Genomic DNA, 44,768 nt, shown 5'->3' with positions numbered 1-44,768 from the left:
CTCCTACCTCTACCTGCTGGTCCAAAGTGCTGCACTTATTCTATGAGTCCAAGGTCTAGGTAAAGATCTGGCAGCAGGGGTTTGTCGCCAGCCTTGTACCGGTAGCCTTCGAAGTCAGTTACGCCGTCTTGGCGAAGTACGTCTTCGTCGATTAAGTTCTGGCCGGTCATCTCGTCTACGGATCGATTCAGGATGCTTACAGCGGCATTTGCCATAATTTCTGGCGTCCGACCCTGGGCCATCAGTTGCTCCCCACCGGCTTCATGCTGGATAGCAGCGGTGGCGATCACGGTTTTTGGCCATAGAGTGTTCACGGCGATACCGTAACGCTTGAATTCTTGCGCCATGCCAATGCTGATCATGGTCATGGCGTATTTTGTGGACGTGTAGGGCCCGAAATGTGCGAACCACTTTGGATCAAGGTTCAGTGGCGGCGACATGCTCAAGATGTGGCCACGGCCAGATTTTTTAAGCCAAGGCAGGGCAGCTTGGCTGCAGGCCATCACTGCGCGAGCATTCACTTGGTGCAGCAAGTCGAAGCGGCTGACTTTCAGTTTTTCCACGCCGCTCAGGCGAATTGCACCGGCGTTGTTGATGAGGGCGTCAATGCCGCCAAAATGCTCGGTAGCCTCGTCAATCCGTTGCTTAATCTGATCTTCATCCCGTACATCCAGTACCAGAGCCAGAGCCTGGCCGCCGGCTTCGCGAACTTCCTCGGCTACCGAGTGGATGGTACCTGGGAGCTTCGGATGTGGCGCGTCTGACTTAGCCGCGATGATGACGTTCGCACCCTGGCGGGCGCACGCCAGCGCAATCGCGCGCCCAATGCCGCGGCTGGCGCCGGTAATAAAGACTGTTTTTTGATCCAAAGTGTTCATGTTTGTTGTCCTATTCGGATGTTCAGTCGGTGGTGATTTCTACGAGCAACTGCTTACGTTTTACCTGATCGCCTTTTTGGGTCAGGATTTCGCTAACAACACCGTCGCAATCGGCCTTAACTGGGTGTTCCATTTTCATGGCTTCCAGCACGACTAACGTATCGCCTTGGCGAACGGTTTGGCCTGCTTCGGCCAATACGTCGATAATGGCACCGTCCATTGAAGCTTGGATACGCCCGCTGCCAGCACCATTGCCGCCTGAAGCAGGTTGGTGGGTAAGGTCAGTAACGCTCCAGGATTCACCGAATGCCTGCAAATATAGAGAATCCCCGTCCCGGTGGTATTGGCAACGCTGACGAATTCCATTGTCGATAATGCACAAAGCACTTTCTTCGATGCTTGCGATCACTATTTCGTGCTGTTGGTCGCCCAGTCTGCAGAACAGCACGTTGTCTTTGTTGTGCACCAGTAGTTCAACCGTTGATTCACCAGTGTTGAGTTTCATTGGTGTTATGGTTGCTGGCGCGTTGCTCCATGCTTGCTGATTCGCTGTGCCATGGGCTAACACACAGGCGGCGAGCGCGAGTTGGCGAATATCCAATTGAGCGGGTTGCAGCGAGGGGTCTTCACTAAATTCTTGCTGCAGGAATGCGGTGGTCGCTTCGCCTGCACCAAATTTGCTGTCGGCAATAATTCGGCTGAGGAAGTACCGGTTGGTGGTTACACCAAACACGGTGGTGTCTTCCAAGGCGCGGATCAGGCGACGGCGTGCTTCATCGCGGTTTTCTCCCCAGACGATAACCTTCGCAAGCATAGGGTCATAATGCGGCGTAACTTCATCCCCAGAGCGCACGCCGGTATCAAAGCGCAGGCCTTCGCCTTCGGCAGGCTTAAAGATGTGCAGCGGGCCGGTTTGCGGCGTGAAGCCATTGGAGGGATCTTCTGCGTAGAGTCGTACTTCGATGGCGTGGCCGTTCAGTTCAATATCATCCTGCGCCAAGGGTAGCGGCAAGCCTTCCGCAACGGTCATCTGCCAGGACACAAGATCTTGGCCGGTGATGAGTTCGGTAACCGGGTGCTCTACCTGCAGGCGGGTGTTCATCTCCAGGAAGTAGAAGTTTCGGTCGTTGTCGACGAGGAATTCGACGGTACCTGCGCCTTCGTAGTTGCAGGCAAGTGCCGCTTTAACGGCAGCTTCGCCCATTGACGCCCGGAGTTCGGGAGTTACGAAGGGAGAGGGTGCTTCTTCCACCACTTTTTGGTGGCGACGCTGTATGGAGCAGTCTCGCTCGCCAAGGTAAACGGCGTTGCCGTGTTGGTCTGCGAAGACTTGGATTTCCACATGGCGTGGCTCGATAACGGCTTTTTCGAGAATCAGCTCGTCGTCGCCGAAGGCTTGCTTGGATTCGGATCTGGCGCGCTTGATGTTGTCGGCCAACTGGGATTCATCTTCTACCAGGCGCATGCCCCGGCCACCGCCACCGGCGGAGGCTTTGATCATCAGCGGGTAGCCGATATCGGTTGCGGCTGCGATGAGTTCGTCGTCACTGGCGTTGTCGCCTTCGTAACCGGGAACCACGGGCACGCCGGCCTTTTGCATGGCAATTTTGGAGCGACGCTTGCTACCCATCAGCTCGATGGCGCCCGCTGGCGGACCTACGAATACGATGCCGGCTTCTTTGCAGGCATTGGAAAAGTCGGCGTTCTCGGACAGGAAGCCGTATCCGGGGTGAATGCAATCGGCGCCGGTTTTGCGGGCAGCATCGAGTATGGCGCTGGCGTTCAAATAGGAGGCGGCAACTTGCGCCGGGCCTATGCAAACGGCTTCATCGGCGATCTCTGTGTGCATGGCGTTGGCGTCTGCCTCGGAATATACGGCAACGGTGCGGTATCCTAGGGCTTGGGCGGTGCGAATAACGCGGACTGCGATTTCGCCCCGGTTTGCTATGAGTAGTTTTTTTAGCATTTTGCTGATCCCGTAAATTTGTGCAGTCCGCAGTTGGGCGCGGAATCTTGTAACTTTGTGCCAGTCCGCGATTTGGCAGGGAGCGCTTCCAGAAAACCGCTACAAGCACATCCATGTGCGCTTGTTTCGGGCCGTCCTTGGCCCTCTACATTTTCTGGAAGCGCTCCCTGCCCAATCGCTCCTCGTTATTCCTTCGTGCCTGCCCAAGCAGCTGGGCGCTTTTGCATGAATGCCATGGTGCCTTCGGCGCCTTCGTTGCCTCGGACAGCTTTTGCGAACATGTCTGCGGCACTGTCCAGCAATCCACTCATGGATTCGTGACCAACCCGGTGAAGCAGGGCTTTGGTTTGGGCAGTGGCGTTGGGGGCGCAGTGGCGAATGCGATCCAGTGCTTGAGCCAACATCTCTTCCACTTCTTCATCTGATTCTGCAGTTTGGTGAACAATACCCAGTGCGCAGGCCTCGGCGGCTCCGATTCGCAAACCAAGCAGCGCAAGCCGGCGAGCCTGGGTCAGGCCGATGCGTTCGACTACAAACGGCGCGATCTGGGCCGGGATGATACCGAGGGAGGTTTCAGGCATGCCGAACTTGGCGGTGGGCCCTGCAATGGCAACGTCTGATATACAGGCCAGGCCAAAACCGCCGCCCATGACGGCGCCTTCAGTTACGGCAACGACCACTTTCGACGATTCATTCACCTGCTGGAGCATCTGCCCAAAGGCTCGGTTTAAGCGGTAGAACGGGTCGGCTTCGCCTTCGCCGGCTTCCTGATTGCGGGCGCCAGCCATGTCTTTGATGTCGCCACCGGCGCAGAAGTGACCACCACAACCACGGATAACCACGGCACGTATGCTGGCGTCAGATTCTATTTCGGTAAATATGGCAGACAACTCGGCGACCATTTGCAGGCTCATGGCGTTCCGGGAGTCCGGCCGGTTGATAGTGACGTGCAGGGTTGGGCCTTGTTTTTCCAGAAGCAGTGTTTCGCAGTGAGGCAAGGTTTCCATAAAACGACTCCAAGAATAATGTCTGGGACCGGTGGGCCGATACCCCGTTTCAGGACCGTTGAGGGCCAGGGATGGCCCGAGCCGAGCCCTACAGGGACGTACTCGTGGGCGTGTCCTGAAACGGGGTATCGGTCTGCCGGGCCTTCGCCAAAGTTAAAGCTGTTTCGTTATGATTTTTTGCCGGGAAGCGTGCCCATGAACTTACAGATAATGCCCAGCATGATTTCATCAGCACCACCGCCGATAGAACCCAACCGAACGTCACGGTATGCGCGTGATACGGGGTTGTCCCACATGTAGCCGTTGCCGCCCCAGTACTGCAAGCAGCTGTCGGTCACCTCACGGCCCAAACGGCCAGCTTTCAGCTTGGCCATGGAGGCAAGTTTGGTCACGTCTTTGCCTTCAATGTGTAGTTCACACGCTTGGTAGGTGATCGCGCGCAGGGCCTCTACTTCTGATTGCAGCTCAGCCATACGGAAGTGAATAACCTGGTTGTTGATCAGTGGCTGACCAAAGGTTTTGCGCTCGCGAGTGTATTCGATGGTCTGGTTGATGCAGTTTTCCAACCCTTTGATTGAGTTGGCTGCGGCCCACATGCGCTCTTCCTGGAACTGAAGCATCTGCATCATAAAGCCAGTACCTTCGGCGCCCACGCGGTTACGCTGGGGTACGCGTACGTCGTCAAAGAAAACCTGAGCGGTTTCGGAAGAGCGCATGCCCAATTTGTTCAGGTGCGGGCTCATGGTAATCCCAGGAGAATTCATGGGTACCACAATCATTGATTTGTTCTTATGCGGCTTGTCGTCGCTGGTGTTAGCCAGCAAGCAAATGAAGTCAGCACTTGGGCTGTTGGTGATCCACATTTTGGAGCCGTTGATGACGTAGTCGTCGCCGTCTTTTTTAGCGGTGGTTTTCAAACCTGCTACGTCGGAACCCGCGCCTACTTCACTCACGCCAATAGAACCAACCATGTCACCCGCAATAGCCGGTGCCAGGAAGGTGCGCTTCAGTTCGTCGGAACCAAAGCGCGCAATGGCCGGGGTACACATGTCGGTTTGCACGCCAATTGCCAGAGGCACGCCGCCACAGCCGGCTAGGCCAAGCTCTTCTGCAGCTACAAGGTTGTAGCTGTAATCCAGACCCATGCCGCCGTATTCTTCTGGCTTTTGAATGCCCAGCAGGCCGAGGTCACCCATTTTTTTGAAAAGTTCGTGAATTGGGAATTTGCCGGCTTCTTCCCACTCGTCGCAATGGGGGTTGATTTCCTTCTGTACGAAATCGCGGACTGTTTTTCTCAGGGCTTCGTGCTCAGGGGTAAATTTCATGCTGTGTTCTCCTGGTGTTTTGTTCTGGCCTGCACGTTCATTGCTACGAGCAGGCCATTTTTAAGTTCAATAGTTTGGGCGCCTTAGAGGCGGGCCACGCCAAATGTATTCGGCCGTAACTGACGGATCTCGGCTTCGCGGCATACGTCTAGTACAAGGGCCACTACTCGCCGGGTATCCCGTGGATCAATCAGGCCGTCGTCCCAGAGTCGAGCTGTACCGAACAGCGCGGTGGAGCCGTCTTCCAGTTTTTTGGCTGTGGCTTGCTCGAGGAAATCCAGCGTCTTTGGGTCTGGCTCAATACCGCTGCGGCGTTGCTTGTCCTCCGCCACGATGCGCATCACCTTGCCAGCTTGAGCTGGGCCCATAACGGCGGTACGGCTGTTTGGCCACGCGAAGATGAATCTTGGGTCCAGGCCTCGGCCACACATGGCGTAGTTGCCCGCGCCATAGGAGCCTCCAATCACCACAGCAATCTTTGGTACCCGGCAGTTGGCAACGGCTTGCAGCATTTTAGAGCCGTGCTTGATGATGCCGTTCTGCTCTGAGTGGGTGCCCACCATAAAGCCAGTGGTGTTGTGCAGGAACAAAAGCGGTGTGCCGGCTTGGTCGCACAGTTGGATAAACTGAGCTGCCTTGGCACTGCCAGCCGGGGTGATTGGGCCGTTGTTGCCGATGATGCCAACCGAGTGACCTTCAATGCGGATGGTGCCACACACGGTTTGATTGTCGAACTCGTCTTTGAAGTCCATGAACTTAGAGCCATCAGCAATGCGCACCAGAATTTCACGCACGTCGTAAGGCTTTTTGGAGTCTGAGGGGATAACCCCCAACAGCTCTTCTGGAGAATGAACCGGCTCGTCCCATTTTAGTTCGCGCTGAACTGGCAATTGCTCATTCCAGGGTAGGGCTTCCATGATGTTTCTGGCCTGGCGAATGCCGTCGGCATCGTCTTCGGCCAGGTATTCGGTGGTGCCGGCAACTTGCGCGTGCATTTCTGCGCCACCGAGCTCTTCGTCATCGGCTATTTCGCCGGTTGCGGCTTTTAGCAGTGGCGGGCCGGCCAGGAACATTTTGGTTTTGCCACGAATGGCGACCACGTAGTCAGACAACCCCGGTTGGTAGGCACCACCGGCGGTGGCGTTACCGTGAACAACCGTAACCTGGGGAATGCCCGCTGCAGACATTCTTGCCTGATTGGCAAAGCCACGCGCACCCTGCACAAAAATATCCGTGGCGTAGTTCAGGTTGGCTCCGCCGCTTTCGGAAAGTGACACAACCGGTAGTTTGTTCTCTTTGGCAATCTGCTGAAGACGCAGAGTTTTATCCAAGCCGGCAGGTGTGATGGTGCCGCCCTTGATGGCGCTGTTGCTGGCAAAGATCAGGCAGCGAATACCGCTGACGGTGCCTATGCCAGCGATGATGTTGCCACCCGCCATGCTGCCGTCTTTGTCGTCGTGCATTTTGTAGCCAGCCAGAGAACACAGCTCCAGGAAGGGCGTGCCACGATCCAGCAACCGGTTAATGCGATCTCTAGGCAGGAGTTTGCCCCGCTTGGTGAACTTTTCCCGTGCCGCTTCCGCCAGATCAAGAACCTTCTGCTCCACATCTCGGAAGGTCTGAACGTGCTCGCTCATCGCATCGGTATTGCCTTGGAACTCGTCGGATTGTGGATTAACGCTGCTTTCCAGTGGTTGCATAAGAGTTGCCTCAATCCTCGCTGAGTACTTTAGGCGCGATTGCCCGATGGAAGCCGTTGAACGGCTCGTTGTTCTTCGCTTTGGGCAGTGGCCACATGCGGGTGCCCTGGGAGGCTGCACCGTCGATGCGCAGGCAGTCACCGCTAACAAAGGCAGCGCCCGGGCTCAGCAGGAAGCAGATAGCTGCGCTGATTTCGGATTCCGTGCCCAAGCGCTTGATGGGCACATTGTCGGCAAGGCCGCGAATCCACTCCTTCATATGCGTGGGGTAATTATCCATACCGCTAGATGCAATCCAGCCAGGTGCAACCGCGTTTACGCGAACACCGGAGGTGCCCCATTCCACAGCGGCGGTTTGGGTGAAGTTCACCATGCCGGCTCTTGCTGCGCCTGAGTGGCCCATGCCAGGCATGCCGCCCCACATATCCGCCACGATGTTCACGATAGCGCCGCCGGTTTTTGCCAGGGCCTGGGTATAGGCTTCTCTGGCAATCAGAAAACCGCCAGTAAGGTTGGTGCGAACCACGGTTTCCCAGCCTTTCTGGTTGATGCCTGCCAGTGGGGAAGGGAACTGGCCACCGGCATTGTTCACCACGCCGTTCAGGCCACCGTGTTCTGCAATGATCGCCTTAACAGTTGCTTTTACAGACTCTTCCTCACGGATATCGCAAGAATGGGCCGAGGCAATGCCGCCGTCTTCAGTGATTTCTGCTTTTACAGCTTCCACTTTCTCGATCTTACGACCAACCAGCGCAACCCGGGCACCAAGGGCTGCGAGTTCGTGGGCGGTGCAGCGGCCGATACCTGAACCGCCGCCGGTTACGATGATTGTCTGACCTTTGAATAGCTCAGGGTGAAAAATTGATTGATAGCTCATATTTATAAGACCTTATTCAACGTTCAGGCGCGAACCAGCCCGGTAGGTACCGGCACCGGAAACTCGAGCAATTGTTGGGCGAATGCTTTGCCTTGGGGATCAATGCGCAGGCTGGCTATGCCACCGCCACCCAGGCTGTGTTCCAGAAGAAAGTTGAATGCGTGGAACCCGGGCAGCGCCCAGCGAGTCACCCTGCCGGTTGTGGGGGCCAGGGTGTGGGCCATCCATTGTGCTACGGCTTCTTCTGTTAGCGCAGCTTCGATAAACGGAACAAATTCCGGATCACGGGCAATAACACCAATGTTGCTGTGGTCACCTTTGTCACCGCTACGGGCCCAGGCCAAGTCGACCAGACGAACTGTAGTGTCGGTTGCAGTAGCAGGTTTGCCTGGAGACTGTTCGGCAATTTGGCCGGGCTGAAACCCACCCGCAGATTCTATTTCAACCGAGGCCGCCTGACCGTTAAGGTCAACCGATACAACGACTTCGTTCTTTGGAACCAAGCAGGAATACAAGCGGATTTTGGGCATAACGCTTGGGCGACCACCCACAATACCGGTCAGGCCTGGTGCCATGCCTGTAGCGGCTTGGGCGATTTCCCGAGAGAAAAGCACCAGTGCGCCCTTCTTCGCATGGGCTGCACTGATTTTCACGATCACTTCCCGGCTGTCCTGGCCACGGCCTTGCTTGCCATAGGTGGTTTCGGTACCCAGCAATTCGATGCTGGTTTCCGTGTAATCGGCCAGACCGCGCTCTTGGAAGAGGCGGGATGTTTTTGTGAGGATCGCTTCGGCAACTGCTTGTGCTTTTTTGGGCGCATCTATGCCAGCGAGCAGGAAGGTGGCCGTGCACTTGAAGCCATCAGGCCAGGTGCCGGAAACCTTGTAGCTGTCTGTAGGGGCTAAGCCACGGGAGCCGCGAACGGTTACGCGGTCTTTCCCGCTTTCTTCCAACTCTACGTCGGTAAAGTCGCAAACAACGTCTGGCAGCAAGTAAGCGCGGGGGTCGCCGATTTCATAAACCAGTTGCTCAGCCACGGTGCCACGGCTTACCTGGCCACCGGTGTCTTCCGGCTTGGTCATCACAAATTCACCATTTGCACTGACTTCGGCAACGGGGAAGCCCATATCGGCAAAACCGTCGGCAATATCTTCCCAATCGGTAAAGTTGCCGCCCGTTGATTGTGCGCCACATTCCAGCAAGTGACCGGCAAGGCTGCCTTGGGCCAGTTTGTCGTAATCTTTCCAATCCCAGCCAAACTCGTGAACCAGAGGCGCGAGTATCAAAGCGCTGTCTACCACACGGCCGGTCAGAACAATGTCAGCGCCCTGATCCAGAGCTTCTACCAAGCCAGGCGCGCCAAGGTAGGCGTTCAGGCTCACCATCATTGGCGGCATGGGTGCGCCGGTGGCCATTTCGGTTATGCCGGCTTCGCTTAGCGCTTGTTTTTTCGGCAGTAGGTCGTCACCCAGCACCAGGGCGATTTTCATTTCTACGCCAGCCTTTTCGCACAGCGCTTGCAGAGCGTCACGGCAAGCCACCGGGTTTACACCGCCGGCGTTGGCCAGCACCCGAATACCTTTCTCTTTAATGTCGCCAAGCAACGGGCCCATAACAGTTTCAACAAAATCCCGGGCGTAGCCTTGGCTGGGGTCTTTCATCTTCTGGCCCGCCATGATCGACATGGTGACTTCGGCCAAGTAGTCGGCAACCAGATAGTCAATATCGCCCTTATGGACGAGTTGTGCTGCAGCGGTCTCGGTGTCGCCCCAGAATGCGGAGGAACAACCGATACGAACAGTTTTTGGTGAGTCAGCCATGTAAATGCATCCTGTTTCTGTGTTTGCCCCGACTTAGTGCTGATGGTGAGGCTAACGAGTGATCCATTAATCGAACCATACCAAGCAAGCGCTTGGTATGTAAACAGGTAAATTTCAGGTAGAATGCACATTCTGTTAAGGCCACTGGATACGCCCGTGAATCAAGAAAAAATACTTCAGTCACTTATTGCCGATAATCTGGTTTCAGATCCTGACAGCGCTCGCGGTCGCCTGCTGCGCGAAGCTGCAGGGTTGTTTCGCGACAAGGGCTATGAGCGAACCACGGTTAGGGATCTGGCTGCGGCGGTGGGTATTCAATCCGGAAGTTTGTTTCACCACTTTCGCACCAAAGAAGAAATTCTGAAGGCGGTCATGGTTGAAGCCATCCGGTTGAATACGGCTGTTATGCGGGCGGCTATGAACGCAGCTGGCTCTGGCCGTGAAAAGTTAAAGGCATTGGTTCGCGCAGAATTGGAATCGATTAATGGCCAAACCGGTGAAGCCATGGCGGTTCTGGTTTTTGAGTGGCGCAGTTTATCTGAAGCTTCTCAAACAGATGTGCTGATCCTTCGCGATATATATGAGGCCTTATGGCTGGAAGTGTTGAACGCATTAAAAGAAGAGGGTGCCTTGATCGCCGATCCTTTTGTCGTACGGCGCATGCTTGCGGGTGCACTGAGTTGGACGGTGACCTGGTATCGGCCGGAACGGGGTGGCTTGACCCTGGAAGGGCTAACCGATCAGGTGATTGCGATGCTGGGGCTAACACAGCCATGAGCAGCTATTCGGCAGATTTTAAAAGGCCGGTTGCCTATCCGTAACGAACACAATAAATGAGTGCCAGTTTGCCGGTTTCCGTAAAGCTATTGTTTTAAATCAAGATATTCCCACAAAATCTCGTTCGTACTGGGCCATTGGCCTAATCGGCATGACCGAATCGGCAAACCAGCCATTTTTGTAGCACCGCTTTCAACGCACTCTTGCCCTCCGGAATCACAGAACTCGTTGTGATTCACGCTGATAAAAACAAAGCAGAGCAGGGTGATTTATGATGTCCGTACTGGCAATTCATGCACGCCGTCTGGTAGCGGTACGCAGTAATCTGGTTTTACTGGCAACGGCAGTTTTGTTTGCTGGCTGTTCCGCAAACCCCATTTATAAAACCACCGGCGCTGTGCTTGCGGGTTACTCCGAAGGCGAAGCCACACCTTATGTTATGCAGATGTCCGACCCAGAGATGGCATGTGCTCTTGGGGAGGGGATTGATCCTTTACTGTATTCCTTTTCCCGGATTAACGACGCGCCGGATACAACCGGGTCGTTGCTGATGCTGCTGGCTGGCAATTGTATTGAATATCAGGCATGGGAGGCCGAATTGGCCTATTTGCGTGGGGATTATGAAGGTAACGTACCGGCCGCCAAGGATGCCCGGGAACAGTCTAAGCGCCTATACGCCCTTACCGCCGAGCGTCGCCTGGTGGCATTCCGTCGAGCTATGGCGGCCTATGATTTCGACCCCTCCAAAGAGCCGTTAAAGTGTCCTTTTTTGCTCGACGAACAAGATGAAATGACGTTTCTACTTGGCTTGCTGACCGGTATGCAAGCGGTGGTGAACGATGCCAACTCCGGTGCCCGAGCGGGTATGCCCCGAAACATTGCGCCTCAGGCAGAGCGTGCAGCAACCTGTGTTGATAACGAAAAGCTGGGCGGCTTGCCTAATGCCATCCGGGCACTGGTTTGGCTGCTGTTGCCAGATACCCAGCCAGAACTGGCACCAGACCCATGGATGGTGTTGAAGAACAGTTCTGCCGTTGGTGTAAGGGCCGGCATTCGTGCCTCTATGGCCGTTGAGGCTGTTGCTGCCGAAACCTTCGGTCGTCCAGACGTACTGGCCGATGTTGTCCGCCGTTTTGCAGAGGCTGAAAACACGATCGAGGTTTGGGATGAATATCGTCTGGTGGACAGCATAGCCGGACGGGTCATTCGTTTTACCTCAGACAAACATTGGACTGCTCAGTATGGCTACCGCACGCCGCAGACGTACTTCGGCAAAATGAGCCCGGAGCGCGATACCGAAAACGTTGAAACCATGAGCCTGGACGATTTGCTCTGAATCAGCGGCTCCGGCGCCCGTATTCGGCCGCTTGATGTATACACAACAAACACAAAATGACCCGGAGGTCGTTATGATCCGCAAATCTCTCGTTGCCCTGACTCTTGCAGCCGTGGCACCTATAGCGTCGGCTCAGACTGTAAAAATGTGCGTGTTCGACGTGATTGGTGCAAACGGTGACATCTACAACATGGTCAAGGACTATGCGCTGGAGATGAAATCCCACGGCGTCGACTTCGAACTTAAGCCCTACACCGATGAAGGCGTGGCCGTAGGTGATTTTAACGCCGGCCAGTGTGATGCCGTGGCGGCAACGGATCTGCGTACCCGTCCTTTTAACCGCTTTACAGGCACTGTAAGTGCCGTTGGTGCACTTCCTACCTATGACGACCTGAAGACACTTCTGGCGACACTGGCCCAGCCTAAAGCAGCCTCGCTCATGAAACGGGACGGTTATGAGGTTTTAGGCATTGTGCCTGCAGGTGCCGGTTACCTGTTTGTGAACGATCGAAGTATGGATACAGCGGGCGATTTGGCCGGCAAGCGGATGGCCACCCTGGATTACCAGAAAGACGCCATTCATATGGTGAACTTTGTGAAGGCAACGGTAGTGCCTTCGGATATCACTAACTTTGCGGGCAAGTTTAACAACGGCTCTGTTGATACCGCCTATGCACCGGCCTTCGCGTATGAAGCGCTTGAGCTCTACAAAGGACTGGGCGATAAAGGCGGTATAGTGGATTACCCTTTGGCGCAACTGACTATTCAGATTATCTCTCGCGACGACGTATTGGACGATGAAACCGCCCAGGCGGCCCGGCAGGTTGCCTGGGATATGTATCCTCAGGCTATGAACCTGATCAACAAGCAAGAAGAGGCTATTCCAGAAGATAAATGGATTCGCATTCCGGAGAAGGATATACAGGGGTATCAGGAGATGTTCCGTCAGAACCGCATCGAAATGCGTGACGGTCTTAATGGTGCACCGGATGTGTATCACCCAAAGATGCTGGGTTTGCTGAGCAAGATTCGCTGCTCGAGCAACCCCTCTGCTTCAGAGTGCACCTCGGATAACCGGGAATAAAAGGGCAGATCACGCATGAACTGGCGAGCATTGTCTGCCCCGTCCGCAAGAACGCTTTATCCCGTGCATAAAATGCACGGGGCCATTTTGTTGTTGCTGCTGTTCTTTACTCTGATTCTGGGGATGGGTAACTCACTCCATTCGCGCCTGCTTTGGGTAGGCGAGCAAGTGTGGCCGAACTACTATCTGCTGAACCCGGATGCCACGGAGCCGTCCTGTCGCCTGAAAATGAACGTAGACGCCGAAGTACGCAAACGGGTGAATGCCTACAAGCCAGACCCGGACGATTTGTTTGATTCTCCACCCAACCCTGAAGCCATTCGAACCTCACTGGAGCGGAATTTTGCATTATGCGAAGAGAAATATGCGGCGTATCAAAAAAACGTTGAGCAGGCTACGCCCGCGTTAGGGGTATTCAAAACCGTTGAGCAGGGGTTGGCGAGCTTTCTGCTGGACAACATCGAGCTTACCAAATACCTGTTTATCGCCCTCTTTGCGATGGCGGCTGCAGTGGCTGCCATGGATGCCGATCACATAGCACTGAGGTTGCCCAGGAACCGTTCAGAGTGGCGCCTGAGCCAGGCTGTACAGTTCATGGTTAATGGCACCATGGTGTTCTCAATGCATGCCTACTTGGGCCGATTGGCCAGCTCGCCGGGGGCTGAGTCTACAGCCATGCTCCAATATGCGTGGACAGGCGTATTTGGGCTGTTCATGGTCATTAATGCCATGCGCTTTTTGTATGTTCCAAAGCACATAAGGCCCGGGGCGCTGGCGCTGTCTTCAGGCTTGGTGGTGCCGCTTTATTGCGTTATGGGTTTGATTGCCATGAGTTATTTCTTCTTTGCAGATGGCTACGCTTCAGGGCTAGCCATCTACTTTGGCATGATGTCTAACCTGTCTTCGATGTTCATCAATATCGGCCTCTATGTGTTGGTGGGTATGATACTGAAGCAGACCCGCTTACCAGAGTTGTTGTTGAACGTAATCAAGCCCTACAACTTGCCTGCGCCTATGCTGGCGTCGGTCATTATATTTGCGACGGCATTCCCCACGGCATTCACCGGTGCCTCTGGTATTTTCATCCTTGCGGTTGGTGGCGTCGTTTATGATGAGCTGCGCCGAGCGGGTGCCGGGCGGCAGCTTGCACTTGCAACAACGGCTATGTCTGGAAGCCTCGGCGTGGTGCTGAACCCCTGCTTGCTGATTGTGGTGGTTGCGGCCCTGAATAAAGAAGTGACCACTACTGAAATGTATGATTGGGGCTTATGGGTATTTCTGTTTTCGGCCACGCTGTTCTCTCTGATTGTATGTAAAACAGAAGGCAATTGGCGGCCACGCCCAGCATTGGGCGCTTTTAAGGCGTCACTGGAACAGCTCAAGCCATTGCTACCTTATGTGGCCCTGGCTGTCGCGGTGATATTCGGCATATATGTGGTGCTTGGCCTGTCCTTCAATGAGTACAGCGCGCCGTTGATTCTGCCGCTCGTAATGCTTGCACTGGTGTTTCTTGATGCTGACAGCAACAGCCGTGAAGACAGTGACACCCGTTTTAAGGCCTTCTGGGAGCGCAGTTGCGCTGCAGCCAGTGATTCTGCCGTGCATATTGGAGCATTACTGGCACTGATCGGCTTCTCCATTTGTCTGGGAGGCATTCTTGAGCGCTCTGATATAGTTCAGGTTCTGTTTCCTGAGCACTTGGCCAGCCCCTGGATTGCAATGTTGGTGATCGTAGTGATGCTGACGGTGATCGGCATGGTTATGGATCCCTTTGGTGCGGTTATTCTGGTGTCGGCAACCATCGCGCAGCCAGTGATTCAGCTGGGTATTGATCCGTTGCATTTCTGGATTGTGTGCCTGGTGGCCTTTGAGTTGGGTTATCTCAGCCCGCCCGTAGCGCTGAATCATTTACTTACCCGCCAGGTTGTAGGCGAGAGCGAGGTGCTTGCAGCCGAACGCATGGGGTCATTTTGGCACCGCTACGAGCGGCTGTTGTTACCGGTTGCTGTCATGGGGCCAACGCTTCTGCTGGTAGCCTTTGTACCCATGATTTTCTACGCGATTTGAGGTTTATCTTCTACAGTTAAAGCCGTCTCAGATATTTTTTGAGGTGGCTTTTTTGTGTCTGCGTATTCAGGCCTGCGTGTTCCTTAACATCTGGCTGAGCATGCGTAGCGTATACTGATAACTTGTCTAAAAAACAGGGGCTGTTGTGGATGCCGGTTAACATACAGGCAGCGCTTTACAGGTTTGCCGTGCTGGCGGGGCTTATCACGGCACTGTGGGGTTGCGGCAACTCTAACGGCAATGAGCCTGAACCAGCATTTGTCGATATTGCGCTCTCGGGCGCCATCGACATTGAAACCGGTACTCGGGTGGATGCAGACAATGCGGCCAGTTTGGCGCTTAATCCGCGCCCATCTCCGGGGCCCCAGCTATTACCTCAGGAATTCATTTTGGCGGGCTATGTAAGTGCGAACAGCGGCACTTACTCTGGCTTGAGCGATTTGGACTATTCAACCGACTCTGTTGATGCCTTCTCCATCACTATACGCCAGGGTCAGAGCGTCTATTTGCAGCCATTCTCAACAAGCGAGGGGCCATCTCCGCTCACCTTGTCGTTAATAAACAAGAGTGGCGTTGTAGAAACGGTTTCCACACACAACCAGCCGGATCAGGTTCGGGTTTCGCTACCGAGCACCGAGCCAACCGGCACATATACTTTGCAGGTTGAAGCAGCGGGCTCTGACCCCATGCTTTATATCCTTTCCACATCTGTTACTGGCAGTGCCCGGGCAACCGCGTTTGAGTGGCCGGATCATGACTTTGTGGATTCCCAGGCCATTGTTGTGCTCAAATCCGGTGCCAACCAAGCGCCTATGCGTTCAGCAAGGTCGCAAGCGGCTATGGGGCCACAAAAGGAACTGGCTCCTGGTGTCTGGCTGATGAAAGCACCGCTTCAGGCGGCGCGAAGCCGACAAACACAATCAAAAGAATCGACCTTGCAGTGGATCCGAACCTTGGAAAAGCGTCCCGACGTTGCCTCTGTTACTCCTAATTACACAATGCGGGCCATGCAAACACCTCTGAATGAGCCTCTCTACAACAGCCCCTCCGTTGGCCAGCAATGGCATTATGAGCTGCTGAATGCCCCGATTGCATGGCAAATAGCCCCGGATGGTGGAAGTGGCGTTACCCTTGCGGTGATGGATACAGGTCTGTTCGGGGCGCCTGGGAACTGGCACAGTGATTTGAATGCAAATATCATTGAGGGTTGGGATTTCGTGTCAGAAGAATTTGACAATGATGGCATGCCAGGCCCTGATAGCAACCCGTCGGATCCAGGGAATGCCGTGGGCAGTAGTGTTTATCATGGCACTCATGTAGCGGGAACCATCGCAGCAGCGGTGAATGGGGCGGGTGGGGCAGGTATTGCCTACAAATCTTCGCTGCTCCCCGTTCGGGTTCTGGGAGAGGGCGGCACAGGCTCATCCGCCGATCTGCTGGCGGCCCTCCGCTGGGTGGCCGGGCCGTCAGGTGGAGAGCCTCTGGCCGAAATCGTCAATCTGAGTCTCGGCGGGCTTCCCTTTTTGCAGTCATTGCAGGATGCCATCACCTATGGAGCGGACCGGGGTATTGTCTTCGTTGCTGCAGCGGGTAATTCCGCTTCTGCTGTCGCTTCTTACCCGGCAGCCTTCGATAAAGTTTTTGCTGTAAGCGCGGTGGATGGTGCGGGTGTTCTGGCATCCTATTCAAATTATGGGAGCTGGATAGACGTTGCTGCACCTGGCGGTGATGCCAGCCGTGATGGTAACGCCGACGGCCGCAGTGATCTGGTTAGCAGCTCCAGTGCAGCGCTGGTAAATGGCACGGTTCAGGAAACCTATATCGGCTTACAGGGAACGTCGATGGCCGCGCCTCATGTCTCGGCGGTGTTTGCGCTGATGAAGAATCTCAATTCGGCACTCGGTTATGAACAACTGAATGACATGCTGATGACAGGGAAGTTGACCTGTGGCAGCGAGATTTGCCTGAAGTCGACCGAGTTGGGTTGGGGACTTCTGGATGCGGGTAAGTCGGCTTTGGCTGCGGCCGCAGGCACGGTATCGGATTTTTTAACGGCGTCGCCCTCCATTGTGAGCCTTTCAACGGAAGGGGAACTGTCTGCGGGCGTGAGCCTGAATGTATATGGCAGCGCTCCCAGTGACATTATCATTGGATCCGTATCCGTTGTGGCCCCATGGCTAAGACTGGATTCAGCGCCAGTCAGTGGGGACTCTGGAACTGATTTCGCCATCAGCGTCACTCTGCTGCCGGAAGCCCTGGAGGCTGGTATATCCGAGCGGACAACCATAGTTATCGAATACAGAAGTGACGAATTGCGCCGGCTCGAAATCCCGGTTATCGGACAGCGGGTGACAGACCAGCAGGCCCGTGATGCAGGCAGGCATTTTGTGCTCTTGGTCGATCCAGAGCCCGTTGGCGATCGGTACACAACCGTTGCTCAGACCATTGCGGTGGCAGAAAACGGACAGTATCAGTTTTCATTTTTGCCTGATGACGGTGAGGTGCCGAGAATGCTGAACGAGGTGCCTCCTGGCGACTACATTCTCGTCGCAGGGACAGATCTGGATAATGATGGGCTGATTTGTCATGCTGGTGAAGCCTGTGCGGAGTATCCGGTAGCTGGGCTCCGGGAGGAAATCACGATCAGGCAGGGAGATCCTGTCACGGGTGTCCGGATGACAACCAGTTATTCCCGCCCCTCAATATCTGCCGCTACACCTGGCGTATTGCCTCGCCCTGCTTTTATAGGCTACAGGCTGATTCAGCAACTGCCAGACACTGGCGGCACAGCACCCAAAACAATCGGAGCAGAGCGTTGATTGCAGCATACAGGAAGGTATTGGCGGGCTTACCTTTGGTTTTTTTGTTGGTCGGGTGTGTTTGGCTGGTTGGCTGTGCATCTTCAGAGCCAGTAGAAAGTGAGTCCAGTGCACCCCTAGTACGCCAGGTTACCCAGTCTGCACACTGCGGGCTGACGGGACCCGGATTGGCTTATGTTCAAACCAGTGAGCGACTGCAGCAACTGTTGGAATTACCTACCCAGAATATGGCCGTTCAGCAACTGCGGCAGGTGGATCTGCAACAGGAGCATCTGCTGTTCGTAACCCTGGGAGAGAAGCCTACAGGCGGTTACAACGTCAGTCTGGCGTCGGCAGAGCGCGCCGGTAAGATTTTGCGTCTTTCCATGGCGATACGCGCGCCGGCCCCCGGAACCATGGTTACTCAGGCGATTACTTCTCCCTGTGCGGTGGTCGCCGTGCCGGCCAATGAATGGTCGGAAATCCGGGTATCCGGTGTTCGTGACAAGGATCTTGTTTTAAAACTCTGAACCGCAATGCGATGCGGAATCTGCCAGAAATGTGCAATAACTTGCCAGTTTCATCCAATACCCAATCACTCTTACCCCCTCAGTATTGAGCTTGCCAGCACTTTTTACCCGTGCTGGCGACCAACAAACAAATACAAGAAAGTTTCCTGATAGAGGAAACGAGGGGTATGAGATGAATGTTGAAGCTAATGCTAGTTCCTACGATGCAATAGTGATTGGTGCGGGTGTGGCTGGTTTGTATCAGTTGCACAAGCTACGGTCCCTCGGAATGAGTGTTCGGGTTATTGAATCTGCCTCCGGAGTAGGCGGTACCTGGTACTGGAACCGGTACCCGGGTGCCCGTTTCGACTCCCAGGCAGAGATTTACCAGTACTGGTTCTCGAAAGAGCTTTACGAGAGCTGGCAACCATCAGAGCGTTTCCCTGCGCAACCTGAAAGCGAGCGGTGGCTGAATCATGTTGCTGACAAACTCGATCTCAATCAGGACATTGAGTTTAATACCCGGGTGGATTCCGCACATTGGCAAGAGGCAGACGGTAGCTGGGCCATCAGAACAGACAAGGGTGACCGGTTGGAAGCCAGGTACCTGATTGCCTGTACTGGCATGCTTTCCGCCCCACTTGAGGATGTCTTCCCTGGACAATCCACGTTTCAGGGCCAGATTTGCCACACTTCCCGCTGGCCCAAAGAGGGTGTAGATCTCAAAGGCAAACGTGTTGCCGTGATCGGCACTGGTGCTACCGGCATTCAGGCCACCCAGAGCATTGCGCCCGAGGTAGAGAGCCTCACGGTGTTTGTGCGCACACCTCAGTACACCATTCCGATGAGAAACCCGAAATATACGGAAGAGGATTGGAAGCACTGGTCGAAGAATTTCACGTATCTCAAAGATAAAGTTCTGAATACTTTTGCAGGATTTGACTACGACTTCGATGGGCGGTCCTGGCATACGGACACTCCGGAACAACGCGAACAGACCCTGGAAAAACTTTACAACGACGGCTCGCTTGCGCTTTGGCTGTCCTCCTATCCTGAGATGTTCACTGAAGCGGAGGTGAGTGAAGAAATCTCCCGATTTGTTCGTGCAAAAATGCGGGCACGACTGAACAACGATGCCGATCTTTGTAAACTTCTTATTCCCACCAGCTACGGTTTCGGTACCCGGCGTGTTCCGCTGGATACCGGTTATCTGGAAACCTTCCTGCGACCTAATGTAAAAGCTGTGAACTGCCGCGAGACACCGATCGAAGGCATTGTCCCCGAGGGTGTTCTGATGCAGGACGGTAGCGTTCATGAAGTTGATATTATTGTGCTGGCGACAGGTTTTGACGCCGGCTCCGGTGCGCTGACGCGAATTGACATACGCGGCAAGGAAGATTGCAGCCTGAAGGAAGAGTGGAGCAATGAAATCCGTACGGCAATGGGGCTTCAGGTACACGGTTACCCCAATCTATTTACAACTGGCGCGCCGCTCGCACCGTCCGCTGCACTGTGCAACATGACAACCTGTCTGCAGCAGCAGGTAGGGTGGATCACCGATATCATTCAGTATGCGAAAGCAGAAGATAAAACGGTGATAGAGCCTACCAAAGAGTGCCAGGACGAGTGGGTGCGGCACCACGACGAGGTGACAAACCAGACACTTCTACCCCTGGTGGATAGCTGGTATATGGGAACCAATGTACCGGGCAAGCCCCGGAGGCTGCTGTCGTATTGCGGCGGGGTGAACAACTACAACCAGCATTGTGTCGAGCTGGCCAGGAACAACTACCCGGGATTTGTCTTCGCGTAAAGCAGGCAGAAAGATCTATTCCGACAACAACAAGAGGTAGTGTCAAATGAGCGATCCAAAGATGAAAGCTGCGTTGGACAGTGTGCTCCGGCAGACCACGGGGCGCCACGGGGGTGCCCCCGGTGTGGTAGCTATGGTTACCGATCAGGAGCGCAACATTTATGAAGGTGCGGCGGGAGTCAGAGAGCAGGGTAAGCAAACCCCGATGGATCTGGATACGGTGTTTGCGATCTTCTCCACCACCAAAGCGATTACCAGTGTCTGTGCACTTCAACTGCTTGAGGAAGGGCTTCTTCGGCTTGATGACCCAGTGGGCAAGTATCTCCCGGAGATTGACAAGCTGCATGTGCTTGAAGGGTTTGGTGCGGACGGGCAGGCCCGGCTGAGGCCACCCAAACGCAGGATTACCGTCAGTGATCTACTCTTGCAAACCTCAGGGCTGTGCTACGATTTTTTCAGCGCTGAGGACAAGAAATACCGGGAGCTGAAAGATATTCCATCGATTATCACCTGCACCAGGGAATCGATTCAGACAGTACTTCAGCACGATCCCGGTGAGGCCTGGACCTATGGAGTCAATACCGACTGGCTGGGGCTGGTGGTAGAGAAACTGCGAGGGCAACGTCTGGGTGAGGTGATGCACGAACGTGTGTTTCAGCCCCTTGGCATGGTGGATACGGCCTTTTCGGTCAGCGATGACATGGTGGCGCGCCGTGCCACCATACATTCGCGAGCCGCGGACGGGCAGTTGGTACCCGTTCCTGAGTTGGCCCTGCCTGCAAAACCTGTCATGGACATGGGCGGGCATGGCCTCTATGGAACGGTCAGGGACTACATGAAGTTCATACGTATGGTCCTGAACGACGGTGCCGGTGAATATGGCAGGGTACTGAAACCCGAAACGGCACATCTGCTAGCCAAAGATGGTTACGCTGACACCAGCATTCCCATAGGCCTCTGGGAAACGTCTGATCCGAGCCTGGCCAATAGTGGTGAGTTTATGCCCGGGGTGGATAAGGGGTGGTCCCATGCTTTTATGATTAATCGTGAACAGGCACCTACCGGGCGCTCCCCCGGATCCATGGCCTGGACAGGCCTTGCCAATAGCTATCTGTGGATTGATAAGGCCAGGGGAGTGGGTGGATACTGGGCTACCCAGATACTGCCTTATTATGACTGTGCCTCTTATCCCGGATTCTATGAGTTCGAGGCGACAACTTATAACAACCTGAATTGATAGGTTGGTGACTGGAGCGGTGGCGCGAGTGCTACCGCTCTCGTTGATTTGCAGTGATTGCAGTAAGTTGGCGCGTAAGGAAAGGCGCGGATTAATGGCTTCGGGATTGCCTGATCTGTCCGGGTGTCAGGTTCAGCTTGCGTCGGAATGCTCGCGTCATATGAGCCTGGTCCGAGAAGCCGCACTCGGTTGCGATGGCTTTGATAGGGCGCGAACTCTTTGCCAACATCAGTTTTGCCTGCTCGACACGTGTGTCCAGAAGGTGTGCGCAAGGCGTTACTCCGTAGCTTGCCTTGAATCGCCGGCAGAAAGTCCAGACGCCCAGACCAGTGACTGCAGACAACTGCTCTATGCTGATCTGATGCTGTAGATTGCTATAGATGAACTCGGTCAGCGCTGAGCGCTGGCGCTTTGAAAGGCCAGACTGGCTGTGATCTTCCCTGAACTTTACATCCGCATAATTTCGCAATAGGTGAACGCTGAGCTGCAGGCCCAGTGCCTCGGCATAAGTTGGCCCACCGATCGCAGAATTCCGCGTTTCTCCCAGGATGGCGTCAGAGATCGAAGTAACGGTAGGGTCTTCCGCATTAAGAACATCGTGCAGGCTGACTTCTGATATCGGGCGCCCCAAAACATCCTGTGCAACTCGTGACATCAGGTTTTCGGAAAGGTAAACGTGGGACACGTCGATCTGTTGCGTCCAATGCCAGTGTGATGGTCGAGCCCGGCTCAACAGGGAAATGTGACCAGGCACGCAGGTCGTCCGTGTCCAGCGGCTGTCAATCCGCCGGTCCATGGGCGTCTGCCCCTCGAAATACCGGACGATCATGTAGTGGTTCATCGGCGGAATCGGGACATCCAGGCCTGCATAGCGATAAGAGCGCTGCCCGACATCCAGCCATCCGAGGTTATCACTGGCGGTCAGAACCTCTCCCGGCACCCAAACAGGCAACTCTTCGGATTCAATGAGGCTCGCCATCGTTGTCTTGCCCTCCGACATCCAGTCGATCAGACTGATTTTCTCACTCCCCTGGCCCGTTTAACCTTTAACTACCGGAACGGGCATCTGGTGGCTTCACTGATAGCCAGACTTCAACGGCATGGGCGGCTTCAGTATGTATGTGAGGGAGTGGGTCATGGAAATATTGTTATTATCTGATTGAGGCACCTGTTGGCGTGCCTTTATGCTTCATCTTTTAGAACTAGCCTTACCGGGAAAAGGTGTCAAGCCTGCGTTGAGCAAATCCTCCTAAAGGATGTGGTGGCCTGGAACCTCCGTATGAAATACTTACGACAAAGGTACTATGATGGTCGTGTTGGCGGTCTTAGAGGCCGACTAGCCCGGTGCGCCTTACGGGTTGCATAAATCAGCCGTTGATCTTTGGCGGCGAATCCCTAAGCTATGTTAACGAATTTTTCTTCCTGCGGAGTCACTTCCAGTTTATGAGCGAGCAACAATACAACGCCGATGCCATTGAAGTACTGAGCGGCCTGGACCCGGTGCGTAAGCGCCCGGGAATGTACACCGACACCAGTCGTCCGAACCACCTGGCCCAGGAAGTGATCGATAACAGTGTGGATGAAGCCCTCGCCGGACACGCCCGCCGTATTGACGTGGTGCTTTACGCCGATGGTTCGCTGAGTGTTGAAGACGATGGCCGCGGTATGCCAGTCGATCTCCATAAAGAGGAAGGGCTGCCTGGCGTCGAATTGATCCTGACCCGACTCCACGCCGGCGGTAAGTTTTCGCAGGGTAACTACAACTTCTCCGGTGGCCTGCACGGCGTTGGCGTTTCCGTCGTGAACGCACTTTCCACGCTGCTTGAAGTAACGATAAAGCGCAACGGTGAACTCCATCGCATGACATTTGCGAATGGAGACAAGGCTTCTGAGTTGGAGGTTATCGATACGGTTGGTAAGCGCAACACCGGTACCCGAATCAAGTTCACGCCGGATGCAAAATACTTCGATAGCCCTAATTTTTCTGTCAGTCGCTTGCGTCATAACCTCCGCGCAAAGGCAGTGCTTTGCCCGGGTTTGACGGTAACTTTTGTGCAGGAAAAAACCGGTGAAAAAGATGAGTGGTTCTATGAGGAAGGCCTTCGGGATTATCTGCGCTCTGCGCTGACAGACCTGGAAGTTGTGCCACTGGAACCGTTTACCGGCAGCTTTTCGGGTAATCAGGAAGCGGTTGACTGGGCAATCCAGTGGCTCCCGGAAGGCGGTGAGGCGCTCATGGAAAGCTACGTGAACCTGATTCCCACCGTTCAGGGAGGCACCCACGTAAACGGTTTGCGGACGGGGCTTCTGGAAGCCATGCGTGAGTTCTGTGAGTTCCGTAATCTTCTGCCACGGGGCGTAAAGCTTTCTCCGGATGATATTTGGGAAAAAGTTTCCTATGTGCTTTCGTTCAAGATGCAGGAGCCTCAGTTCTCCGGCCAGACGAAAGAACGCTTATCCTCGCGGGAGGCAGCAGGATTTATTTCCGGTGTGGTCAAGGATGCCTTCAGTTTGTGGCTGAACCAGCACACTGGCGTGGCCGAAGCGTTGGCAGAACTGTTCATCAGTAATGCCCAGCGTAGGCTTAAAGCCAGCAAAAAGGTGGCACGCAAAAGGGTGACATCCGGTCCAGCCTTGCCTGGAAAATTGGCAGACTGCTCCGGCGGCGATACCGCCCGCTCTGAGTTGTTTCTGGTGGAAGGGGATTCTGCTGGCGGTTCTGCCAAGCAGGCTCGCGATCGCGAGTTCCAGGCGGTCATGCCGTTGCGCGGAAAAATCCTGAATACCTGGGAGGTCGATTCCAGTGAAATCCTGGCCTCACAGGAGATTCATGACATTGCCGTGGCGATAGGCGTGGACCCCAGTTCGGACAAGCTCGACAGTCTGCGTTACAACAAGGTTTGCATCCTCGCCGACGCCGACTCTGATGGCCTGCACATTGCGACGCTGCTGTGCGCTCTATTCCTTAAGCACTTCCGCCCGGTTGTTGCCGCCGGCCATGTGTTTGTGGCGATGCCACCGCTTTACCGTGTGGATCTGGGCAAAGAAACCTTCTACGCCCTCGACGAGCATGAAAAGCAGGGCATTATTGATCGCCTTGAAGCGGAAAAACGCAGAGGTAAGATTTCGGTCACCCGCTTTAAAGGGTTGGGTGAAATGAACCCGCTTCAGCTCCGTGAGACCACCATGGCCCCGGATACGCGTCGGCTGGTTATGCTGACCATTGAAGATGGAGACGAAACCGACAGCCACATGGATATGCTTCTGGGTAAGAAGCGCGCCTCAGACCGGAGATCTTGGTTGGAAGCTTATGGCAATATGGCGGATGTAGCCGGTTAACGGCTTATTCTTTTTGGGTCTATAAGAATAGTTCGTTATTCTTTTTAAGTGATCTAAAAACTCGTTATTCTTCCGGTTTTCTGATCGGGAAGAATCGTAAATGGACTGGCAAGGCTGGTTTGCGCTGGGTCTGGCAGGCGTTGCCCTGTTACTCATGAGTTCAGGGCGGTATGCACCCCACCTAGTGATGATGGGTGTGCTCGTGGTGCTCAGTGCCAGTGGCATTATTTCCGCTGATCAGGCGCTGATGGGTTTCAGCAACACAGGGTTGATTACCGTCGTGGCTCTGTTCGTAGTGGCTGCTGGTATTCACCATTCTGGTGGTGTTGATTTGCTGGTTAGGCACCTGCTCAGAAACCCTAAGACCGTTCGCTCGGCTCAGACACGCATTACCCTTCCAGTTGCACTGTTAAGCGGGTTTCTCAATAACACCCCCGTAGTGGCTACCATGATTCCAGCCATTCACGCTTGGTCTCGAAAAATTGGTATCTCTCCCTCCAAGCTTATGATTCCCCTCAGCTACTCGGCCATTTTAGGTGGCACGCTGACCATGATTGGCACCAGTACCAACCTGGTTGTTAATGGTCAGTACCAGCAGCTGACCGGGGAGGCCGGGCTTTCCATTTTTTCCATCACTGCTGTTGGCTTGCCAGTCGCCGTTCTTGGTATCGCTGCCATATTATTATTTATGCCCAGGGCGCTGCCAAACCGAGAGGATCGGCATAAATTCGGCTCCATGAGAGAGTTCACTCTGGAAGTGGCTGTTGCCATTGACGGACCATTGGTTGGCAAAACCGTAGGCCAGGCGGGCCTGCGAGAGCTGGAGCATCTCTACTTGGTAGAGATTGAACGCGATGGCAGTGTGGTAACGGCGGTGCCGTCTGAGGAGCGCCTGTGCGGCGGCGATAGACTTGTGTTTGCCGGTGACACTCAGGCGATCTCCGACCTGCTTCGGATTAATGGCATTGTGCCTTCCGTGCACGCAGACGAGCCCAGCTTGAGTCAGGATCGTGCAGAGCGTTGCCTGATGGAGGCGGCGCTGTCCCCGCAGTCAGAAGTGCTGGGCCTGACGATTCGCGACGCGCGGTTCCGGGAGCGCTACGGAGCGGTTGTTTTGGCAGTGGCTCGGGGCGGTTCCCGAGTATCGGGAAATCTGGGTAACATTCGCCTTAAACCCGGCGATGTGCTGTTACTGGAAGCCCGGCCAGCGTTTGTAAGTCGTCAGCGCTACAATAATGACTTTCTACTTATAAATGATCTGGAAACTGAGGCTCCGAGGCACGACCGTGCCTGGCTGTCTTGGGGCGTTCTGGTCGTACTCGTTGGGCTGGCCGCTTGCAGTGTTCTCAGTATGCTGAACGCCGCCTTGATGGGGGCAGCGCTGATGATTCTGAGTGGCTGCTGCTCGGTGGGCCAGGCACAGAAGTCCGTTGATGTGCCCGTGGTGCTTACCATTGGTGCGTCTTTTGCGTTGGGCGCGGCCCTGCAACAGACCGGGGCGGCAAGTTTTGTTGCCGGTGCCATTCTGGGCCTAAGCAAGGGGCACGTACTGTTGGCTCTGTTCCTGGTTTATTTTTCAGTTTCTGTGCTCACCGAGGTTATTACCAACAACGCGGCGGCTATTCTGGTCATTCCGGTTGTGTTGTCTATGACCAGTACCATGGGCGTTGCGGCTGAACCGTTTGTTATTGCGGTGATGATGGCCGCATCGGCCAGTTTTGCCACACCTCTTGGGTATCAAACCAATATGATGGTGTTCGGCCCTGGTGGGTACCGGTTCGGGGATTTCGTGCGTGTGGGCCTGCCAATGAATGTGTTTATTGGCTTGGTATCGGTGGCGGTAATTGCACTGGTGTACGGAATCAGGCCGGGCTAGTAGCCGTGCTTGAAGCGTTGGCGAGAATGTCGCAGCAAAGCACCCGTTGTTCATCACCGTGGGTGAAACAGAGAGAGAGGGTTACGCACATATAGGCGCCGGTTACGCAAAGGTAGGGGGCGGTAATGTGGAGGTCGCCAGGTTGAGTCAGCGCTTGTCTAAGGTACTGTTGGCGGTACCAGTCTGCTTTACTGGTGCTCTCAAGCGGTTTGAAGCGCGGGTCTAGGCTTTGGGTTCCAGTGTCCGATACTAGGGTGTCTTCAATCTGAACGCCGTTTTTATCTGCGAGATAGCAGCGCGACACCGAGTGGTGTTTTAGCAGCACGTCGCAAGCCTGGGCCATGGGAGAACCGGTTTGGAGTAGCGCAGTTGCCCTCTGGAAATCCTTCCAAAAAAAGTCCACCAGCTGACGAGTGGGGTCCTGAGTTACCTGATGGCATGATTTGTATTCCTGTAGCAACCCATCAAAGTCTGTAGAGGCGTCGCAGAGCTGGGCCAGATCCGTGCTGGGCCGGCAGAAGTAGAACCCCTGAACAAAGTCCACACCCGCATCAATGGCAATCATCGCCTGATCCTTGGTTTCTACGCCCTCTAGCAAAACCAGGCACCCGGACTGGTGCAACAGTGAAACAATGCCGTTCAGTATCTGCCGAGCTTTGTGATCTTCGGTTGCCCGGGTCAGCAGTTTTCTGTCTAGCTTGACGATGTCTGGTGACAGGTTCCAAATGCGTTCAAAATTGGAGTGTCCAGCGCCGAAGTCGTCGATGGCGGTTAGACAGCCCAGCTTCCGATAATAGGCGACCGTTTCCCGCAGGCGGTCGGCATCGTCGGTTGGTTGCTCGACAATCTCGATAACAATCCGGTGCGGTGGCAGCTTTGTTTTTGCCAGCAGGTTCCCGAAAAATGAATCAGTCTGGCTACCACTGGTTACAACTCGAGGGGAAACGTTCAGAAATAGCCAGTTGAGTTGGTCCTGAATACCGCTGCAGTTACGGATGTGCAGGTACCGGCAGAGCCGATCAAGCAGAAGGGCCTCTTCATCGGAAGTGGGCACATCAAAAAGATGTATAGGCAGCACATTCGAGCCATCTGGATCCTGGGCCCGGATCAGAGCTTCGTAGCCGACGGTTCGTTTGTGAGAAATGCTGTAAATCGGCTGAAGAGCGGTTCTCAGTGTGAGCCCGCGAAATTCAGCTGTCCAGGAGTCGCCATTTCGATGGAGCATTGGCGATAACAGGTCCACTTCAGAGTCTGTCAGCGTTTCCGGAAGAGCTGGCGGCATAGTGTGTATCAAATTATTGAACGAATGCATCAGGTGCTATTGGGAGAGCGCACTTGAACGATCACAAATCAGTGTCTGCCGAGAATGGGAAAAGCCAGAGTAGACTGATAGTTAGAGGGGGAGGTTGCCAAAAAAACGGAAGTATTACCACTGTTTCATGATTAAACCGGAAACAGGTTGTATCTTTGGCGGGGTGTGTACTGTTAGGGCAAATTTGGCGACCCTTGGAAGGGCCGCCAAAGAATCAGTTATTACTTGGGATTACAACGGATTCGTCGAATTCAAGTTCCATGTCTTGTCCTCTCAGTCAATGAGGCCCCCGACGGGGCGTTTAAGCATGGGGAAAGTCTATCGGGTTTATAAATTTCAACAATCCGTACAACCCCTATACGACCAAAGCCAAACGTATAGGGCATTGCTGCCGCATGATCAAAGTTTCTGATGATGGGAGGCAAAACATTCCGATTTCCTTTGAGAATGCGACTTCTTATACTTTGATGCGTGATTACTGACAGGGAATATGAGGCCCTAATTGCTATGCAAATAAGCAGTACATCTGCCAGTTACGGACTGCTGGCCATTGTTGTTCACTGGGTCGCTGCTGCGGCTGTGTTTGGTATGTTTGCTCTGGGCTTTTGGATGGTCGATTTATCGTACTACGATGGCTGGTACCAACGAGCCCCTAACATTCATCGCAGTGTTGGCGTTTTGTTGTTTGCGTTGATGGTGTTTAGATTGCTTTGGCGGTTTTTTACCACATCGCCGGATTCCATTGCTGCGCATAAGCGTTGGGAGATTGTTAGCGCCCATGTCGCTCACGGTTTGTTGTATGTTCTGGTTTTTGTAGCGATGGTGAGTGGGTTTTTGATTTCAACCGCAGACGGCTCCTCCGTGAGCGTATTTGGTTGGTTTGAGGTGCCTTCCGTGACGGGGCAAGTGAAGGGGCTTGAGGATATAGCGGGGCAGGTGCACTACTGGAGCACCTGGGCTCTGGTTGTTCTTGCCTTAATTCACGCAGCGGGTGCGTTTAAGCATCACTTGATTGACCGCGACGAGACTTTGCGCCGGATGCTTGTACCGGTACGGAAGGATGACTGATTAGCGTAATGCAGCCCTAAGTTGGCGTGTTTTTGTTTACTAAAAGGAGAATATTATGAAGAAAGTGTTGTTGGCATCTGCCGTATCTATGGCGTTGGTAGGAAGTGTTCAGGCCGATCAGCATAGCGGCACCTACGCTTTTGATAACAAGGGCGCTCACCAGTTCATCACGTTCAAGATCTCTCACTTGGGTTACAGCTGGCTCTATGGCCGTTTTAACGATTTTGATGGTCAGTTTGTTTACGATGCTGAAAACCCGGAAAACAGTTCGGTAAACGTAACCATTGATACGGCCAGCGTAGATTCCAATCATGCTGAGCGCGATAAACACGTGCGTAGTAAGGATTTCTTGCACGCGGGTGAGTATCCGGAAGCGAGTTTCAAGAGTACGCGAGTGGTAGTTGATGACGAAGGCGAGGCGGATATTGTTGGCGACCTCACACTGCGCGGTGTAACCCGTGAGGTGACCTTGGATGTAGAGATGCTGGGTCATGGGAAAGACCCGTGGGGCGGTTATCGCATGGGGTTTGAAGCTGAGACTGAGCTGCGTCTTGAAGACTTTGGCATTCCGGTGAGCCTCGGCGAGGCATCCGAGACCGTAGAAATGATTATTTCGGTTGAAGGTATCCGTCAGTAAATCTGGTGGGTCTGGTCGCCAGCTACATCTTGGGCTGTCTCGCAAGAGCGGCAAAGATGTCGTTGGCGCCAAAACTGAGCAGCAAAAATAACTAGCCATATCAGTAGGCCTGCCCAAAGATAAGTCGCAGGTACTTGAAAGCTGCCACTGATAGCGAATTCCACTAGAAGCATCAGCGCGACGGCTAATGCCGCATTCACCATGGCCGTAACCATGGCTTGCCCGCAGGCTTTGAGATTGGGTTTCATAGTGTTCCGCTTGTTTGAAGGGAAAACGGTCTTCTATTCGTCACTGACAACGAGCATACGGCGCACCTTACCGACTCTCCATGCGGGAATTCCGCTATTGGAATTAAGAGTCTCGGGTATTGATGAAGCGTTTTAGTCGATAAATCCGCAGGTTGTTGGTGTATCCGCCCGGTGCTCCATATAATGACCCACTGCACCGGCCCCGTGATTATTCCGGGCGCAAAGGGTAGCATCACGGGCTCCTTCAACATCAGGCAATACAGGCAAAAGAGGCATCCATGCCAGAGTTTCAGACGACGGATGAAGGCTTTGAGCGGGTTTCACTCAGGGACTACACGGAAAAAGCCTATCTCGACTACTCCATGTACGTCATTCTTGACCGCGCGCTTCCTAATGTCGGGGACGGGCTAAAGCCGGTTCAGCGGCGCATTATCTACGCCATGTCAGAGCTGGGCTTGAAGTCGACGTCCAAATACAAGAAATCAGCCCGTACCGTGGGCGACGTTCTGGGTAAGTTCCACCCCCACGGCGACAGTGCCTGTTACGAAGCCATGGTGCTGATGGCGCAGCCGTTTTCTTATCGTTATCCGCTTGTAGACGGCCAAGGTAACTGGGGCGCGCCAGATGACCCCAAATCTTTCGCCGCCATGCGTTACACCGAATCCCGGTTGGCACGTTTTGCGGATGTACTGCTCGGCGAACTCGGGCAGGGTACGGTGGATTGGGTGCCTAACTTTGACGGCACCATGGATGAGCCTTCGGTTTTGCCTGCAAGACTGCCTCACGTGCTGCTCAATGGCACTACCGGTATTGCCGTGGGCATGGCCACCGACATTCCGCCCCATAACGTCAGGGAGGTTACAGCCGCCTGTATTCGGTTGTTGGACGATCCTGAGGCAACCGTTGATCAGCTGTGCGAGCATGTTAAGGGCCCAGATTTCCCAACTTACGCAGAAATCATCACACCCCGTAAAGACTTGCGCCAAATGTACGAAACTGGCCGCGGTTCGCTGCGCATGCGCGCGCGCTGGGTGCGCGAAACCGGTGAAATCGTGGTCACAGACTTGCCACACCAGGTTTCTGGTAACCGTGTGCTTGAGCAGATTGCACACCAGATGCAAACCAAAAAGCTGCCCATGGTGGCGGACCTGCGTGATGAGTCTGATCACGAGAACCCCACCCGATTGGTCATTGTGCCGCGTTCAAACAGGGTGGATCTCGATGGGTTAATGACCCACCTGTTTGCCAGCACAGATCTTGAGAAAACCTACCGAGTAAATATCAACGTTATCGGTAACGATGGCCGCCCGGGGGTGAAGGGCTTACGCCAGATGCTTACGGAATGGCTGGTGTTCCGGCGCACTACTGTCACCCGCCGTTTGCAGCACCGGCTAGATAAAGTACTGGCACGTTTGCACATCCTTGAAGGCTTGTTGATTGCTTATCTGAACATTGATGAAGTTATTCACATCATCCGTACAGAAGATAAGCCGAAAGCTGTCTTTATGGAGCGGTTCGGTCTGTCTGCAGAGCAGGCCGAATCCATCCTTGAGCTGAAGTTGCGGCACTTGGCCAAGCTTGAGGAAATGAAAATCCGCGGTGAGCAGGATGAGCTGGCCATAGAGCGGGACGAGCTCCAGGCTATTCTTGGTTCTGAGGATCGTTTGCGTGAGTTGATCAAGAATGAATTGCTGGAAGATGCCGAAACATACGGCGATGACCGTCGCTCTCCAATTGTGGAGCGTGGAGAAGCCCGGGCGTTCAGTGAGAACGACTTGGTTTCTAACGATCCCGTTACGGTTGTTCTGTCTGATAAGGGTTGGGTGCGCGCTGCCAAAGGCCACGACATAGACCCTGATGGACTGAGCTACAAGGCGGGCGACAGCTTTTCGTTAGCTGCCCGTGGTCGCAACAACCAGCAAACGATTTTTTTGGACTCCACCGGTCGGGCCTACTCTTTAATGGCCCACAGTCTGCCTTCAGCGAGAGGTCAGGGGGAGCCACTGACTGGCCGGATTAATCCGCCTTCAGGGGCGGGTTTCTCTGGTTTGCTTATGGGTGACCCGGCACGAAAGACGCTGCTGGTGACTGACGGCGGGTACGGATTTGTGACCTCGCTGAACGACATGATCAGCAAAAACCGCAACGGCAAGGCCGTGGTTAGTGTGCCGAAAGGCGCGAAAATTATGCCGCCGGTAATCATTCCCAGTACCGAGAATGCTCTGTATTTGGGGGCGATTTCCAACGAAGGCAGAATGCTTGTTTTCCCGCTCAGCGAATTGCCTGAACTGAGTAAAGGCAAGGGTAATAAAATCATCAGTATCCCCTCTGCACGAGTACAAAATCGTGAAGAGTACGTGGTAGCTGTAGCCGTGTTCGCTAAAGATGACCAGCTGGAGATCCGTGCAGGCAAGCGGAAAATGGGGCTACAGTTCGCCGATCTTGAACACTATATTGGTGAGCGCGGCCGACGTGGGCATAAGCTGCCTCGCGGTTTGCAGAGGGTTGATGCGATTGACGTTATCCCTTCGGCCGCTCGGGTAAAAGAAGAAGACAGCACTGAAAATGGAGAGCAGCAACCGTGAGTGAGTTAGTACTGATTAACGTATCCGGGCGCGATAAGCCCGGGCTCACGTCAGAAATTACCGGCATCATGGGCCGGTATGATGTCCGGATTCTCGATATAGGTCAGGCGGTCATTCATGACCATCTGACTTGGGGCATTCTTATCGAAATTCCCGATGAATCGAAATCTTCACCGGTGATCCGTGACCTGCTGTTCCGTTTTCACGCTTTGGATCTTCAAGTCAGGTTTGCCCCGATTACTATTGAGGACTACCAGTCCTGGGCCGAAGGCCGTAATCGAGCTTGTTACATCGTTACTTTGCTGTCCCGTGATATCAAGGCGGAACAGATTGCCAGTGTGTCTGCCATTACCGCTCGCCATGGATTGAACATCGACAACATTTCCAGGCTGTCTGCCAGGCCCTCACTCAATGCGTCTAGTGACGGAATTGCCTGTGTGGAGTTTTCTGTGCGCGGTACGCCGTTGGATTCTGAGCAGCTGAGAGCCGATTTCCTGCACATTGCCGGTGAGATGAATGTGGACATCGCATTCCAGGAAGATTCCATTTTCCGTCGCAACCGGCGTCTGGTGGTCTTTGATATGGATTCCACGCTCATTGAGGCTGAAGTGATCGATGAACTTGCTGATGAAGCCGGTGTGGGCGAACAGGTCGCGGAGATCACCGAGCGCGCGATGCTTGGTGAGCTGGATTTTAGCCAGAGTTTTGCAGAGCGCCTGTCGCTGCTTAAGGGCTTGGATGAGAATGTTCTGGAAAAGGTTGCTGGTCGCCTGAAAATGACAGAAGGCGCCGAACACCTGATTCGAAGCCTTAAGGCGCTGGGTTACCGTACAGCGATTCTTTCTGGCGGTTTTACTTACTTTGCCCGACACCTTCAGAGCAAGCTGGGTATTGATTACGTATACGCCAACGAGTTGGAAATCCGGGATGGCAAGGTAACCGGTGAGGTTTCTGGCCAGATTGTAGACGGTAAGCGCAAGGCGGAATTGCTACTGGAAATTGCTGCAAAAGAGCATATCTCCCGGGAGCAGGTAATCGCTGTGGGTGATGGCGCCAACGACCTGCCCATGTTGAGCCAAGCCGGCTTAGGTGTTGCATTCCGGGCAAAACCACTGGTTAAGGAATCTGCCCGCCATGCGATCTCGACGCTTGGCCTGGATGCCATTCTCTACCTGATTGGCTTTCGCGAAAGTGAGACTAATCAGGGGCTGAAAAACGCCGGTTTTTGAGCCGGCGTCTGTCTGTTTCAGCCCCCGTCTCAGTTATCGCCAAAGTCGTAGTTCATCTCCGGTGCCGGGGCCTGTAGATAATAACCCTGAATGTAGTTCACGCCGGCCTGCCAGAGTGTGGCCAGAACACTCGCATTTTCTACCAGCGGGATAATGGTGAGCTTGCCAGCGCTTTGCAGGCTCTTAACCATTTCCTTTACCTGCTCCTTGGCTTCGTCACTCTTCTGAACCTCTTCCGTGAAGGAGCCGTCAATCTTCACGTAATCCGTATCAATGTGCTTCAGTGTGTTGAACGGATTCAGTGCACAGCCGAACTGGGCGATGGATACCTTGCAGTGCAGCTGGTGTAGAGCTTTGGTGAACTCCTTGGCCTGCTTCATGTAGTTGTTCGCATCGCCCTCACGGATCTGAAAAATCAGCGAGTCGCCGGGTAGGCGAGCAGCTTTCAGCGCCACGCTCAGCCATGGGGTGAAGGTTTTGTCCTGTAGCGTCTCAGCCGTCACATTGAGGAATATGTGGGTGTCGTTGCCTTTAGAGCGATGGCTGGATAACTGCTTAATGGTTTGCAGAACAACCCAACGATCGATTTTGATGGCAGTATCGCTGGGCCCCATTGGAGGTAGAAAGTCGTAAGGCGAAACCTCGTTTTCATCCTTGTCGAGCATTCTTACAAAGGCTTCGTATTGCTCTTCGCCCTCACCACGCAGGTTGATGATGGGCTGGAACAGAAGCCGGAACCGATCCTCATCCAGTGCTTTCAGTATCGTCTCAATGGAGCTGCTGTCATCCATGGTTTCATAGTCCGCCGGATTATAAACGCGGATACCGTTGCCCTGAGATTGGCCTTCTTGCTTGCGTACTTCCGACGACGCGACGTGTGCCCGCGCCATGAGCTCTTCAGCTTTTGGTGAGTTCTCGGTAATTGAGGCAATACCGATGCTGACGGTCAGTGGAACCGTACGGCCATTGATGTCGAATAAGTGCTCATCAACCGCTTTGCGAACCTGCTCGCATCGAGTAGTTAAGGACTTCTCGTCACAGGGAAGGCAGAGTAAGCCGAACGCGTCATCACTCAGGCGCGCCAGCATCAGATCCTCTCCGGCCTCTTTCTTTAGAAGGCTAGCCAGATCGCCTAGCAGTAAGTCCGCGCCAGAGATGCCCACTTGGCCCTTCATTGTCATAAAGTTGTCGAGCGCGATATAGGCGAACGCACCGGTTTCGTTGTTTTTACCGGCCTTGGCAATGGCTTGTTCGAGCTCTGTCATCAGGTATTGACGGTTATACAGCCCGGTAAGAAGATCCTGGCTGCTGATCTCGCGCAGCTTCTCTTCTAGTTCTGCATCGCTGTGTTCTGGCTGAAGCACAATTTGGGTACAGGTTTCGCCATCGTAGGTAGCAGCGGAGACAGACATGGTAACGTTCAACTCATGATCGTCACTGCGCTTTGTTGTGCAGTTCATCGTCATGCCGTCTTCGCCTTTCTCGGCGAATGACTTCATAAACGTTTTGTAGTCATTCTGGCTTTCAGAGGTAAGCGTATCTAGCACGGGAATACAGATTAGGTCGTCAATATCGTCGTAACCCAAGAATTCCATGTACGACTGGTTGGCGTATATATGCATGCCATCGTTGATGTACGCAATGGCATCTTTGGAGCTTTCCAAAAGCAGTTGGCATCGTTGCTCTGCTTCACGAAGATGAGATTCTAGTGCGCGCCGGCGGCGGCGATCTTCAAGTGCTACCAGCTCGCGTTTTGTTTTTAGGATTAGCAGATCATTGTGGTCGAACTGCACAGTACCCTGGGCGCCGGCTTTCATAACAGCCACGGTTCTTTCCCGGTTTTCTTCCTCGGTAAGGATCAGGCACGGAATGTCTTTGTCCATGCGCCGAATCATGGCTAGGGCGTCGTCCGCTGCGAATTCCTGCTCGATATCCCGAGCCAGTAACAGATCCCAATTACTGTTTTTAAGAGCCTCTTCCAAATCCTCTTCAGAGGTGATGCGATGTGCCCGTGTGGCTTTGCCGGCATTTCTAAGCAGGCTTATCAGGGGTTCGGCATCATTTTGTGAGGGGTCGAGAATGAGGAGGTGTACGGTCGTGTTCTGTTTCTGCATTCCAAAGACATCTCGTAAAACAGGTTGGCTGGGCCGGCCATGGCAGAGAAGCGCTCTGCTTTACATGCAGTACCTTGTTGAAAACGGTGAACGGGTGCTGCGAGACCGGACTGTCACTATCGCTGAATGATGCAGGGGTTGAGGCTTAATAACAAGCCTCCAGCGGATTTATAGAGCGTCCGCCGGAGGTGCTTAGAGTGATGGCCACAGCGAATCAAAATCGTCTTCACTGGCGCCAGCCGGCGATGAAGAGCTAGCTGGGGCAGGGATTGCAGTATTATTCTGCAGTTTCAACTCAAACTGGCTGATACTGCCGGTCGACGATACTTTGTTCGTTAGCTGACCCTGATCTTCCCGGCCATCATGCAGCATCGAGATCCGGCTGCCTGGCTGGAACGGTAGGCGGGGTGTAATCACAGTGGCAGCTTGGTTAATCACGCTGATCTCAGGAAGTAAGAGGCCGCGAAGGTATTCGCTGCTGTTGCCGACTTTTTGAATCAGACGGACTCCGCAGGGGGAGCCGCTGGGCGCCAATAGCTCTATGCCAATTTGTGTGCCTTGGTTCCGAATTTGCCGAATCCAGCGAACGACCGCAATACTCCACGGGTGTGTGCGCTGCTCGCGTATTCCAAGTACCTCTCCGGCCTGCATGGAGGGTGGAACGCTCGTCTCCCATGAGACGCAGTAGCCACCAGGGCTGGTGTTCACCAGTAGCGCGGAGTGTGATCTAGGCCGGTTTTTATCGTTAACAGGCGAGGGTGTATTCCCGAAACTGCCGCGAAAGTTGATCGGCGTGTCCGCAGCGTGCAGGTGTTCATCGCTGGGAGCCGCGTCGTGGGCGCCGCCCCAGGCATCTTCTTTTTTGCGAGATGCTCGGATGAAGACGTTCTCGTCGTCTTCTGCGTTGTTGTCATTGCCGGTTACGAACTCAGTGAACGACTTTTCTCCAGCAATAAAATAGTGTGCAGCCGTCAGCCCAACACAGACCTCCAGCGTACCTTGGCTGGAAATTCGGTTGAAATTCCTCTTTGCCAGAATGCCCAAAGCTTGGCTGAGATGCGTGAGCAGAGTATCGCTCACATTCCCCGGAATAGTCAGGGTGTCAGGAGTGGGTTGCTGACGGAGCCTGGCATCTAGGCTTTCCGCAATCATGGTGGCCAGTTCCCTGGTGTCGAACTCGAAGCTCTCTTTGCCAGGTTTGTGCTCCAGCAGGCTTCTGTATACCGGAGAGTTGTCGCTCTCTAGGTTTACAACGAAAAGGCTGTCTTCCCCGGTATTTGGCTCGCAGCTCGAATACTCTGTCCAAGACTCAAATAACTCATACGCCTGGAGCAGTTCTGCCTGCCTGAGCTGGTTGGGTCTTGCGCACCCGAGGAGTAGCAGGCGTTTGTAGCTGTCCGCGACGGTGCTGGCTTGCCTTTGCTTCAGACTGCGGTCTTCAACCATTACCTTGGATAGTTTGTTGCGGTGAGCAAACCGGAACATGCTGTGGCATTCCAGCCAGCTGCGCGCTGGGCTCGGGCAATAGAGTTGGTGAGATCGCAGAATGGTTGCGGCAAGTTCAGACGTTGCGCGGTGAACGGCGGTAGCAATTAGCTTGCGGTTCTTATCAAGCCCGCCGTCGTCCAGCGTGTCTAGCAGGCATAGCTTATAGCCACTGGCTAGATGCAGTTGAAGTGCCTGAGACAAATTGGCAATTTTGCGCTGTTTCTCAGGTAAGGCAACTGCAAGCCCTAAGTAATGTCGTGAAAGCTCATTGCAAACGAAGTGAATTTTTGAACGAATCAGGTCGAGGAACTGTAGGCGGTTCTGGGGCGCAAGAAACAGTTGGTTAAGCTCAATGATCGCGTGATAAAGCTGGCGTGATACCTCGCCAATATTGGCCATGGGAAGCTGGTGAGTCCATGCCTTAAACGCCTTCGGCGTTGTATCGCAAAATGACAGGCTCGCCGTTTTTTGCTCAGGAACACGGAGATCTGGTTTGAGGGTCGTGCCTTCCATGAATATGCGCCAATATCAAAACAACGTTTCGTATTTCGGGCTCTCTCATCCGGCACAGCGAATACTGCTGTGGTACGCCGGTTGAACGGGAAAACTCCGCAAATACATATTTTTACAAAATAGACGGTACTGGACTTTAAAATAGCAAGCCAGTATTAGGAAGCGAGAAAACCACCTGTTGACAATGTTTGACATGTGATATTGGGCCAGCTTGACCTAAACGCCCTTACAGGCCTGTTGAAAACAGGTCGATTGGCGTTTTTGCAGGCTTTCCCGGAATTTCGCGAACCAGTCGCGGAACCAGAAACCCTGGTAGTCTGGACAGCAGTTCTCGAACCAGCAGCCGGGCTTCTTCGTCTGGAACATCAAAATGCTGAGCGCCGGCAACCGGATCAAAGGCATGAAGGTAATAGGGCAGAACACCCGCTTCAAACAGCGCCTCGCTCAGGTTTTCCAGCGCATCCGCGTTATCATTTACTCCTCTGAGGATTACGCTCTGATTTAGCAAGGTTACGCCCGCTGAGCGGAGTTGGTTCAGTGCTTGGCGAGTTGAGTGGTCAATTTCGGCTGCGTGGTTGATGTGTAACACCATCACAACCTGTACGGGTGTGTTGGCGATCCATGCCAGCAGTGAGTCGCACACCCGCTGGGGTATCACCACTGGCAGGCGCGTGTGCAGGCGTATACGGCGAATATGAGGAATGCTGCTGATAGCAGACGCCCATTGGGACAGCAGCTGATCATTGACCGCCAGAGGGTCTCCACCGCTGAAAATGACTTCATTGATTTCGGGGCTTGCCGTAAGTGTGTCCAGCACCCGCTGTCTGTCGGCTGGGCCTAAGCGCTGTTCGTCGTAGGGGAAGTGCCGGCGGAAACAATAACGACAGTTAATCGCACACTGGCCTGTGACCATCAGCAGGGCACGGCTGCGGTATTTTCGAATCAAGCCTGTGGTTTGAATGGCACCGTCTTCTTCCAGCGGGTCGGACACAAATCCCTCTGCCTCGCCGGTTTCAAGGTTTAAGGGCAGTACCTGCCGAAGCAAAGGATCTGCGGCGTTTCCTCTCTCCATGCGCGCCAGAAAAGGTTCGGGAACTCGGGTTTGAAACAACCGGTGCCCCGCCTCTGCGCCAGCCAGCCACTTATCAGCCGGCAAATCCAGCCGCGCCAACAATTCTCGGGGTGAGGTTATCGAGTCGGAAAGCAGTTGTTGCCAGCTTCGATTGTCATCGTCTGAAAGCTGGGCTTCTATATGGGCAGGGCTTCGCTGTATCATAGCGGCCTTTGAATTTTAAACAGCATTTTGGCAGGTGGACATTTCATGGCTTCATATTCTAGCAACGAATTTCGCAGCGGTCTCAAGGTTTTGCTAGATGGCGACCCTTGTATCATGCTCGAGAACGAATTCGTAAAACCAGGTAAAGGCCAAGCGTTTAACCGCGTTAAGCTGCGCAACCTGAAGAACAACCGGCAGTGGGAACGCACATTCAAGTCTGGCGAAAGCCTCGAAGCGGCAGATATTCTTGAGCAGGACATGGAATACCTCTACACCGACGGTGAATTTTGGCACTTCATGCTCACCGACGGAAGCTTCGAGCAGTACCCCGCCGATGCAAATGCCGTTAGCGATGTGCTCAAGTGGCTAAAAGAGCAGGACGTTTACACTGTAACCCTATACAACGGTGCGCCCTTAACCATCACCCCGGCCAATTTTGTTGAGCTGGAAGTGGTTGAGACCGACCCAGGTATGAAAGGCGACACCGCCCAAGGCGGCTCCAAGCCTGCAACCTTGTCTACCGGCGCTGTTGTGAACGTACCTCTGTTTATCACCATTGGCGAAGTGCTCAAGGTAGATACCCGTTCGGGTGAATACGTAAACCGGGTAAAAAGCAGCTGATACCAATATGAAACATCAGCCTGACTGGCAGCCAACTGCCTCCCGGGCAGCTCTAAAAAACCGCGCACAACAATTAACCTTTGTGCGCGGTTTTTTTGCCAAGCGTGATGTACTGGAAGTTGAAACTCCCGTACTCGGCCGCTGCGGCGTAACCGACCCCAACCTTGATGGCATATCGGCGCAGATCAGCGCCCAAGGTGTTGAAGGCGGCCGGCTACAAACCTCCCCCGAATACCACATGAAACGCCTGCTAGCCGCAGACGTGGGATCCATCTACCAGATCTCCAAAGTCTTCCGCAACGGCGAGCGTGGCCGCCGCCACAACCCAGAATTCTCCATGCTGGAGTGGTACCGAATCGGTTTCGACGATGCAGCCTTGATGGAAGAGGTCTCCGACTTGGTGAGCGGCTGGCTCAATTGCCCCAGACCAAAGATCACAAGCTATCGCCAAGCCATGATCGACTGGGCAAGCATAGACCCGTTTGCCATCTCCGAAGAAGACCTGCGCCAACGCTGTCGCCAATGGCTAGAACCTGAACAGTTAACAGACCTCAACCGCGACGGCTGCCTGGACTTGCTAATGAGCTTCGCTGTCGAACCCAACCTGGGCACCGAAACCCCGGTATTCATCACCCAATACCCGGCCTCCCAAGCCTCCCTGGCCAGAATCTCCAACGTTGACGGCTTCGACGTAGCACACAGATTCGAGCTCTACATCGACGGCCTGGAATTATGCAACGGCTACTGGGAACTCACCTGCGCCGCCGAACAGCGCGCCCGCTTCGAAGCAGATAACCGTCTGCGAAACGCCGCCGGGAAACCGGAAATGGATGTAGATGAAGCCTTTCTGGCCGCGATAGAGCAGGGTTTGCCAGACTGCGCGGGGGTGGCTTTGGGGCTTGATCGTTTACTGATGTTGAAAATGGGAACCCGCGATATTGCAGACGTATTAGCGTTTCCGATAGAGCGAGCCTAAAGGTATAGCAGAAGTTATGGGGCATTGTTGGGCACCCCTTCCCGAAACCGTGCGGAGCCATGGATGGCGGAGCCGAGCGTACAGGGAGGTATTTACAGCGTGTTTAGGGAAGGGGTGCCCAACAATGCCAGGCACCAAAGCGGCAAAATTACGCGCCAACCGCTCCAAAAGCCTCACCCATACGAACCCGCTTCCCCGCAACCTGCTCTGCATTCCAATTAACACTACCCTTAGGCATCACCATTACCACAGTAGAGCCCAGCCGGAACCGCCCCATCTCCTCGCCTTTGGCAAACGAAATAGCACTCTCGCCTTCATACGTAACCGCCTTCACGCCGCCACCATGTGGAGCCACAACCCCAGCCCAAGTTGTCTCAACGCTGCCTACAATCATCGCGCCCACAAGAACCAGCGCCATCGGCCCTGCCTCAGTATCGAAAATACACGCAACACGCTCATTACGGGCGAATAGATTAGGCACGTTCTCGGCCGTGACCGGGTTCACCGAAAACAGTTTGCCGGGTACATAAACCATCTCCCGAAGGGTGCCTGCCAGAGGCATGTGAATGCGGTGATAATCCTTGGGCGAAAGATAAATCGTCGAAAACTCGCCCTCTGAAAAAGCCTCCGCGCGGCCGGCATCACCACCAAGAAGCTCTACCAAACTGAACGACTGACCTTTGGCCTGGAATACCCGATCCCCGGTTATCTGGCCCAGCTGGCTGATGGCACCATCTACAGGGCTTACAAACGTATTCTCTCCTTCGGCAAGCGGGCGAATGCCCGGTTTAAGCGCCCGGGTAAAAAAGGCATTAAAGCTGGAGTAGGCGGTCGGATCTTGCTCTGCGGCCTCGCTCATATCAACGCCATAGCGCTTAATAAACCAGTTAACTACCCGGTTTTTGAGCGCAGGGGAGCGATCATTGTCTGCCAGACGGCCAGCGGCGCGGGAAACCGCAAGTTGCGGAGTGACGTACTGACTCAGAATAAACAGCTTGTCGAACATTAAATGAGATCCTTTGGGCTCAAAGGCGCAAAGTTTACCAAATAGTGTTGTAAGAATGTTGCACAGACGCTGGTATGTATAGAAATTGTTTCATGGCTTCGCGGATATAGCGGGGGCTTGCTATGATCAGGGGCAGAAAATCCGTGATCGTGTCCGGCGCTGGTCGATAACCTCAATATAAAGGCTTATATTCTCCCCTATGTTACTTATTATTGGCTCAGTTATTGTTGTTGCCAGCGTTTTGGGTGGCTATACACTTCATGGTGGAAACCTAATGGTGCTGTGGCAGCCGACCGAGCTTCTCATCATCTTTGGCGCAGCCATAGGCTCGTTTATCATTGCCAACCCGCTGCATACCGTGAAGAACGTGTTCGCCGGCATTTTGCGCCTGCTGACGGGCTCGCCGTTTAACAAATCCTATTATATGGATTTGTTAAGCCTGCTCTACGAAATTTTTGATAAATCCCGCAAGCAGGGCGTTATGTCCATTGAAGAGGATATCGACAACCCAGAATCCAGTCAGATATTCAGCCGCTACCCAGCCATTATGAAATCGAAAGCGTTGCTCGATTTTATTACCGACTACCTACGCATTATTAGTGCAGGAAACATGGCAACCCATGAGTTGGACGGCATGATGGAAAGCGAAATTGACAGCCGCCAACACGAACTAGAAGAGCCTGCTCATGCTGTGAACAAAATTGCGGATGCCCTGCCGGGGTTGGGGATTGTGGCGGCGGTACTGGGTATTGTGATTACCATGAACTTTTTGAGCGAAGGGCCTGAGCGTATAGGGCTTAGTGTTGCAGCCGCTCTGGTCGGCACATTCATAGGTATCTGGATGGGCTATGGCTTTGTTGGTCCCACCTCCATTGCTATGGAGCACGCCGCAAAATACGAGCTCAAGGCTTACGAATGCGTTAAATCTGCCATTGTTGCCACGGTTTCGGGGCAGGCTCCTCAGATGGCCATCGAATTTGGCCGCAAGGCACTACCCACAGACAAGCGACCTGGTTTTCAGGAACTGAATGATCACGTGCGCGCCAAATAGCGCAGCCTGAACCCGGAGTAGATTTGTGGAACAACAGCCAATAATCATCAAGCGAAAAAAGGTCATTGCCGCAGGCCATCACGGTGGCTCGTGGAAAGTGGCTTTTGCCGACTTCGCTACGGCGATGATGGCGTTCTTTCTGGTGCTCTGGCTCACCGCGACTGCATCGCCGGAGCAGATACAAGCGGTGGAAGGCTATTTTCGCGACCCGGTTGGTTTCACTGAGGGTGGATCACCCAACCCGGTGGATCTTGAGGGCAGTGCCTCCGTCGTGAACGAGGCCAGTCCCGATATTGAATCAAGCCAGATCGAGATCAGTGACGACGTGGTTGATACCCTGTCCGATACGCTCGAGCGGCAGCGCATGGAAGAGCTGTTTCAGGAGCTGAAACAGCGGATTGACGAAAACGAAACCCTGCAGGAGTTCAAAGACCAGTTGCTGATCGATATCACCGATGAGGGACTGCGAATCCAGATAGTCGACCGCTCCGGCCGCCCTATGTTCGACAGTGGCAAAGCGGAGCTTAAATACTACTCACAGGAAATCCTGTTCGAGCTGGCCAAAACCCTTGGCTCTGTTGATAACAAGCTCAGCATAACCGGCCACACAGACGCCACACCCTTCGGTGGCCGCCCCGGTTACACGAACTGGGAGCTCTCCGCAGATCGCGCCAACACCGCTCGCCGTGCACTGGTCGCCGGTGGTGTGCGCGCCCAGCAGATCGCGCGGGTGGTGGGGCTGAGTGATTCTGTGTTGTTCGATAAGAAGGAGCCCAGTGCGCCGGTCAACCGCCGGATATCCATCATCGTTCTCAACAAGAAAACCGTGCACAGCATTCACAGCAGTGCCAGTGCCAAAGGCGCTCCGTTGATCGACCTCACAGCACCTTCTGAAGAAGAACAAACAGAAGCCATGGAAAAGCTGGAGAGTGGCGATTGGTTGCAGGAAAAAGCAGAACCCGCACCCGGCGAGCTGAACTGGTAGCCCGCCATGGGATAGTGAATCAGTTGGCTTTCAGCCCTCGCATATTCTGCTCGGCCATATCCTGAAGAATACGGTGAAAGCTACGCCGCCGTTCCGGGCTGAGTGCGCCAGATACTGCCGCCGCATCAATGGCACAGCCGGGATCGCCCATGTGCCTGCAGTTGCGGAACTTGCAGTAGCCGATGACCTCACGAATCTCGCGAAAACCGTATTCGATTTCCAGTGGCGTCATATGCCAAAGACCAAATTCCCGGATACCTGGTGAGTCAATCAAATCGCCGCCCATGGGTAAGTGGAACAGTTTCGCGGTAGTCGTGGTGTGCACGCCTTTGCCCGTGCTCTCAGATACCGCACCCACCCGAATCGCCTCATCTGGCATCAGAGTTTGAATAATTGACGACTTGCCAACACCCGATTGGCCTACAAATGCACTGGTTTTACCCTTAACCAACGCCTCAACTTCCGGAGCAGGTTTACCGTTAAACTCCACCGCCGAGGTGCGAACAACCTCATAACCTAACGCCGCATAACGTGCTAATAGAGCATCAATCTGCTCCCGGTTGCTGTCGGTGATCAAATCCGTTTTATTCAACAGAATAACCGCCGGAATATCCGTGGTCTCAGACGCCACCAGATACCGGTCAATCAAATTGTCATGGGGCTCTGGCTCCGGCGCGATCACCAAAATAATATGATCAATATTCGCCGCCACCGGCTTCACGGCACCAAAATTATCCGGCCGCTGCAGCAAATTATCACGCTCACAACGAGCAACAATTACACCCGTCTCACTCTTGCCAGGCCGCCAAATAACCCGATCGCCGGTCACTAAGCTGTCGATATTTGCCCGAACAAAACAACGCACTACTTCACCGGCGTGTTCACCCTCCAAGGCTTCTACATCAAGCTGCTGCCCATAATGTGCAATAATCAGCCCTTCCTGCTCTGGCCCCAGCTCACCGGCCTCAGCCTGCGCCTTAACCGACTTCTCCTTACGAGCTGCGCGGGCCGCCCGTTCCTCCTGAACCTTCTTGATCCGGAATTGCTGCTGCTTGTTCAGTTGCCGTTTTGCCATAAAGTCTCAGATAACACGGATGAAAGTGGTGTAGTAGCTGTGCCATCATACTGCATCATTAGCTGTTTACGGTATAACGCCGAATTACGGGGCGGCGCTTCGCTTTTCTAAAATACTTAAGCTAGCAGCCTGTCGGACTTAACCAAGCAGTATCGACATGAGATAATCGGGGCAA

The 44,768-nt window shown here is 54.1% G+C and carries 33 protein-coding genes; 18 read left to right on the top strand and 15 right to left on the bottom strand.

What is annotated here, in order from left to right; all coding sequences use genetic code 11:
* Positions 1-35 precede the first annotated feature (35 nt).
* The 7 genes from ACTH3S_RS06405 to ACTH3S_RS06375 all read right to left on the bottom strand — a co-directional run bounded on the left by ACTH3S_RS06405 (position 36) and on the right by ACTH3S_RS06375 (position 9,573).
* Complete coding sequence (locus tag ACTH3S_RS06405; protein WP_441808191.1) at positions 36-878, bottom strand: SDR family oxidoreductase; 843 nt, start codon at positions 876-878, stop codon at positions 36-38.
* Positions 879-900: 22 nt separating this feature from the next.
* Positions 901-2,844 carry an acetyl/propionyl/methylcrotonyl-CoA carboxylase subunit alpha gene (locus ACTH3S_RS06400; protein WP_441808190.1) on the bottom strand — a complete coding sequence of 648 codons (1,944 nt, stop codon included), beginning with the start codon at positions 2,842-2,844 and terminating at the stop codon, positions 901-903.
* 185 nt (positions 2,845-3,029) lie between these two features.
* Positions 3,030-3,851 (bottom strand): enoyl-CoA hydratase/isomerase family protein, encoded by an 822-nt coding sequence (locus ACTH3S_RS06395; protein WP_441808189.1) that lies wholly within the window; start codon positions 3,849-3,851, stop codon positions 3,030-3,032.
* 167 nt (positions 3,852-4,018) lie between these two features.
* The gene (gene atuD, locus ACTH3S_RS06390) at positions 4,019-5,176 is read right to left on the bottom strand and encodes a citronellyl-CoA dehydrogenase (RefSeq protein WP_441808188.1); all 1,158 of its coding nucleotides are present in this window, start codon (positions 5,174-5,176) and stop codon (positions 4,019-4,021) included.
* An 83-nt stretch (positions 5,177-5,259) separates the two neighbouring features.
* Positions 5,260-6,876: an acyl-CoA carboxylase subunit beta gene (locus ACTH3S_RS06385; RefSeq protein WP_441808187.1), complete on the bottom strand. Its 1,617-nt coding sequence runs from the start codon at positions 6,874-6,876 to the stop codon at positions 5,260-5,262.
* 10 nt (positions 6,877-6,886) lie between these two features.
* A complete protein-coding gene (locus tag ACTH3S_RS06380) occupies positions 6,887-7,753 on the bottom strand; it encodes an SDR family oxidoreductase (RefSeq protein WP_441808186.1) in 867 nt (288 codons plus the stop codon).
* 23 nt (positions 7,754-7,776) lie between these two features.
* On the bottom strand, positions 7,777-9,573 hold the full coding sequence (locus ACTH3S_RS06375; protein WP_441808185.1) for an acyclic terpene utilization AtuA family protein: 1,797 nt from the start codon (positions 9,571-9,573) through the stop codon (positions 7,777-7,779).
* A 156-nt stretch (positions 9,574-9,729) separates the two neighbouring features.
* On the opposite strand from ACTH3S_RS06375, the gene ACTH3S_RS06370 reads away from it, so the two are divergent.
* The 8 genes from ACTH3S_RS06370 (at position 9,730) to ACTH3S_RS06335 (ending at position 21,194) form a co-directional block, all read left to right on the top strand.
* A complete protein-coding gene (locus ACTH3S_RS06370; protein ID WP_441808184.1) occupies positions 9,730-10,350 on the top strand; it encodes a TetR/AcrR family transcriptional regulator in 621 nt (206 codons plus the stop codon).
* A 271-nt stretch (positions 10,351-10,621) separates the two neighbouring features.
* Complete coding sequence (locus ACTH3S_RS06365) at positions 10,622-11,686, top strand: hypothetical protein (RefSeq protein WP_441808183.1); 1,065 nt, start codon at positions 10,622-10,624, stop codon at positions 11,684-11,686.
* A 73-nt stretch (positions 11,687-11,759) separates the two neighbouring features.
* Positions 11,760-12,770, top strand: a complete 1,011-nt coding sequence (locus ACTH3S_RS06360) for a putative solute-binding protein (protein WP_441808182.1) — start codon at positions 11,760-11,762, stop codon at positions 12,768-12,770.
* A gap of 15 nt (positions 12,771-12,785) precedes the next feature.
* Entirely contained in the window at positions 12,786-14,837 is a 2,052-nt protein-coding gene (locus ACTH3S_RS06355) for a TRAP transporter large permease subunit (RefSeq protein WP_441808181.1), read from the top strand.
* 149 nt (positions 14,838-14,986) lie between these two features.
* Positions 14,987-17,656 (top strand): S8 family serine peptidase, encoded by a 2,670-nt coding sequence (locus ACTH3S_RS06350; RefSeq protein ID WP_441808180.1) that lies wholly within the window; start codon positions 14,987-14,989, stop codon positions 17,654-17,656.
* Positions 17,653-18,165 (top strand): protease complex subunit PrcB family protein, encoded by a 513-nt coding sequence (locus tag ACTH3S_RS06345; RefSeq protein ID WP_441808179.1) that lies wholly within the window; start codon positions 17,653-17,655, stop codon positions 18,163-18,165. The genes ACTH3S_RS06350 and ACTH3S_RS06345 overlap by 4 nt, the downstream gene beginning before the upstream one ends.
* Before the next feature lie 172 nt (positions 18,166-18,337).
* Positions 18,338-19,957, top strand: coding sequence for a flavin-containing monooxygenase (locus tag ACTH3S_RS06340; RefSeq protein ID WP_441808178.1), 1,620 nt, complete (start codon positions 18,338-18,340; stop codon positions 19,955-19,957).
* 46 nt (positions 19,958-20,003) lie between these two features.
* A complete protein-coding gene (locus ACTH3S_RS06335; RefSeq protein ID WP_441808177.1) occupies positions 20,004-21,194 on the top strand; it encodes a serine hydrolase domain-containing protein in 1,191 nt (396 codons plus the stop codon).
* Positions 21,195-21,285: 91 nt separating this feature from the next.
* On the opposite strand, the gene ACTH3S_RS06330 is transcribed toward ACTH3S_RS06335, so the two are convergent.
* Positions 21,286-22,173: a helix-turn-helix transcriptional regulator gene (locus ACTH3S_RS06330; RefSeq protein WP_303596219.1), complete on the bottom strand. Its 888-nt coding sequence runs from the start codon at positions 22,171-22,173 to the stop codon at positions 21,286-21,288.
* Positions 22,174-22,637: 464 nt separating this feature from the next.
* Here ACTH3S_RS06330 and parE point away from each other — a divergent pair, with 464 nt between their 5' ends.
* Together parE and ACTH3S_RS06320 are read left to right on the top strand one after the other, a co-directional pair.
* Positions 22,638-24,533 (top strand): DNA topoisomerase IV subunit B, encoded by a 1,896-nt coding sequence (gene parE, locus ACTH3S_RS06325; protein WP_441808176.1) that lies wholly within the window; start codon positions 22,638-22,640, stop codon positions 24,531-24,533.
* Positions 24,534-24,633: 100 nt separating this feature from the next.
* Positions 24,634-26,409 (top strand): SLC13 family permease, encoded by a 1,776-nt coding sequence (locus ACTH3S_RS06320; RefSeq protein WP_441808175.1) that lies wholly within the window; start codon positions 24,634-24,636, stop codon positions 26,407-26,409.
* Here ACTH3S_RS06320 and ACTH3S_RS06315 read toward each other — a convergent pair.
* Positions 26,396-27,691 (bottom strand): EAL domain-containing protein, encoded by a 1,296-nt coding sequence (locus ACTH3S_RS06315; protein WP_441808174.1) that lies wholly within the window; start codon positions 27,689-27,691, stop codon positions 26,396-26,398. The two genes, ACTH3S_RS06320 and ACTH3S_RS06315, sit on opposite strands and share 14 nt — an antisense overlap.
* A 537-nt stretch (positions 27,692-28,228) precedes the next feature.
* Between ACTH3S_RS06315 and ACTH3S_RS06310 the strand changes: the two genes are divergently transcribed.
* Positions 28,229-28,789 carry a cytochrome b gene (locus ACTH3S_RS06310; protein WP_441808173.1) on the top strand — a complete coding sequence of 187 codons (561 nt, stop codon included), beginning with the start codon at positions 28,229-28,231 and terminating at the stop codon, positions 28,787-28,789.
* Positions 28,790-28,844: 55 nt separating this feature from the next.
* Positions 28,845-29,426 carry a YceI family protein gene (locus ACTH3S_RS06305; RefSeq protein WP_441808172.1) on the top strand — a complete coding sequence of 194 codons (582 nt, stop codon included), beginning with the start codon at positions 28,845-28,847 and terminating at the stop codon, positions 29,424-29,426.
* Here the strand turns inward: ACTH3S_RS06305 and ACTH3S_RS06300 are convergent.
* On the bottom strand, positions 29,420-29,674 hold the full coding sequence (locus ACTH3S_RS06300; protein WP_441808171.1) for a hypothetical protein: 255 nt from the start codon (positions 29,672-29,674) through the stop codon (positions 29,420-29,422). The genes ACTH3S_RS06305 and ACTH3S_RS06300 overlap by 7 nt on opposite strands.
* 278 nt (positions 29,675-29,952) lie before the next feature.
* On the opposite strand from ACTH3S_RS06300, the gene parC reads away from it, so the two are divergent.
* On the top strand, positions 29,953-32,259 hold the full coding sequence (gene parC / locus ACTH3S_RS06295; RefSeq protein ID WP_441808170.1) for a DNA topoisomerase IV subunit A: 2,307 nt from the start codon (positions 29,953-29,955) through the stop codon (positions 32,257-32,259).
* A complete protein-coding gene (gene serB, locus ACTH3S_RS06290; RefSeq protein ID WP_441808169.1) occupies positions 32,256-33,488 on the top strand; it encodes a phosphoserine phosphatase SerB in 1,233 nt (410 codons plus the stop codon). Before parC ends, serB begins: the two co-directional genes overlap by 4 nt.
* A gap of 29 nt (positions 33,489-33,517) precedes the next feature.
* On the opposite strand, the gene ACTH3S_RS06285 is transcribed toward serB, so the two are convergent.
* The 3 genes from ACTH3S_RS06285 to epmB all read right to left on the bottom strand — a co-directional run bounded on the left by ACTH3S_RS06285 (position 33,518) and on the right by epmB (position 38,879).
* Positions 33,518-35,602, bottom strand: a complete 2,085-nt coding sequence (locus ACTH3S_RS06285; RefSeq protein WP_441808168.1) for an EAL domain-containing protein — start codon at positions 35,600-35,602, stop codon at positions 33,518-33,520.
* 192 nt (positions 35,603-35,794) lie between these two features.
* The gene (locus ACTH3S_RS06280; protein ID WP_441808167.1) at positions 35,795-37,603 is read right to left on the bottom strand and encodes a GTPase; all 1,809 of its coding nucleotides are present in this window, start codon (positions 37,601-37,603) and stop codon (positions 35,795-35,797) included.
* A 226-nt stretch (positions 37,604-37,829) separates the two neighbouring features.
* The gene (gene epmB / locus ACTH3S_RS06275) at positions 37,830-38,879 is read right to left on the bottom strand and encodes an EF-P beta-lysylation protein EpmB (RefSeq protein ID WP_441808166.1); all 1,050 of its coding nucleotides are present in this window, start codon (positions 38,877-38,879) and stop codon (positions 37,830-37,832) included.
* 45 nt (positions 38,880-38,924) lie between these two features.
* Between epmB and efp the strand changes: the two genes are divergently transcribed.
* Both efp and epmA read left to right on the top strand, forming a co-directional pair.
* The gene (gene efp / locus ACTH3S_RS06270; protein WP_441808165.1) at positions 38,925-39,500 is read left to right on the top strand and encodes an elongation factor P; all 576 of its coding nucleotides are present in this window, start codon (positions 38,925-38,927) and stop codon (positions 39,498-39,500) included.
* Between the two features lie 7 nt (positions 39,501-39,507).
* Positions 39,508-40,476, top strand: a complete 969-nt coding sequence (gene epmA, locus ACTH3S_RS06265) for an EF-P lysine aminoacylase EpmA (protein WP_441808164.1) — start codon at positions 39,508-39,510, stop codon at positions 40,474-40,476.
* Between the two features lie 148 nt (positions 40,477-40,624).
* Here epmA and asd read toward each other — a convergent pair whose 3' ends face one another.
* Positions 40,625-41,482 carry an archaetidylserine decarboxylase gene (gene asd, locus ACTH3S_RS06260; protein WP_441808163.1) on the bottom strand — a complete coding sequence of 286 codons (858 nt, stop codon included), beginning with the start codon at positions 41,480-41,482 and terminating at the stop codon, positions 40,625-40,627.
* Between the two features lie 199 nt (positions 41,483-41,681).
* Between asd and motA the strand changes: the two genes are divergently transcribed.
* Positions 41,682-42,533, top strand: coding sequence for a flagellar motor stator protein MotA (gene motA / locus ACTH3S_RS06255; protein ID WP_441808162.1), 852 nt, complete (start codon positions 41,682-41,684; stop codon positions 42,531-42,533).
* A 25-nt stretch (positions 42,534-42,558) separates the two neighbouring features.
* Positions 42,559-43,518 carry a flagellar motor protein MotB gene (gene motB / locus ACTH3S_RS06250; protein WP_441808161.1) on the top strand — a complete coding sequence of 320 codons (960 nt, stop codon included), beginning with the start codon at positions 42,559-42,561 and terminating at the stop codon, positions 43,516-43,518.
* A 19-nt stretch (positions 43,519-43,537) separates the two neighbouring features.
* Here the strand turns inward: motB and rsgA are convergent, their stop codons facing one another.
* On the bottom strand, positions 43,538-44,593 hold the full coding sequence (gene rsgA / locus ACTH3S_RS06245; RefSeq protein ID WP_441808160.1) for a small ribosomal subunit biogenesis GTPase RsgA: 1,056 nt from the start codon (positions 44,591-44,593) through the stop codon (positions 43,538-43,540).
* Between the last annotated feature and the right edge of the window lie 175 nt (positions 44,594-44,768).

The organism is Marinobacter sp. (assembly GCF_052094685.1).
Taxonomy (GTDB): Bacteria; Pseudomonadota; Gammaproteobacteria; order Pseudomonadales; family Oleiphilaceae; genus Marinobacter.
This window is presented reverse-complemented; position numbering and strand designations above follow the sequence as displayed.

Coding starts and splice junctions, on each gene's coding strand:
- ACTH3S_RS06405 (WP_441808191.1), bottom strand. CDS start 878: ATGAACACTTTGGATCAAAAAACAGTCTTTATTACCGGCGCCAGCCGC.
- ACTH3S_RS06400 (WP_441808190.1), bottom strand. CDS start 2,844: ATGCTAAAAAAACTACTCATAGCAAACCGGGGCGAAATCGCAGTCCGC.
- ACTH3S_RS06395 (WP_441808189.1), bottom strand. CDS start 3,851: ATGGAAACCTTGCCTCACTGCGAAACACTGCTTCTGGAAAAACAAGGC.
- atuD (WP_441808188.1), bottom strand. CDS start 5,176: ATGAAATTTACCCCTGAGCACGAAGCCCTGAGAAAAACAGTCCGCGAT.
- ACTH3S_RS06385 (WP_441808187.1), bottom strand. CDS start 6,876: ATGCAACCACTGGAAAGCAGCGTTAATCCACAATCCGACGAGTTCCAA.
- ACTH3S_RS06380 (WP_441808186.1), bottom strand. CDS start 7,753: ATGAGCTATCAATCAATTTTTCACCCTGAGCTATTCAAAGGTCAGACA.
- ACTH3S_RS06375 (WP_441808185.1), bottom strand. CDS start 9,573: ATGGCTGACTCACCAAAAACTGTTCGTATCGGTTGTTCCTCCGCATTC.
- ACTH3S_RS06365 (WP_441808183.1), top strand. CDS start 10,622: ATGATGTCCGTACTGGCAATTCATGCACGCCGTCTGGTAGCGGTACGC.
- ACTH3S_RS06360 (WP_441808182.1), top strand. CDS start 11,760: ATGATCCGCAAATCTCTCGTTGCCCTGACTCTTGCAGCCGTGGCACCT.
- ACTH3S_RS06355 (WP_441808181.1), top strand. CDS start 12,786: ATGAACTGGCGAGCATTGTCTGCCCCGTCCGCAAGAACGCTTTATCCC.
- ACTH3S_RS06350 (WP_441808180.1), top strand. CDS start 14,987: ATGCCGGTTAACATACAGGCAGCGCTTTACAGGTTTGCCGTGCTGGCG.
- ACTH3S_RS06340 (WP_441808178.1), top strand. CDS start 18,338: ATGAATGTTGAAGCTAATGCTAGTTCCTACGATGCAATAGTGATTGGT.
- ACTH3S_RS06335 (WP_441808177.1), top strand. CDS start 20,004: ATGAGCGATCCAAAGATGAAAGCTGCGTTGGACAGTGTGCTCCGGCAG.
- ACTH3S_RS06330 (WP_303596219.1), bottom strand. CDS start 22,173: ATGGCGAGCCTCATTGAATCCGAAGAGTTGCCTGTTTGGGTGCCGGGA.
- parE (WP_441808176.1), top strand. CDS start 22,638: ATGAGCGAGCAACAATACAACGCCGATGCCATTGAAGTACTGAGCGGC.
- ACTH3S_RS06320 (WP_441808175.1), top strand. CDS start 24,634: ATGGACTGGCAAGGCTGGTTTGCGCTGGGTCTGGCAGGCGTTGCCCTG.
- ACTH3S_RS06315 (WP_441808174.1), bottom strand. CDS start 27,691: ATGCCGCCAGCTCTTCCGGAAACGCTGACAGACTCTGAAGTGGACCTG.
- ACTH3S_RS06310 (WP_441808173.1), top strand. CDS start 28,229: ATGCAAATAAGCAGTACATCTGCCAGTTACGGACTGCTGGCCATTGTT.
- ACTH3S_RS06305 (WP_441808172.1), top strand. CDS start 28,845: ATGAAGAAAGTGTTGTTGGCATCTGCCGTATCTATGGCGTTGGTAGGA.
- ACTH3S_RS06300 (WP_441808171.1), bottom strand. CDS start 29,674: ATGAAACCCAATCTCAAAGCCTGCGGGCAAGCCATGGTTACGGCCATG.
- parC (WP_441808170.1), top strand. CDS start 29,953: ATGCCAGAGTTTCAGACGACGGATGAAGGCTTTGAGCGGGTTTCACTC.
- ACTH3S_RS06285 (WP_441808168.1), bottom strand. CDS start 35,602: ATGCAGAAACAGAACACGACCGTACACCTCCTCATTCTCGACCCCTCA.
- ACTH3S_RS06280 (WP_441808167.1), bottom strand. CDS start 37,603: ATGGAAGGCACGACCCTCAAACCAGATCTCCGTGTTCCTGAGCAAAAA.
- epmB (WP_441808166.1), bottom strand. CDS start 38,879: ATGATACAGCGAAGCCCTGCCCATATAGAAGCCCAGCTTTCAGACGAT.
- efp (WP_441808165.1), top strand. CDS start 38,925: ATGGCTTCATATTCTAGCAACGAATTTCGCAGCGGTCTCAAGGTTTTG.
- epmA (WP_441808164.1), top strand. CDS start 39,508: ATGAAACATCAGCCTGACTGGCAGCCAACTGCCTCCCGGGCAGCTCTA.
- asd (WP_441808163.1), bottom strand. CDS start 41,482: ATGTTCGACAAGCTGTTTATTCTGAGTCAGTACGTCACTCCGCAACTT.
- motA (WP_441808162.1), top strand. CDS start 41,682: ATGTTACTTATTATTGGCTCAGTTATTGTTGTTGCCAGCGTTTTGGGT.
- rsgA (WP_441808160.1), bottom strand. CDS start 44,593: ATGGCAAAACGGCAACTGAACAAGCAGCAGCAATTCCGGATCAAGAAG.